Below are 56431 nucleotides of genomic sequence, written 5' to 3' on the forward strand. Positions count from 1 at the left end.
TCTCGGGCCTCATGGACGGCACCGGGGGCCTGACCAAGGTGGGCACGGGCAATTTCACCGTTGCCTCCACCAACACTTATAGCGGCGACACCAGCATCCTCGACGGCATCATTACCGTTGCCAGCGACGGCGCGCTCGGCACGGGCCGCATCTCCGTCTCCGGCGGCGGGGCGCTCGCCTTCGCCGGCGCCTATGCGCTGACGAACCGGCTGGATGTCAGCTCGGGTGCGGCCATCGACACCTCCAATTTTCCCGTCACCCTCACCGGCGACATCACCGGCAGCGGCAGCGTGACCAAGACCGGTTCCGGCACCCTCATCCTGGCGGGCAACAACAGCTTCACCGGCGGCCTTTTCGTCGATGGCGGAACGCTGGGCGCGACGACACCGCAAGCGCTGGGCAGCGGGGCGCTCAACTTCCTCGGCACCTCCACCTTCCTGCTGACCGACGCGAGCCTCGGCCCCATCACCAACGCGCTCAACCTTGCATCCACCGTGACCCTCACGCCGCCGACCGGTGGCGTGGCGGAGCTGAGCGGTACCATTTCCGGCACCGGTGGCCTCTCCGCCGCCGGGACGGGAACGGTCATGCTCAGCGGCAAGAACACCTATTCCGGCCCCACGAGCGTGGGCGCAGGCATGACGCTGCAGACCTCCGCACCCGGTGCCCTTCCCGCCACGAGCGCGGTGGCGCTCGCCACGGGCTCAACGCTTAACCTCGCCGGCAACAGCCAGACCGTCGGTTCCGTCTCCGGCGGCGGTGCGATCGCGCTGGGCTCCGCCACGCTCACGGCCGGCGGCAACAACACGGATACCAGCTACACCGGCACCCTCTCCGGCAGCGGCAGCTTCGACAAGGTCGGAACCGGCAAGATGGTGTTCGACGGCACCGGCAATATCGGATCCGCCACGGTGGCCGGCGGGTCTCTCATCGTCGGCGGCGAAACGGGATCGAACGCGTCGCTGAATGCGCCCGTGACGGTCGAGGGCGGCGGCACCATAGGCGGCCACGGCACGGTGGGGCCCATCACCGTCGTCGGCAATGGCGAGCTCTCCCCCGGCAACTCCATCGGCACCCTCACCGTTACCGGGAACCTGGCCCTGAACCCCGCCGCCACCTTCCTGCTGGAGGTGAACCCGACGCAAAGCGATGTGGTGAATGTCATCGGCAATGCCCAGCTCGCGGGCCTGCTGCAGGTGGACACCAGCGCCGGCTGGAGCATCAACCACCCTTACGTCTTCCTCACCGCCACTGGAGCCATCTCCGGAACCTTCTCGGACGTGGTGGATGACTTGCCCCTGGCGGATGCCGAAGTCATCTATGGCGCCAACAGCGTCACCCTGGTCCTGTTGCCGAGCCAGATGTCGTTCGCGTCGCTGGCGGCGACGCCGAGCCAAGCCGCGACCGCCAATTCCGCCCAGTCCCTCGGCCTCGGAAACCCCGTCTTCGACGCCATACTGATGCTCAATGCCCCCGCGGCGCAGGCCGCCTTCAGCTCCCTTTCCGGCGGTATCTATCCCAGCGCATCGACCACCTTCCTGCTCGACTCGCGCTTCATCCGCGAGGCGACGCTCGGCCGGGTTCGGTCCTCGCTTCCCTCCGGCCCCATGCAGCCCGGCGCCCCAGGCTCCAGCGGCGCCTGGGCGCAGGCGATGGGCTCCTGGGGCACGCTGAGCGCAGATGCCAACGCGCCCTCTCTCAGCCGCACTGTCGGCGGCCTGTTCGCCGGCCTGGACGGACATGTGGGCGATGCGCTCCGGCTCGGCTTCGCCACCGGCTATTCGCAGACCACCTTCAACGTGACCTCGCTCTCGTCCTCCGGCTCCAGCGACGACTATCATGTGGCGCTCTATGGCGCGGCCGGCGTCGGCATCTTCGATCTGCGCGCGGGCGCGGCCTTCACCTGGCACGACCTGTCGGTCAACCGCACCGTGGCCTTCCCCGGCTTCATAGACCAGGACACGGCGGACACCTCGGCGCATACCGGGCAGGTCTATGGCGAGCTGGCCCTGCCGTGGACGTTTGCGGCGGGCACGGTGGAGCCGTTCGCGAACGCCGCCTACGTGCGCGGCTCCATGGACGGCTTCACCGAAGCAGGCGGCGCCTCTGCCTTGACGTCCCAGGCGCAGTCCGCCGACGCGGTGTTCACCACCCTCGGCGCGCGAGCCGCCACCTCCTTCACCCTCGGCGCCATCCCCGCCAGCCTGCGCGGCACAATCGGCTGGCAGCATGCTTTCGGCGACCTGACGCCCATGGCCCAGTTCAGCTTCGCCAGCGGGAGCCTGCCCTTCAGCATCGCCGGCGTGAGCCTGCCGGCGAATGCCCTGGCGCTTGAAGGGGGCTTCGACTTCGCGATTACACAGAACACGTCGCTCAGCGTCGCCTATTCCGGACTGTGGGGAGACACCGTCTCGGACAATGCCTTCAAGGGCACTTTGCAGATCCAGTTCTAGCCGGCGGCTGCCGCATCCCCACGCATGATCGACCCAGACGTCCGCGAGAAGCTGCCGGCCGATGGGTCACGTACGGTGGTCCGATCCACGCAGGGCGGACCTCGGCCTGAAAGAAGGTCCGCCACTGAACCGCTCATGATTCCGGCGCCATCGCGTTGAGAGAGAATCACCTCCTGCATATTTTTCAGAAGACGTTTGCCTAAATTTTGCGCCCCACCAGATCGGTAGGTATACACACGACCGAGTTGCGTTGAGGTGCGTAAAAATGATGAGGCGAACGCCGATCCCAGCCGCCGGACACGGGCTCCTCCTCGTGGGCATCATGCTGGTCGCTGCAACGCTCCGTGCACCCATCGTCGGTCTCGCACCAATGTTTGGCATGATCCGCGAGACCACCGGGATCAGCGCCGCTGAAGCGGGGATGCTCACGACGCTTCCCTTGATTGCGTTCGCGGTGATATCGCCGTTCGCCGCCGTTCTCGCACGCAAGCACGGCATGGAGCGCTCCCTGTTCGGGGCCCTCATCCTGATTGCGTTCGGGGTGGGCCTCCGCGCGACCGGGCCGGTTTGGTCGCTCTTTCTCGGAACCGCGACGCTTGGAGCCGGGATCGCCATAGCAAACGTGCTGCTGCCCAGTTTGCTGAAGCGTGATTTCCCAACCCGGATCGCGAGCCTCACGGGTGCCTATGTTCTCACCACGGGCCTTGTCGCGGCGCTCGCTTCGGCCGTGGCTGTCCCACTTGCCGAGCTCCCGGGATCGGGCTGGCATGTCGCGCTGGCCAGCACCCTGATTTTTCCCGCCATCGCTCTTATCGCCTGGATCCCGCAGCTGCGCCTGCATTCCGCGCCGACGAAGGAAATGGTCGCGCCGCCACACGGCGGTCCGATCTGGCGCTCGGCCCTTGCCTGGCAGGTGACGGCCTTTATGTCGCTGAGCTCCCTGGTCTATTACCTTCTGGTGAGCTGGCTACCGTCGATCCTCACGGAAGCAGGTTATTCCGCGGGTGTGGCGGGTTCACTGCATGGCGTGTCCCAGGTGGCCACGGCGGTGCCCGGCCTCATTCTCGGCCCCATCGTGACGCGCATGAAGGATCAGAGGGCCATTGCCCTCGGCGTCTCGCTCGTGGCGACGGTGTCCTTCCTGGGGCTCTGGCTGTATCCGCCCCTGGCGATCGTCTGGATTGCGCTCTTCGGCTTCGGGACGGGATCGACCTTCATTCTCAGCTTGGCTTTCATGAGCATGAGAGCGTCGAGCACCCGACAAGCGGCGGCGCTTTCCGGCATGGCCCAGTGCGTCGGCTATTGCTTCGCGGCTGCGGGTCCGCCGTTGGCTGGCCTTATTCACGATGTGACCGGCAGCTGGGACATCATGCTCGCGAGCTGCGTCGTCCTATCCCTGGCGCTCGGCGCATTCGGCGTCTTGGCAGGTCGGGCAGCCGTTGTCTGACGGCCTTGGCGGCCGTGTTGTTTCCGGCGTCAATACCGCGCCGGCCGGAAGTAGCGTTCCGTGGCCGGACGGCGGCTTTCCACCCGCCGCCCGACCACGGATGTCGCATCAGAGAAAGAGACCATCGCTTGAAAGGGACTTCAGGGCGATCACCACGTCCTGATAGTCATTGTCGCCAAATCCGTTTGCCACATCCTCGAAGCCGATCTGCAAACCTCCGCCACCCGGTATCACGCCCGAGAGGACCTGGTCGGCATCATCGGGGTTGAAGGCAGCGGTGGAGTAGAAGATCTCGGCCTTGGTCAGGAAACCGAGACTGGAGCTGTACAGCGAGGGCGGCGCGCCGGAATCGCCGGACAGCACGAACGACAGGTCGGAAGGCAGCCCACCATAGGCTGCGAACCCGTCCTGTATGAGGAAGAAGCCAATCTGCTCGCCGCTGTCGGGGGCGCCGAGATCGAAGCCTGCTCCCCAGGTGGACTGGTCCATCGTGTTGCTGGTCAGCAGATGGACGTCCGAAATCGTCCCGGTTGTTTCGATCTTGTAGTAGCCGAGCATGTTCTGAAAGTGGGAGTCGGCTGAAACCATCTCCATCCTGAAGGAGACGGCGCCGTCGCCCGTCATAAAGGGCGCGTTGGCGATGCCGTTGATGAGGGTGGGATCGACAGTCACCCCCTCGGACAGCACGGGCAGGAAGTTCACGAAATTTATGACCGTCTGCGCATCACCGCCGAAGTCGCGGGGCGTGAGCATGAAATCGCCGCCCGAGAAGGCGCCGTCCGTCCTGAAGGACCAGGAGCCGGCCGCAAAGGTGACCGTGTCGGCGGTGGCCGAGACGGTGAGGTCCGCCCGACTGACCTCCAGGCCGATGATCTCGATTGTGTTGACGGTATTCACGCCGGTGATGATGTCGCCGTTCAGGTCAGCGAAGGTCTCGCGCAGAATGCTGGAGCCGGAGCTGCCGAAGACGATGAAATCCGCTCCTGCCCCGCCGCTGATGAGGTCGTTGCCGCCGCCCCCATAGATGATGTCCCGGCCGGCATTGCCGATCAGGGTATTGTCCAGTTCGGTTCCGAAGATGGTGTCGGCCCCACTGCCACCGATTGCGGTTTCGATCACGGTGTCGAACGCGATCCCGATATTGTTGGTGAGACCGGCCGCGCTCGAGAACGTGCCGGGCTGGAGATTGATGACCGCGTTCTCGGTGTAGCCGGACAGATCGAGCGCGTTGCCCGTGCCACCGCTCCAGATCGTGATCACGGGGTGCGCGTTGAGGCTGAAATCGAAGAGGGACTTGAGACTGCCCTCAAGGTTGGAGTTGAAGCCGAACACCACGCCGCCTTCGGCGAGCGGACCGCTGGTGGCGGTGCCATAGAGGCGCTGCGTGGCCAGGATATCCAGCATCATGGGGGTTTGCGCGGTCCGCCAATCCCCGTCGGCGGTCTTGCCCCAAGCCGTACCGGCCACCGGATAGGACGCGAGATAAGCCGCGAGCGTCTCGTTCGGGTCGATGTACGACATGATCGTCCACAGCTTCATGTCGTAGGGACCGAACTGCTGCGTCTCTGCGTTCACCTCGCCGTTATAGGGGCCTCCGTGTCCGAGGCCGAGGCCATGGCCCAGCTCGTGCACCACGGTGCCGAAGGCATACGCGCCTCCGGCATCCAGATCGAGGTCGATGGGCCCGAAGCCGGGGACGCTGGTATCGATGGACAGGAAGGGGATGCCGTCCCCGTCCTGCACCGGCGTCATGAGCGTGGTGCCGCCCGTTGGCACACCTGTCCGATCCCCGAAGGTCCAGAAGGCGCCGCCATCGCTGCCGCGGTAGATCCGAAAATCCGCACTCTGCTCGTCGCCTGCTTCGATGAAGGTGACATTCGCGACGGCGGACCACAGGGCCATGGCGGTCGTAAATGCCGTCCTCTCGACCGCGGTCCAGTTCGATACGGCGAGGAAGGCGTAGGAAATGGTGGCTGGCGTCCCCGCAACCGGATCACCCCACTTTGTGGCCGTCGACAACGGCCCGAAATGAGCGGGATTGTTGCCATCCCATGTCTCGAAGACAATCGGCGCGAGAACACCATTCTGGTCCACACCCGAAAGGAAGGTCACTTCCCTGTTGATAGAATCAGAAAGAAACATTGTAATATCACTGCCCCAGCAAGAATTAACCCAGCGGAAATCAGCTTATTCATCGCCATTGTAGATGACAAGCCTCGGCGCCCGGGCCGCCGTCTTGAAAGCATCCCAAAGCAAAGCTTAAGCACTTCGAGCCCAGGGGCGTGGGACGCTCGGGCTCCAGGGACAACCTTCAGTCAGCGTCTTCGACGAAGATCTCCTCGCGCTTGCGGCGTATGGAGGGAAGGATCGCGAAGACCATGATGCTCACGGCAATGACCAGGAGCACGGCGCTGATGGGACGCGAAAAGAAAATGGTGGGATCGCCGCGCGACAGGATCATGGCCCGGCGGAAATGCTCCTCCAGCATCGGCCCCAGCACGAACCCCAGGAGAAGCGGCGCCGGCTCGCACCAAAGCTTCATGAACAGGTATCCCAGCGCGCCGAAGATCGCCATTTCGTAGACGTGGAACGCATTCATATCGATGCTGTACGTTCCGATGACGGAGAAGGCGATGATGCTGGGGAACATGATGCTGTAGGGGATCTTGAGCAGCTTCATCCACATGCCCACCAGAGGCAGGTTCAGCACCACCAGCATGAGGTTGCCGATCCACATGGAGGCGACGATGCCCCAGAACAGCGCCGGTTCGGTCTCGATGACCTTCGGCCCCGGGGCGATCCCCTGGATGATGAGGGCGCCGAGGATCAGCGCCATGATGGGGTGGGCGGGAATGCCCAGGGTCAGGAGGGGGATGAAGGAGGTCTGGGCGGCGGCGTTGTTGGCCGATTCCGGCCCCGCCACGCCTTCGATGGCGCCAGCGCCGAAGCGCTTTGGCGTCTTCGAGATTTTCTTCTCGAATGTGTAGGACGCGAAGGATGCGAGGATATGGCCCCCGCCCGGCAGGATGCCCAGGGCCGAGCCCAGCGCCGTGCCGCGCAGGATGGGGGCGATGGACCGCTTCATGTCCTCCTTCGAGAGCATGAAGCCCTTGATCTCCCGGACTTTGACTTCGCTCTCGGTCTTGCTTTCCAGGTTCCGCAGGATTTCGGAGATGCCGAACAGACCGATGGACAGGGCGACGAAGCTGATGCCGTTGTAAAGCTCCAGCTGCCCGAGGGTGAACCGCCGCGCCGCCGTGTACATGTCGAGGCCCACGAGGCCCAGCAGCAGCCCGGTCACAATCATGCAGAGCGCGTTCAAGAGCGAACCGCGGGCCAGGGCCGTGGAGGAGATGAGGCCGAGGACGATCAGGGAGAAATATTCCGGCGGCCCAAAATTCAAGGCCACGGCCGCGAGGGGCGGCGCGAACAGGCCGAGGATCAGGGTGCCGATGCACCCCGCGATGAACGAGCCGATGGCCGCCACAGCCAGGGCCTGCCCGCCCCGGCCCTTCAGCGTCATGGCATAACCGTCGAGGGCGGTGACCGCGGACGAGGTCTCGCCGGGGACGTTGACCAGGATCGCCGTGGTGGAGCCGCCATACTGGGCGCCGTAATAGATGCCGGCGAGCATGATCAGCGCCGTGACGGGCTCGAAGCTGAAAGTCAGCGGCAGCAGCATGGCGATGGTCGCCGTCGGGCCGATGCCCGGCAGGACGCCCACCAGCGTACCGAGAAGGCAGCCGACGAAGCAGAACAGGAGATTCTCCGGGCTGAGCGCGGTGGAGAAGCCGAGGGCGAGATTCGCGAGCAGGTCCATGGCTTCCCCTAGAAGTTCACCCACCGCCCGAGCAGCGGGATCGGCACGTCCAGGCCATACGTGAACACGGCGAGGCAGAGCACGGTGAGGCCCGCCGCGATCACCACGGCGCGCCCGATGCCGGTCTGCCTGCCGGCGAGGGCGGCAAGCAGGACCGTGATGGGGAGGGTGATGAGCATGCCCAGCCCCCGGATGGTCAGGCCGAAGAACACCACCGAGGAGAGGAGAAGCAGCCCCGAGGACCAGGGAACCAGCTGAAGGTCCTCGATGCCCGCTTCAAGGAAGCCCTGCAGGGCGGCAAGGGCGCCGAGCCCGACCAGAACCATGGAGAGGAGGAAGGGAAAGTATCCGGGCCCCATCTGGAGCGCGGTTCCCATCTTGTATCCCCAGGCGCCATAGCCGAATGCCACGCCAATGGCGATGAAGAGCAATCCGGCGATCAATTGTCTGGACGGGCTCATGGCGCTCCCCCGCTCAACGGGCGATGACGAGGATCACTTCGAGGCGGCCTCGTCCATTTCCTTGAAGACGGTGCGGGCGATCTCGAAGGCGTCCACCGCCGCCGGCCAGCCGCAATAGCAGCCGCAATGGATGAGGAGTTCCTGGATCTCCTCGCGGGTGCAGCCGTTGCGGATCGTGCCCTTCAGGTGGATCGCCACCTCATGGGGACGGTTGAGCGCCACCATGAGCGCGAGCGTCAGCATGCTCCGCTGCTTGAAGTCCAGGACACCGCGGCCCCATACGGCGCCCCAGCCGACTGTCGTGATGACCTCCTGCAGGGACTTCTGGAAATCGTCGCCCTCGGTCTTGGCCCAGGCGCGATCCACATGGGGGTCGCCCAGCACCTGGCGGCGGATCTTCATGCCGGCGGGAAACAAATCGTCCATCAATTCCTCCATTCGGATCATGCGGTTTGGAAAGGGGTCACAGGCGCGGGCGATCGCCACGCGGTCGGCGCGTATGTCGAGGCGGATGTCAGGCCGTGCGGGTCGGGCGTTCCGCCGAGATCACCTAAGAGATCACTTGGCTTCGTTCTCGGCCGTGATCTTGGCGTCGCGGATCACGTCGCCCCATTTCTTGATCTCGGCCTTGATGTATTCGCGGAACTCGTCGGGCGTGGAGGCGACCGGAATGGCGCCGATCTTCTCCACGGTGGCGATGGCCTCCGGCGTGCTCAGCAGCTCCTTGATGGCCGCATTCAGCTTGTCGATGATGGGCCGGGGCGTGCCCTTGGGCGCGATGAGCCCGACCCAGGAATAGGCCTCGTAGCCGGGCACGGTCTCCGCGACGGTGGGGATGTTCGCCAGAGCCGGCAGACGCTGCGCGCTGCCGATGGCGATGCCCTTCAGGGCGCCCTGCTGGACGTGCGGAAGCACCGAGGGAATGCTGGACCACAGCATCTGCACCTGGCCGCCGAGAAGATCGGTCATGGCCGGGCCGTTCCCGCTATAGGGAACATGGACGATCTTCAGGCCGGCCATGGAGTTGAACAGCTCGCCGGCAAGGTGCCCCGAATTGCCGATGCCGGGCGAGCCGTAGCTGAACTTGTCCGGATTGGCCTTCGCCTCGGCGATCAGCTCGGGGATGGTGTTGGCCTTGACCTTGGGGTTGAGCACCAGGAGGAGCGGCGTGTTGACCACGTTCGCGATGGGCTCGAAGTCCTTCACCGGGTCGTAGGGCAGGTCGCTGTAGAGATTGGGATTGACCGCCATGGGGCCGGCGGCGGCGACGCCGAGCGTGTAGCCATCGGGCTCCGCGCGCGCCAGCATGTTGAGGCCGACGCTGCCATTGGCGCCGGCGACGTTCTGGACGATGAAGCGCTGGTTGAACTTCTTCCCCAACCCCTGGGAGAGCAGGCGCGCGACCACGTCATTGCCGCCGCCGGGCGGGAACGGAACGATGATGGTGACCGGCTTGCTGGGATAGTTCGCCTGCGCCATGGCACCGATGGGCGCGAGCGCGACCAGCGACAGGGTTGCCGCGACCACCAGCCGGCGGGTCGGCATGTTCGTCCTCTTGGACATTGCTTCCTCCTCCTCTGCCATTGTCTGGCACTGTTGTTTCGGCTTGGCCTCCGGCACGCCGTCACGAGCTTTGTCGTGTTGGCGTAGGCGTCCCGGAGGGTGTCCTCATGTCATGCCGGCGATCCTGATCCTATCGGGCCCTGATACGCCCGAGCGCCACGCGCGCCATCTCTTCGAGGCCATCGGCATCGAGCTTGTAATGCTTGTAGAGATGGGTCGGCGGGGCGATCAGGCTGTATTCGTCATAGATGCCGTGGCGCAGCAGCGGCACGCCGCATCCCTCGTCGGCCAGCACCTCCGCGACCGCGGAGCCGAGCCCCCCCAGCACGTTGTGCTCCTCGGCGGTCATGATGACCTTGCTGCGGCCGGCGGCGCGCAGCACGGCTTCGCGGTCGAGCGGCTTGATGGTCGCCATGTCGATGACGCCCACGGACCGGCCTTCCCCGTTCAGCCGCCGCGCCGCCTCCAGCGCGGGATGAACCGGCAGGCCGCAGGCGATGATGGTAAGCTCCTCGCCCGTCATGTGCTCGATGGCCTGGCCGATCCTGAAGGGCGCGCCGAGCGGGTAGACGTCCGGCTCGCGGCCGCGGCCGATGCGGAAATAGATGGGCTCGGGCCAGTCCACCGACGCCTTGATGGCCGCCTGGAGCTGCGGCCCATCCGCCGGGGAGATGACGGTAAGGTCGGCAATGGCCCGCATGGTCGCGATGTCTTCGGTCGCGTGGTGCGAGGTGCCGTAGAAGCCGAGCGAGATGCCCGTGTGGTGGCCGATGAGCCGAACGGGCTGGGCGCAATAGGCCACGTCCATGCGGATCTGCTCGCAGCACAGGAGGCCCAGGAAAGACGCGAAGGTGGCGACGAACGGCACATGGTCTGTGGTGGCGAGGCCGGCGGCCGCGGTCACCATGTTCTGCTCGGAGATGCCGAACTGGATATAGCGCTCCGGATAATGGCGCGCGAACTTGTTCAGGCCGTTCGAATACTGAAGGTCCGCCGAGCCTGCGAGGATGGGCAGGCCGGCATCGGCGAGATCGATCAGCGCATCGGAAAGATGGTTCAGACCCGGGTTCGCGGCGTTCAGCGCGCGATACTGCCAGGAATTCTCGGAGAGCGCTCCGGACATGGTCAGATCTCCCGCGCCATGATTTCCTCGACCGCCCGCTGCGCGTCTTCCGGCGCGAGGTAGCCGAGATGCCAGCCGGGCTCGGTCTCCATGTAGGAGACACCCTTGCCCTTGAGCGTGCGCGCCACGATGCAGAGCGGCTTCTCGCGCGCCAGGTCCGCCTTTGCGCGGCGCAAAAGCGGGGTCAGCGCCGCCAGATCGTGGCCATCCACTTCGTGGACCTCCCAGCCGAAGGCGCGCCACTTATCGCCCAGCGGCTCGATGCCGATGACATCGTCCACCGCGCCGTCCAGCTGGAAGCCGTTGCGGTCCACGATGGCGATCAGGTTCGACAATTTGTGCTGGGCGGAGAACAGGGCCGCTTCCCACACCTGGCCCTCCTGCATCTCGCCATCGCCCAGCATGACGAAGGTGGTGAAGGCGCGCTTGGCGGCCCGGCCGCCCCACGCCATGCCGGCGCCGGCGGAGAGCGCGTGGCCGATGGAGCCGGAGGAGAAGTCGATGCCCGGCACCTTCCGCATGTCGGGATGGTCGCCCAGCGGGCTCCCGAGGCGCGTGTAATTGTCGAGAACGTCCTTGGAGATGTAGCCGAACTCGCAAAGTATCGGGAATAATCCGACTGCCGCGTGCCCCTTGCCCATGAGAAATCTGTCGCGGTCCGCCCATTGGGGCTCACCTGCACGGATATTCATGACGTCATAGTAGAGAGAGGAAAAAATCTCCGCTGCCGAGAACACGGACGAATAATGTCCGACCTTTGCGATCTCGATGAGCCGGATCGTCTCAAGGCGGACGAAGCGCGCCTTCTCGCGCAGGCGCTTCAGCTCGTCAGGCGTCAAATCGTAAGAATTACGGTCTGGACTGGGTGAAATACTGGATGAAAGCATCCCTCAACATCTCCCCGCGCGCGCCGACAAAATTCTAGTCTGTCGATCATTTTATTCATTTGGCGCGAGGCGGTTGTAGAGGGCCTCGACATCCGATGCCTAGCTACGTATCATGCATCATATATCATTTCAATCCGTCCCGCAGCGTAACGGGCGGAAGCGCCGGGGAGGCCGCGCTGGAGCATGGAGATCGACGGGAAAACCCGCGTCATTCCGCACCTCGCGCATCCCTCGGCGCACGTGAAGACGCCCGCCATGTTCAATGCCCGGTGTCAGGACCTGGGCATAAATGCGGTGGTGGTGCCTTGGGATGTTCCACCATCTGAACTCCCCGCCACGCTCGCGGCCATCCGCGGCGTTTCAACCATTCCCGGCGTGATCGTCACCATCCCCCACAAGGAGACGGTCGCCCTGCTCTGCGACCGCCTGGAGGGGGTCGCGGCCGATCTCGGCGTCGCGAACCTCGTCCGGAAAAGCGAAACGGGCGAGTTGATCGGCCAGCTCTATGATGGCTACGGCTTCGTCACCGGCCTCAGGCAGCAAGGCATCGACCCCAAGGCCATGCGCGTGTTGCTCCTGGGCGCCGGAGGTGCGGCGACCGCCGCCGCGCAGGCCCTCGTCGAGGCGGGCGTCGCGGAGTTGGTTATCGCCAACCGGAACCCTGCACGGGCGGAACGGCTCGCGGCGCGCCTCCAGTCCGCCTATCCCCGCAGCATCGTCCGCGCGGGCGAGGCGGATGCCACCGGCTTCGACCTTATCGCCAACGCGACCTCGGTGGGCCTCAGCGGCGACCCGTCGATCCCGCTGGATCCTTCCACCATCGCGCCCGGCACCATCGTGGCCGAGATGATCATGTCCCCAGCCATGACGCCGCTGCTGGTGGCGGCCGCAGCACGGGGCGCGCGCATCCATCTCGGCGCGCACATGCTCGCCGCGCAGATCGACCTGTTCATCGATGTCCTGGCGCGCCCGGCAACGGGCGCGGAGCCCGCCGTTTTCACGCCCGCCTGAGCTAGCAAGAAGGAAGAATTCTTATGATGATTTTCGGCTCGCCGCGCCGCTACATCCAGGGCCCCGATGCGCGCCTCAAGCTCGGCGAGGAGCTTGCGCGCCTCGGCAGGACGGCCGTGCTGCTGACCGATACCTTCGTTGGCGACCTGATCGGCGACGACGCCGAGAAGAGCTGCGCGGCGGCCGGCATCGCGCTGGAGCGCGTGACGTTCGGCGGAGAGATCACCCGCGCCGAGATCGACCGCCTAGAAGCCCTGTGCCGCCAGAAGCAGCCCGACATCGTGATCGCCGCCGGCGGGGGCAAGACCATCGACACCGGCAAGTCGCTCGGCTCGCGGCTCAATGCGCGGATCGTGACCATCCCCACCGTGGCCTCGAACGACTCGCCCACCAGCCACATCATCGTGGTCTATGACGAGAACCATAAGCTGGTCGGCGTGGACAAGCTGAACGGCAATCCCGATCTCGTCCTCGTGGACACCGCCATCATCGCCAAGGCGCCCCCCATCCTCCTCTCCGCCGGCATCGGCGATGCGCTGGTCAAGCGCTTCGAAGTCGAGCAATGCGTGAACGTCAGCGGCACCAACATGTTCGGCGGCCGCCCGCCGCGCGCGGCACTCGCTTTGGCACGGGCCTGCTACGACACCATCCGCGAGTTTTCCGTGGCCGCCCTGCAAGCGGTGAAGCGCGGGGAGAGCGATGAGGCGCTGGAGCGGGTGGTGGAAGCCAGCGTGCTCATGAGCGGGCTCGCCTTCGAAAGCGGCGGCCTTTCCATCAGCCATGCCATGACGCGCGGCCTCTCCGCCGTCAAAGGACCCGCCTCCGCCCTGCACGGCCTCCAGGTGGCCTACGGCCTTCTCGTGCAGCTCCAGCTGGAAAACCGCCCGGCCGACTTCATGGCGGAGATGCGTGCCTTCTACCGGGCGACGGGACTTCCGGTGCGCCTCGCCGATCTCGGCTTCTCCGGCGGCGACGAAGATCTCGCGCTGATCGCGGACCTCACCGCCCAGGCGCCGCACATGAAGCACTTCGAGCGCCCGCTTTCCGCCGCCGATCTGCGTGCGGCGATCGAGGTTGTGGAGGCCATGGGCAACCATGACGCCAATGAAAGCGCGCGCCTCAGCGCCTGAGGCGCCCCGCCTCATCCCGCTCGCAATCGGGGGATGAGAGAATAACCGATCACCATCGACGGCGCCCCGTAGGCGCCGTCGTCAATGTCCCGGACGACATCAGCAGCCAACAGGGAGCGGTCAGGACCGTGTCGATGCGTGTCAAGCCTCTTGCGAGGGAAAACCTGTCCGCGCAGCTCTACACCCAGTTGCGGAGCGCCCTCATGGACGGGCAGCTGTCTCCCGGCGAGCGCATCACCATTGCCAGCGTGGCGGAGCAGTTCGGAACATCCATCACGCCGGTTCGGGAGGCCATTTTCCGCCTCGTGAGCGAGCGCGCGCTGGAGATGCGCACGGCCACCTCGATCCATGTGCCCAAGCTCGATCCCCGCCAGTTGCGCGAGGTCCAGCTCATCCGCATCCATCTGGAAGGCGAGTCCGCGGCGCGCGCGGCCGAGGTGATCACGCCGCAGCAGCTTGCCGAGCTCGCACAGATCCAGCACGCCTTCATCGAAGCCGCGCGGACGGATCCGGCGAAGGCCAGCTTCCTCAACCGCGACTTCCACTTCGCCCTGCTGAGGATTGCCAACCTGCCCATCCTGGAAGGCGTCGTGGAGAATATGTGGGTTCTGATGGGCCCCTTCCTGCGCCTCTTCCACCAGCGCACGCCGCGCCGCGAACTCAGCGAGACCGAGCACCGGCATCACGACCTCCTGGTCGCGCTGGAAGCGCAGGACCCGGAGGCCGCCCGCAGGGCCATCCAGGACGACATCCGCTGGGGCGAGCATCTCATCAGCCAATTCGAGAAGGGGGCCCTCGGCCCGCCGTGATACAAGGGTGCGGTACGTTGCTACAAACCATATGCGAACATTAAACTGCCCCGTGGGGATGCGAGCATTGTTGCATCTTCATCGCGCGACCACGGGGTATGCGAGAAAGCTCATTTGTAGACGCGTCACGGCGCCTTAGTCGGAAGAAACCGCCTGCCGCCAATCCTTGCCGTCGAGCAGCAGCTCCGGCTCGATGCTCTCCTCGCCCGGCACGCGGATGCGCTTGAAGCGCATCTCGGGGGCATCCAGCGGCTTCGTGGCGTCAAAGCCCATCTTGGCGCCCACACCATCGCGGGTGGAGGGATCGAGCCTGGAGCCGAGGCTCTCGGAGACGACCACCAGGTCGCGGTCCGCCTGGAACCGGGTCGCCAGCGCCCACTCCACCTCGGTGGGATTGTGGACGTCCACATCCTCGTCCACGACCGTCACATGCTTCACGTCGTAATGGGCGGCGAGCGCGCCCATGATGACGTTCTTCGCCTCGCCCTGGAAGCGGGTCCTCATCTGGACATAGAGGTGATAGCGGCACACGCCGCCGCGCGAGAGATGGACATCCAGAACGCCGGGAAAGCTGCGCTGGAGATAGTCCAGGATGGTCCCTTCCCGTGGGATGGCGCCCAGCAGCAGATGCTCCAGTCCGCCGCCCACAATGGTGTGGAACAGCGGCCGGCGGCGATGGGTGACCGCGTCGATCTGGATGACATGGCGCTCGGCCCGCTCGCCATAATATTGCGGGAACTCGCCGAACGGCCCCTCCGGCTCGCGCACCTTCGCGAGGATGCGGCCTTCCAGCACGATCTCGGCGGTGGCCGGCACGCGCAGCTCGCTGGTCAGGCACTTGGTCACTTCTAAGGGCGCACCATGGAGGCCACCGGCAATCTCCAGCTCGTCCTGGCCGAGCGGGGCTATGGCCTGAGAGGCAAGGAGCGTGAGCGGGTCGACGCCGATGACGATGGCGATCGGCAGGTCTTCCCCCGCCATGTCGTAGTAAGCGAGGGTGTGGCGCGGCAGCAGCAGCGCCCCGAGCCGGTCCGGGCCCGACACCTGGAGCCGGTGGATGGCGACGTTCTGCGCCCCGCTTCGCGGATCGCGTGAGATCAGCAGTCCGGCGGTGATGTAGGCCCCGCTGTCGTGCTCGTTATGGGTGGGCAAGGGCAGCTGGCGGAACAGGTCCACATCCCGGTGCACGACCTCCTGCACCGGCGCCTCCGTCACCTCCCGCCAGGGGATTGGCGCACGCGCGGCCTGCTGAAAGCGCCGCAGCACCTCGGCGGGCGGCACCCCCATGGCCTCGGCGATCCAGCCGCGATCGGAGACCAGTCCCGAGATGACGGGCACCGCGTGGCCGTCCGGCGCGGGGAAGACGGTGGCCTTCTCGCCGTCCAGCCGCTTGGCGACGGCGGCCACCTCGAACGCCAGCTTCAGGCCGGGGCGCATCACGCCCAGACGGTCCGTGGCGGACAGACGGTCGAGCCATGCGCGCAGCGTCGTCACGGGGCGCAGCCCCTCCGCGCTGGTGGGATGCAGGGTCGTTTCCATCTGAAGGCCGTCCATTCCCGGCGCGACATGCGCCGCCACCTCAAAGGCTAGCGGCAGGCTCTTCCTTCTGCGAATAGTTTCTGATGATTTCCCCTATCAGCATCAGCTATCGTGATAGACGAGACCATCTCCAGGAGCGCCCGATGGACATCCGCCAGCTCAGTTATTTCGTCAGCCTCTGCGAGGAAGGCTCCACCACGCGGGCGGCGCGGCGCATGAACGTGGTGCAGCCCGCGCTCTCCATGCAGATCACCAAGCTGGAGGATGAGTTCGGCCAGAAGCTGTTTGACCGCAGTGCCCACGGAATGGTGCCGACACCCGCCGGGCAGATGGCCTATCGGCTGTTCGCGCCCATATTGCGGGACCTCGCGGATGCCAAGCAGCAGGTCGCGAGCCGCTCCGGCGAGGTCAGCGGACGCATCGCCATCGGCCTCGTGTCCTCGGTGACCATGAGCGTCCTTGCGCGCACGCTCGCGCTCTTCACCTCGCAATATCCCGAGGTCGAAATCTCGGTCTGCGACGGCTATTCCAGCGCCCTTGTGGACGCGGTGCGCGGCGGGACGCTGGACTTCGCGCTGGTCAACAAGACGCGCGGCCGCTCGGACCTCCTCTCCACCGACATCCTCGAGGAAGAGTTTGTCCTCGTCACCGCCAGCGAGGGGCCGCACCGGCTCCCGGCGCAAGTGGCGCTGCGCGACGTCAGCACCCTGCCGCTGATCCTGCCGTCCAAGCGCAATGGATTGCGCCTCATCATCGACAGGATCGCAGAAGACGAGGACATCGAGCTGCCCGTGAAGCTGGAGGTTGACGCCATCGCCGCCATTGAAGAACTGCTGCGGGCCTCCCGCTGGACCACCATCCTCCCCGCCATCGCGGTTCGCCGGGGCCTCGCGGACGGCAGCCTGAGGGCGCATCGCCTCGTCGCGCCGCGCGTCGCCCGCCAGATCGTGTGCGTGCACAATCCCCGCCGCCCGCTCTCGGAGGCCGCGCGCCTGTTCGTGGACGTCATCTCGCAGGAGCTATCCGCCGCCGCGACCCAGTTGCACGGGGGGCTCGGATCTCCCCCCGCGCGGCGCAAGCGCCGATAATCACCGGCACGACACCCCTATATCAGCGCTTATTATTACTGGCAGGCAACATTACGCCTTATGGTGATTGGAACAAAGAACACTGCGGTCCAAGATCATCTAGGGGGTTTGATGCGCCACACTGCCCGCGACCTGCTGGCTGCGATTTCCGCCGCCGCGGCTCTCGCCATCGCCACGCCTGCCCTCGCGCAGTCCTATCCCGACCGCCCGGTCAAGCTCATCATGCCGTTCGGCGCCGGCAGCGCCAGCGACTCCATCGCACGCATCGTGGCGGACGGGCTCGGCCCGCGGCTGGGCCAGCGCATCATCGTGGAGAACCGGCCCGGCGCGGGCGGCAACACCGGGACAGCGGCGGCCGCGAAGGCCGCGCCGGACGGCTACACGCTGGTGTTCGCGGCGCCCGGACCGTTTGTGATCAACCGCACTCTGGGCGGGCTTCCCTACGATCCGGAAAAGGATTTCGAACCCATCTCGCTGGTGGCCAAGCTGGTGAATGTCCTGGTGGTGAACCCCAGCAAGATCCCGGTGAAGACGGTCCCCGAATTCATCGCCTATGTGCGCTCGAAGCCCGGACAGATCAGCTATTCCTCCGTGGGGCTCGGCTCCTCGCAGCATCTGGCGGCGGCCTATTTCGACATCGTCGCGGGCACGCAGATGCAACACGTTCCCTACCCCTCAGGCAGCCAGCTCGCCATCGACCTCGTCTCCGGCGAGGTGCCGGTGAGCTTCCAGCTCATTCCCAACGTGTCCTCGCAGCTCGCGGCGGGCCAAGTGCGCGCGCTCGCGGTCACCACCAAGACGCGGAGCAAGGCGCTCCCAGACGTGCCGACCATGGCCGAGCAGGGCGTGGCGGACTACGAATCCTACGCTTGGTTCGGCATCGCCGCCCCGGCGGGCACGCCCCAGGCGGTGATCGACCGCCTGAACCGCGAGATCGTCGCCACCGTGGCGGACCCCGCCGTGCAGAAGCGCCTGATCGAGATCGGCGTCGAGCCCGACAGCTCCACGCCGGCGCAGTTCAAGGCATTCATCGCGGCGGAATCGGTGAAATGGGCCGACATCATCGCCAAAGCGGGGATCAAGCTGAATTGAGGCTGGCCCTTCGGCCCCGTGCTCCTCCAGGGAGGACGGCGCCGCGTTCCGAGGAATTCAGAGCGCGAGCACCGACAGCAGCTTTTCCCGGTCGGCGGCCTCTTCCCCGTCCCCCGCGAGCACCACCTGCCCGCGCTCGATGACAATGAAGCGGTCGGTGACCGCCAGCGCCTCGTGCACGTTCTGCTCCACCAGGAGCACAATGGCGCCCCGGTCGCGCAGCTCGCGCACGATGGCGAACACCTCCGCCACGATCATGGGCGCGAGGCCCTCGCTCGGCTCGTCCACCAGCACCAGGCGCGGCTCGCCCACGAGGACGCGGGCCATGGCCAGCATCTGCTGCTCGCCGCCCGACAGCGTCGTGCCGAGCTGCCTGCGCCGCTCGCGCAGGCGGGGGAAGCGGTCGTAGATACTATCGATGGCGGAACGCTCGGCGGACGCGGAGCGCCCGCGCACCTGGAGCAGGCCCAGCTCCAGGTTCTCCTGCACGGTGAGGCCTGGGAAGATGCGCCGGTCTTCCGGCACGAACCCCACTCCGAGCCGGCAGATGCTATCAGGCGAAAGCCCCTCCAGCTTCGCGTCGCCGAGGCGTATCCGCCCCTGCGTCGGCCGGACCCAGCCGGCGATGGTCTTCAGGAGCGTGGTCTTGCCGACACCGTTGCGGCCGAAGATGCCGACCACCTCGCCGGGCTCGGCGTTCAGGTCGATGCCCTGGATGACGTGGCTGAGCCCGTAATGGGTGTGGAGTCCTTCGATGGCGAGCATCAGGCGTGTCCGAAATAGGCGGCCTGCACCGCAGGGTCCGCGCGCACCACGGCCGGGGGGCCTTCGGCGAGCTTGCGGCCCTGGTGCATGACGACGACGTGGTCGGAAAGCTCCATGACGAGCCCAATATCGTGCTCGATGAGCAGCACGCTCACATCCTGCGTGAGCGCGCGCACCAGGGTCGCGGTCTCGGCGGTGTCGGTGTGGCTCATGCCCTGGGTGGGCTCGTCCAGCAGCAGGATGGTGGGCTCGGAGGCGAGGCACACGGCGATCTCCAGCCGGCGCTGGTCGCCATGGGAGAGGTTGCCGGCGAGCTCGTCCCGCTTGTGGGTGAGCTGGAAGCGCTCCAGCATCTCCTGCGTCTTCACCCGCGCCCGCACTGACGAGCGGATGGGCAGCAGCGCACGCGAGGCGGGCTCCAGGACCTGCGCGGCGAGGCGTAGGTTTTCCGCCACCGTCAGTTCGAAGAACAGGTTGGTGATCTGGAACGAGCGCGACAGGCCGGCCGCCTTGGTGCGGGCCGGCCGCGCGCCCGTCATGTCCACGCCGTTGATGCGCACGCGGCCGGAATGCGGCTTCAGGGCGCCGCTGATCAGGTTGAACAAGGTGGACTTGCCGGCCCCATTGGGGCCGATGACGGTGGTGATGCGGTGCTTCTCGGCCGAAAAGCTCACATCGTCCACGGCCCTGAGGCCGCCGAAGGCGATGGAGAGGCCGCTGACCTCCAGAACGGGATGGCTCATGGCGGGCTGGCTCATGGCTTGGCCTTTCCGGGTTCGAGGCCGACCGGCGGCTCTTCCTTCACGGGGCGTCCCAGCGCGCGGACCACGTAGGGCCGCACGAAGCCCACAAGCCCCTTCGGGAAGAACAGAACGGCGGCCATGAACAGGGCGCCGATGACGATCTGGTGGTGCTCGGTCCAGCTCCCGACGAACGACTTCACGATGATGAGGAGGATCGAGCCATAGAGCGCGCCCACCAGCGTGCCGACGCCGCCGAGGATCACCGAGATGACGGCATTGCCGGAGGTCATGAAGAACATCAGCTCCGGCGAGACGAAGCCGCGCAGCATGGGATAGAGCGCGCCCGACAGGCCCGCGATCACGCCCGCCAGCAGGTAGCAGGCCATGCGCGCGCGCCACACCGAATAGCCGAGGAACGGCACGCGCCGCTCATTGGCCTTGATGGCGGTGAGGACGCGGCCGAACGGCGTGTCCAGCAGGTAGGCGGTGAGCGCATAGAGCCCCATGATCACCGCCAGCACGATGAGGAAGAAGCCCACCGGATTGCCCGCCGAGACATGGAACGGCCCAAGGCCGATGTCGATCACCGGGATGCCGATCATGCCGTCCGAGGCGCCGAGCTCGCGGGTGTTGTAGACGATCTTGGCGACCACCTGCGCCATGCCGAAGGTGATGAGGGCGAAATAGACCCCGCGCACCCGGTTGGCGATCAGCCCGCCGATGAGCGCCGCGAGGAAGCTCGCCCCACCCGCCGCCGCCATGGCAAGCCAGAAGGACGGCACCTTCATGAGCACCAGCGCGGAGACATAGGCGCCGATGCCGAAATAGAGCGCCTGGCCGAGCGAGAGCGCGCCGGAATAGCCGAGCAGCAGGTCCACCGACAGAGCGAGCCCAGCAAAGATCAGCGCCTCGGTGCCGAGCCTGAGGTAGAAGGTGTCGCCGACGAGCGCGCCCACCACAGCAAGGCCGAGCGCGCACACGACGAGGAGGCCGGCGAGCACATGGCTCGCGCGCATGGAGAGGGTCAGGCGGTCATGCATGGCCGAGCCGCCCGAACAGGCCCTGGGGCCGGAAAACGAGGAAGGCCACCATGGTGCCGAACACGATCGGGTCGGTCCAGACCGGCGAGATCACGAGGCTCGCCAGCGCCTGCACCTGGGTGAGCAGCAGGCCCGCGACCACCGCGCCCCAGATGGAGCCCATGCCGCCGACGATGACCACGGTGAAGGCGAGCAGGATGAAGTCCCGCCCCATGGTGGGGAACACCGAGTAGATGGGCGCCAATAGCACCCCGGCGAGGCCCGCCAGCGCGACACCAAAGGCAAAGGTGCCGGCATAGACCCACGAGACCGGCACGCCGAGCGAGGCGGCCATGTGGCTGTCATAGGCCGCCGCCCGCACCATGGCGCCGAGGCGGGTGCGGTAGACCACATAAGCCACTGCGAGAATGATCAAAACGCCCACCACGATCAGGAACAGCCGGTAGTTGGGCAGCAGCACGCCGAGGATCTCGGTGGCGCCGGGGATGGGGGTCGACGGGCGCTGGGTGTTCGGGCCGAACACAACCTTCAGGAGATCCTCGACGATCAGTGCGAGGCCGAAGGTGACGAGCAATGTCGTCACATGCCGGTCCTTGCTGTGGAAGGCCTTGCGGATGAGCAGGCGCTCCACCGCCGCGCCGAGCGGCAGCATCAGGATCGGCACCAGCACCAGAAGGAGCCAGAAGTTGATCTGCGCCGCGCCGAGCGCCAGCGCGACATAGGCGCCGATGGCGTAGAACTCGCCGTGGCTCATATTGATGACGTCGAGCAGGCCGAAGATGATGGTCAGTCCCAGCGCCACCAGCACCACGGCGATGCCGAGCGCGAGCCCGTTCACCATCTGGGGCGCGAGGACGAACTGCAAATAGTCAAAGGCGGTCATGTCCGGCCTCCCGGCCGTCGGAGAAGGCGCCGCCGCGAGGACCGCGGCGGCGTTGGAGGCGTCAGAAACGGGTGCAGGCGTCGGGCCCGATGGCCGCGTCCGCGGGCACCTGGGCGATGATGTCGAACTTGCCCTTGGTGATGCGCACCACATACATGGGCTGCATCGCCTGGTGGTCGCCGGCGCGGATGGTCTTGGTGCCCTGCGGGGTCTGCCAGGACAGGCCTTCCAGTGCGGCGCGCACCTTGTCCGTGTCGGTCGCGCCGGCCTTCTCCACCGCGGCCTTGTAGGCGTAGAGCAGGCCGTAGCTGTCAGCGCCGTAGAGGTCGGGGTCGGTCTTGTAGGCGTCCTGGAACGCCTTCACGAACGCCTTGTTCTCGGGCGTGTCGATCTGCGGCGAATAGCCGACGCCGGTGGCGAAGCCTTCCGCCGCCGCGCCGATGGCGCCGATGTTCTGCGACGTCACGGTGCCCGAGGCGCCCACCACGGTGATGGTGCTCAGCAGCCCGAAATCCTGGAGCTGGGTGAGCAGGCGCACCGTGTCGTTGCCGGCCACCGAGGTGTAGAGCACCTGCGGGCGAGCGGCGCGGATCTGGCCGAAATACTGGGTGTAGTCCTTCGAATCCAGCGGCGCGAACACTTCGCCGGACGACTTCGCCCCGTCCTTCTCGGCCGAGGCCTTGAAGGCGGCCACGGTGGAACGACCCATCTCATAATCGGGGCCGAGATAGAACACGTTCGCCTGCGGCTTGGTCTTGGAGAGCCACGCCGCGAGTGCCGCCGACTGCTGGCCGGCGCGCGCATTGACGCGGAACATGTTGGGCGAGCACTTGTCGGTGGTGATGGAATCCGCGAACGACACGGTCGTCGCCGCCAGCTTGGCGTTGCGCTCGGCCAGCTGCGCCACCGCAAGCGTAGAGCCGGAATTCACCGTGCCGGTGAGGAAGTCCACCTTCTCCACCTGGAATAGCTTCTCGGCCTTCTGGACGGCGACGGCGGGGTTCGCCTCCTCGTCCTCGAAGATCAGCGAGACCGGCCGCCCGGCGATGCCGCCCGCCGCGTTGATCTGCTTTGCCGCCAGCTCCAGGCCCCAGCGGACCTGCTGGCCGATGGGCGTGTAGGTGCCCGAGAGCGGCGTCACCACGCCAATCTTGATGGGCGCCGGCTGCTGGGCGACGGCAGTGGCCGCAAGCGCGGTTGCGCCGACGAGGCCAGCGGCCAGCGTGCGAAAAATAGTCTTTCCGTTCATGGTCGTTCCCTCCGTTTCGGCCGTTGTTGCTCCGGGCGGCCACCCGGTGAGATCACCCCGCGGCCCATGCGGCCACGGGGCTTGAAGGCATCAGCTCCCGCGGAAGTTCGGCGGGCGCTTCGCGTGGAACGCCTCGACGCCCTCGCGGAAATCGTCCGACTGGCGCAGGCGGCTGTAGCAGTGGCCCTCCAGCTCGATGGCGATGGCGAGCGAGGAATCCTCGGTGTCGTTGAGCAGCTTCTTCGCGGTGCGCTGGGCGATGGGCGAGAAGCTGCGCAGCTCGTCCACGAGGCGGTCCGTGGCGGCTTCCAGCTCGGCGTCGGGCACGCATTCGGTGGCGATGCCCCAGTCCAGCGCCTGCTTGCCGGAGATGCGCTTGGAGCGCATCACGATGTCCTTGGTGCGGGTGATGCCGATGATCTTCTGCAGCCGCGCCGAGCCGCCGGAACCGGGGATCTGGCCAAGCTTCTGCTCGGGCAGCGCGTATTGGCAGGTTTCCGAGACGATGCGGAAGTCGCAGGCGAGCGAGATCTCGAAGCCGACGCCGAAGGTGTAGCCGCGGTTCGCGACGATCACCGGCTTGGAACAGCGGGCGGGGGCGGCGATGTTCCAGGCGAGCTTGGAGACGTGCTCGGGCGAGGCCTCCAGGAAGCCCCTGATGTAGCCGCCGGAGGAGAAGTGCTCGCCCACCGCGCGCAGCACGATGATGCGCACGCTCGGATCGGCGTCGAGCGCCTCGAACGCCACGCGGAGCTGGTCGCGCTGGGGCATGGAGACGGTGTTCATGGGCGCGCGGTCGAGGATGATGTCGGCACGCTCGCGCGCGGCGTCGATCTCGATGCGGAAGCCGTCGAGCTCGGCGGGAAGGGTGGGAGTGATGGCGGTCATGGAATGGTCCTCAGGGTTTTGAAAAGGGGATCAGGCGGCGCTGGCGTCGGCCTCGTACTCGCCGGCCACCAATTGGCGGCGCAGCAGCTTGCCGACCGGGGATTTCGGGATTTCCTTGACGAACTCGATGCGGCGCGGCCGCTTGAAGTTGGCAAGGCCGGAGCTGCGGCAATGGGCGTCCAGCTCGGCGGCCGAGACGTCGCCGCGACGCTGCACGAAGGCCACGACGATCTTGCCCCAGCGCTCGTCCGGCAGGCCGACCACGGCCACCTCGGCGACGCCCGGATGGAGCGACAGGCAGCTCTCGATCTCCACGGGCGAGACGTTCTCGCCGCCGGTGATGATCATGTCGTCCACGCGGCCGGTGACGAACAGGTCGCCGTCGGCGTCGAAGAAACCGGTGTCGCCGGTGAAGTACCAGCCATCCCGCAGCGACTTCTCGTTGGCGTCGGGCCGGCGCCAATAGCCCTCGAACGCCTCGTCGCTCAGCGCCAAAGCGATGATCTCGCCTTCCTCGCCGTCCGCTGCGCGCTCAGTGGGCGAGGACGCCCCGAGCTTCACCACCCGGATCATCTGGTTGAGCCCGGCCTTGCCGGCGGAGCCGGGCTTTGCCGCCGCGTCCTGGTCGATGGTGAAGGTGTAGATCTCGGACGAGCCGTAATGGTTGACGAACAGGTCCGGCTTGAATGCCTTGACCAGCGTCTTCAGCAGCCCGTCCGTCATGGGCGCGCCGGCGAAGCCCAGCTTGCGCACGCTGGAGACGTCGGTGCCGGCGAAGCGTTCGTGATGGGCCACGTCGTGATAGAGCGTCGGCACCAGATAGAGGTTGGTGATGCGCTCCCGCTCTATCAGCTCCAGCGCGCGCGCCACGTCGAAGCGTGGCAGGCAGACGAAGGTGCCGCCGATGAGCGACATGGCGATGAGCGAGCGCACGCCCATGGTGTGATAGAGCGGCATGACGCCGAGCGTGCGCTCGCCATTGCCATAGAGGTTCTGCGCCACGTGCGCGATGCCCGCCATGCGCTCGGCCCGGTGGCGGCGCGGCACACCCTTCGGCTTGGCGGTGGTGCCCGAGGTGTAGAGCATCAGCGACCAGTCGTCGGCATTCGCCTGCGGGACTGCGGTGGGCACGACGCGCCCGGCCATGTGCTCGAAGGTCGAGGATGCGGGGCCGGCATCGGCGCCGACCGCGATCAGCGGCACGCCCGCGGCAAGGCCGCTCTCGGCGACAGCCGCTGCCGACGCCGCTTCGAACGCCAGCGCCTTGGCGTCCGCATTCTCGATCACGTAGTCGATTTCATCGGGCTTCGCGCGCCAGTTGATGGGCGTCATGATGATGCCTGCAAACTGGCACGCCCAATGGAGCGTCGCGGCCTCCCAGCGGTTTTGCAGCACGGTCACGAGATGGTCGCCGCGGCCAAGGCCCATCTCCCCCAGCGACGCCGCCACGGAGGAGATGCGGACGAGCCATTGCGCGTAGGTCAGGCGCACGTCGCCGTCGACGATGGCGAGCGCGTCGGGATTGCGCGCGACGCTGGCAAGGAAGCTGGTACCGAGATCAAACATGCGCGTCGCTCCCCCTTAGGATGGCGGCCGCGTCCAGCACGGCGGCGACGATGGCCGTGTATCCGGTACAGCGGCAGAGATGGCCGCCGACCACGTCGCGCACCTGCGCCTCGTCCGGGTCCGGCGCGGCCTTCAGGAAGGCATCGACGGACATGAGGATGCCGGCGGTACAGAAGCCGCAGTGCAAGGCGTGGTGGCGGCGGAAAGCGTCCTGGAGCACCGAGAGCCGGTCCGGCGCGGGCGCGAGGCCCTCGACGGTGCGCACCTCGCAGCCTTCGAGCTGGATCGCCAGCGTGAGGCAGGCGCGGGCGGGGACGCCATCGATCTGGATGGTGCAGGCGCCGCAGACGCCGTGCTCGCAGCCCACATGGGTCCCCGTGAGGCCGATGGAATGGCGCAGCGCGTCGGTGGCGAGAAGGCGCGGCTCAGCCTCCAGGTGCGCGGGATGCCCGTTGAGCATGAAGTGCACGGGATGGCGCTGCGCGGCGGTCAGGCGAGGCATGCTGCAGCCTCCTCGACGATGGCGCGCCCCATGGAGCGCACGAGATCGCGCCGCAGCCGCGCGCTGCCGTGCAAATCGTCGCGCGCGTCCAGCTCCCAGGCGAAGGCGTTGAGCGCATCGTCCAGCGCCGTGCCGTCGAGGCGCGGCCATTGGCGGCGCTCCGGCCGGTCGGCGACGCCGCAGACCGCGAAATCGATGCCGTCCTTCGCCACCCGCGCGGCGCAGCCGACGATGGCGAAATCACCATGCCGGCGGGAGAATTCGCGGAAGGCGTAGGCGCTGCCGGGATGTGCGGCGGGAAATGAAACCGCCTCGATCAATTCGTCATCGCCCTTATCCGTGGTCATCATGCCGCTGAAGAAATCCGCCGCCGCCACGCGTCGCGCCTTTTTCCGGCTGCGCAGGTGCACCACGCCGCCCAGCGCCACGAGGCACAGCGGCAGCTCCGCGCTCGGATCCGCATGGGCGATGGAGCCGCATACGGTGCCGCGGCTGCGCGTCTGGAGATGGCCGAGAAAGGGGAGCGCCGCGGCGAGCAGCGGCTGCGCCTCCGCAAGGCCAGGATGCGCCATCAGCGCCGCCTGCCGCACACCCGCCGGGACGATGATGGCATCCCCTTCGCGGCGGATGGCACGCAGGCCGGGCAAGCCCATGATGTCCACCAGCACCTGCGGCCGCGCGAGGCGCATGTTCAGCATGGGCAACAGCGACTGCCCGCCGGCGATGATGCGGGCCTCCGAGCCGTGCTCCGCAAGCGCTTCCAGCGCCTCTTCCAGGCTGACGGCGCGGACGAAATCGAACGGCGCGGGCTTCATGCGCGCCTCCCGAACAGGCGCCGCCAGAGCGAGGGCCGCGAGGGCGTGGCGCGGCGTGCCAGGGCTGCGAAGAACTGGCCGATGATGGCGCGGGCGGCGCCGTCCAGCAGGCGCCCGCCGATGGCCGCCACCTTGCCGCCCACCGCCGCCTCATAGGTGTAGGAGACCGTGGTGCCGCCGTCCGGCAGCGGCACCAGCGTGATGCGGCCGGAGCCGCCGCCGGTGCCGAGCGCGCCGCTCACATGGCCGGCGAGCGTTGCGGCTTCCGGCTCCTTAAGGTCGGAGAGGCGGATGTCCGCCTTGTAGCGGCCCTTCACCGGGCCGACCCCCAGCGTCACCTCGGCGGTGAAGTGGGTGGGCGAGAGCTTCCGCACGCCATGGCAGCCGGGGATCACGGAGGCGAGCACGTCGGCATCCAGCAGCATGGCCCACACCGCCTCGCGCGGCGCCGCGACGCTGGCGCTGCCTTCCCCGCGCAGGGTCCGGTCACCGGGGCTGCGCTTCACCTCTGCGCGGGCAGAAGCAGGTGGCGGCGGCTCGGCCCGGCCGGCGAGCGCCGCGACGTTCGCGGGCGTGAGCGGAAGGGTGAGGTCGGCGACGCCCAGCGCATCGGCCACCGCATTGGCGATGCACACGGGCGTCGACATGCAATTGCCCTCGCCCACCCCTTTCGCGCCGAGCGGCGTGAAGGGCGAGGGCGTCTCCATATGCAGGATCTCCACGTCCGGCACCTCGGTGGCGGTGGGCAGGAGATAGTCCGCAAAGGTGCCTGCGATGAAGGCGCCGTCCGGCGCATAAGCGAGCTCTTCCAGGAAGGTGGCGCCGAGCGCCTGCGCGAAGCCGCCCCTGATCTGCCCCTCCACCATGCCGGGGTGCAGCACGCGCCCGCAATCATGCATGGTGAGGTAGCTGTCGATGCGCACGGCGCCGCTCACCGGGTCCACCTCGACACCGCACATGTCGAAGATGAAGCCATGGCAGAGGGAGGAGTTGACGTCGTCCCCCTCCCCCGGCGCGGTGAGTTCCGGCGGGGTCCAGAAGGCGGTCTCGCGGATGGTCTGCTCCACCCCGTCGGGCAGCAGGCCCGGCGACCAGTGGCTGAGCGCGGCGATGCGAGAGAACGGCATGGATTTCTGCGCGTCGCCGCGGGTCTTGACCTGCCCGTCCGCGAACACGATCTCGCCGATCTGCGCCTGCAGCTGATCCCCGGCCACCCGCTCCAGCCGGTCGCGCAGGCGCGTGGCGGCGATGTGGGCGGCACCCGCGACCGCCGAGGCGAAGCGGCTGGAATAATTGCCTGATGCGATGGACCAGGCATCCTTGCCCGTATCGAGGTCCACGATCACCCGGATGTCTTTCGGATCGAGCCCGAACACGTCGGCCACCACCTGGGCAAGCACCGTGCGGTGGCCCTGGCCCTGCGGGGTCGAGGCAACGTTGACACTGACCGAGCCCACCGGATCGATGGAGACCGTGGCGGTGGACTGGGCGCCGTTCTTCGGCCCCGCCTTGCGCCGCTCGTCGGCCGTCAGAACGGTGGTGATGTAGCCCATGTTCGAGACGCTGGGCTCCACCACGGCGGCAAGGCCGATGCCGTAAAGCCGGCCCGCCTTGCGCACCTCTTCGCGCCTGAGGCGGAGCGCCTCCAGGCGGCCGTCGCCGAGCGCCAAGTCGAGCGCCGTCTGGTAGTCGCCGGAATCGTAAAGCGCGCCGCTGGCGGTGCGGTAGGGAAAGGCGCCGGCGGGGATCAGGTTGCGCCGGATCACCTCCACCGGATCGAGCCCCAGCTCCAGCGCGATGCGCTGCATCAGCCGCTCGAGGGCGAAATAGACCTGCGGCCCGCCGAAACCGCGCACGAGGCCCGTGGGCGCCTTGTTGGTCAGCACCACGCGGTTGCGGATGGCAAGGTTCCGGATGTCGTAGGCCCCGGTCATGTTGCCGTGCATGCGGTAGAGGGTCGCCGGCTCGGGTGCGCGGGGATAGGCGCCGCAATCCTCTATCTGGTCGAAATCCAGCGCCGTCACGCGCCCGTCTGCTTCCACGGCGGCCCGAAGCGTGGTGACGCGGTTGGTGGCCGCTACCGCGGCGATGAGATGTTCCAGCCGGTCCTCTATCCACTTCACCGGGCGGCCGGTGATGCGGGCGGCGACGCCCATGAGGATCACATAGGGCGCGACCCCCTGCTTCACGCCGAAGCTGCCGCCGGAATCCGGCGGCATGCGCAGCCGCAGCCGGTTGCCCGGCACCTTCAGCGCGCGGGACAGCACCGCATGGATGCTGAACGGGCCCTGGAAGTTGGCGAGGATGTCGTAGACGCCCTCGTGCGGGTCGTATTCGGCGACGATGCCGTAGGTCTCCATGGGCGCGCCGGTATTACGGGGGTAGCGGATGGAGATCTCGACGGTGCGCGCGGCGGCTGCGAAAGCCGCTTCGGGATCGCCATAGCGGAAGCGCCGGTCGCTCATGAGGTTGCCAGCAGTGCCGGCATGGAGCACTGGCGCATCAGTGCCGAGGCTCTCCACCGGGTCGATCACTGCCGTCAGCGGCGCATAATCCACCTCGATGGCGTCGAGCGCGTCCTCCGCCTTGTAGCGGTCCTCCGCCACCACAATGGCCACCGGCTCGCCCACATAGCGCACGCGCTCGACGGCGATGGGCCAGTTCTCCACCTTCACCTTCAGCCCGGCCACCATGGGCGTGGTGAGCGCGGCCACATCCGCGCCGGTGATAACGGCGGCCACGCCGGGCATCAGCTTCGCAGCGGCGGTGTCGATGCCCCTGATGTCGGCGAAGGCGTGGGGCGCGCGCAGGATGGCGGCATAGAGCGTGCCGGGCCGGATGCCGAGGTCGTCGACGAAACGGCCGCGACCGGTCAGCAGCCCCGCATCCTCGATGCGCGGCAGCGACTGGCCAGTCCAGGCGTTGTGGTCGACCTTCACTCACATCCCTCCCGCCGACGCGCCTCTCGGAGGCGCTTGGCGGGGGCAATGTGGCGGGGCATGTCGGCCTGGAGGAGGCCCTCCGGTCTCAGGACTGACCAGAAAGTCTCAAAACCGTTGCTGCAGCGCGTCATTTCCGAGCCGCGATACGGCCCGGAATTCCCGCGGCGCGACGCTGCAATGGTCGCGGAAGAAACGGGTGAAATGGGTCGGCGTACCGAAGCCGAGTCGCTCGCCGATGGCCGCGAAGCTGTCGTCGCTCTCGATGATGGCGCCCACCGCGATCTCGACCTTCAGCACGTTCAGGAACACGTGCGGCGTGACGCCGGTGGACTGCTCGAACAGGCGGAAGAAGTGGGCGCGCGACATGCCCGCCTCCCGGCACAGCCGCTCGATGGAGAGCGGCGCCGTGGGGTCGAGCCGCATCAGGCTGATGGCCTTACGCACGCGCCAGTCCACGGCGGTCGAGAGGGCGATCTCCCGCAGCGAGGCGCCGACGGTGCGCCAGGGGGTGAAGCGCTCGATCACGGCGATCATGAGGTCTGAAAGCAGGCTTTCCTGCCGCCTCGTGCCAGCGGGCTCGTGCACCATCTGCGCGGCGAGTTCCAAAGCGACGCGGCGGATATGCGGCGTGATCTCGCCGTTCGAGCTCTCGAAGAAGCGCGGCGCCCGGCTGGCGGCCCAGTTCGGCCGGAACGTGCTCAACCATTCCGGCTCGATATAGAGCGCGAGGATCATCGCATTCTTGCGGGCGGGATTGTGCACATAAGCGTGCGGCTCCCAGGCGTTCACCAGCACCGCGCTCTCGTCGGTGAGCTTGGCGACGCGGTCCGAGACCAGGAACTGGGTGTCGTCCCCGTCAACCTTCAACAGCACGTGGCAATGGGGATGCGCATGCCGGACCAGGCTGCGATCCATATCCAAGAGCGCCACCCGTCCGAAATCCCCATGGGCAATGCGCAACGCGTCCGACACCAGCAATCACTCGGTTTTCCGGCCCCTTTGCCGACCTCCCATTTTAGAGCGCAATGCGTCTTTTCCTAGAGGGAGGCTCCCGCCCGCGCGCCGCGGTGCAGTGGAACGTGACAGGACCTGTGGATTCAGGGCTTTTGCCTGTCCTCACCACCCGCCAATACCCGGCATCATCGCGAGCCGCGGATACAAAAGCGGCGATAGCGCAACTCATGCGCTATCGCCGCGGCAGGAGTGCGCGCCCCAGTCTGGAGGACCAGCGGGGCGCCGCGACAGGCGCATCAGACGCCGGAGACCTCCGCCCCCAGGCGCTCGGCCACCCAGTCGGTCATGTAGTCGACCACCATCGTGCTGTTGTCCGCGCCGCAGTGCTCCGCGCCGCCGTCGAACAGGCTGAACACCTTCAGCTCGCGGTCCTTGCTGTTGACCGCGGCTGCGATGGTCTTCTCCGCATGCCACAGCGGGATCTGGCGATCGTTCTCCCCGTGCACCACCAGCAGCGGGCAGGTGATGCTGCCGGCCACGTGTTCCAGGCTCATCTGCTTCACCACTTCCAGCGTGTCGGCAAACTTCTCCTTTCCAAACACCCAGTTGAGGTGCTCGCCGTAGCCCGGCACCGAAGGTTCGCCGTTGCCGTTCATGCGGCTTTGCACGGCGTGGCCGTAATCGAAGATGGCGCCCCAGGCCACGCAGCAGGCGAAGCGCTTTTCGAACGCAGCGGCACGCGGCGCGTAATAACCGCCGAGGCTGAGGGCGATGATGCCGATGCGCTTGGGGTCGATCTCCTTGCGCGTTTCCAGATAGTCCACACAGGCGCCGGCCGGCTTCTCGGTGTCGGGGCCGCTGGTCAGGCCTTGCAGGCGCAGCGCGGCGCCGACGCCGGGATGGTCGACGATCAGCAGCGACACGCCGCGACGGCGGAACTCGTCGGCGATGGCGGCGTAGACGATTTCCTTGGTCAGATCGAGGCCGTTGAAGTGCACCATGCAGGGTGTCGGACCATTGCCGGGAGCCTTCATGAAGATGGCCGGCAGGGTGGTGTCGCCATAGGGCACCTGCACGTATTCGATGGGCTCCTTGCGCAGCTTCAGGCCCTTCTCGTAGGCGGCGATGCCCTTCTTGTAGGCCACCAGCCGGCGCGGATCCTTGTGGCTGGGCATGCGCTCGGCGAGCTGGAAGTAGAGGCCCACGCGCAGATACTTGCGTCCGGCCGACAGGGGGTGGCCGGCGGCCTCGTCGGCTTCGGCCAGGCGCTGCACGCGCTCGGCCATTTTGCACCAGCTTTCGAACCAGGCGTTCTGGGCCACCACGTCGCCATCGAGCGCCTTCTTGGTGGAGGCCTCATGCAGGCTGCGGCAGGCTTCGTCGATCTCCGCAATGTGCCCGCCGCGGTTCAGCGCCGACATCACCGCCAGGCTCCAAGTATAGTTCTGGGGGAAGTACTGGTACATGTTCGCATCCATGGAAGATTGAGGAAAAACAGGCTCCGCGGCGCCGGTGACGACAGCCAGAACCCGACGGAAAGAGGCTGGTTACTGCGGCTCGACGTTGGCGATCTTCACCAGTTCGCCCTGGTCCGCGAGGTCCTGCACCAGGAATTTGCTGAACTCGGCGGGCGTGGTGCCCATGGCGATCAAACCCAATTCTTCAAACTGGGCTTTGACGGCGGGCGTAGCCAAAAAGCCGGCCACCGCAGCCTGTACCCGGTCGATGATGGCCTGCGGGGTGCCGGCGGGATACCACAGCCCATACCAGCCATTGATCTTGTTCATGCCCGGCAGGCCGAGCTCCTCGAAGGTGGGCACATCCGGGATCACGGGAGCGCGGGTCGGGCTGCTGATCGCCAGCGGCCGTACCTTCCCCGCCTTGATGGCGCCCAAGCCTCCCGACGTGGAGACGAAGGTCATGGTGATCTGCTTGGAAACCACGTCCTGGAAGGCCGGGCCGCTGCCCTTGTAGGGCACATGCTGGATGGTGGTGCCAGCCAGGTTGTTGAACAGCGCACCGGCCAAATGGGTGATGTTGCCTTCGCCGGCGGAGCCGAAATTCATCGAATCCGGATGCTTCTTGGCCAGCGCTATGAATTCCTGCAGGTTCTGTGCTGGCACGTCAGTGTTGATGGCGAGCACGAGGCCGTAGGACCGGGCGATCTGGGTGACGGGGGCGAAATCCTTGACCGGATCGTAGGGCAGCTTTTTGTAGAGCACTGCGCTGCCGGTGAACTGACCGGTGGACGCCAGCATCGTGTAGCCATCCGGCGCTGCGTTCGCGACCAGATTGTTGCCGATGGTGCCGTTGGCGCCGCCGCGATTGTCCACGACCACAGTCGTTCCCAGCGCCTCGCCGAGGTGTTGCGCCACGATGCGGGCTACGACATCTAGCGAGCCCCCGGCGGCGACCGGCACGATCATGCGGATCGGTCGGCTGGGCCACTTGTCCTGGGCGATTGCGGCACCGGGACTGAACGCCATGCAGGCCGCGACCACCAGCAGCGCACGGTTCACCCGTCTGCGGGAAAAAATCATCGAACAGCCTCCCTTATATCCGCCGTGCCAGCACGAGAGCGCTGAGCCGACGGTTGAAGCCATTCTGAGTTGTCCGCAGCGCCCGAAAAAGCATATATTTCCGAGCCCTTCCATCTATAAAAGGCATGGTTGAGTGGATCTGCGGCAGCTGCGCTACTTCGTGACGGTGGCCGATAGCGGCAGCATCAGCGCCGCGGCATCGCTGCTCCGCGTGGCGCAGTCGGCGGTGAGCCGACAGATGCGCCGGCTGGAGGAGGACGTGGGCGGCGAGCTGTTCAAACGCAGCGTCGCCGGCACCGCGCTGACCGACAGCGGCCTGATGCTGCTGGAGCGCGCCCGCTTTATCCTGGGTGAGGTGGAAAACGCGGCCAATGACGTTTCCACCTTCAGCCGCGGCATGCGCGGCACGGTGCGCATGGCGGCGCCCGGGAGCGTGGGACGCGCGCTGTACGTGCCCACCGCGCAGCTCTTCCGCACGCAGTATCCGCAGGTACATTTGGAACTGGCCGAGACCAACACCGCCGACGTGTTGCAGCGCCTGTCCGCCGGCCTGCTGGACCTCGGCATCGTGTCCGACCCCAGCATGCACGAGCATCTGGCCTTCATGCCGCTGATGCGGGAGGAGACGGTGCTTCTGTGCCCGCCCGGCAGCCCGCCCACGGCTGGCGGGCCCGTGCCCGTGGCTGCGCTGCGGGAGCTGCCTCTGATCATCCCCGCCGGCCTCCGGCGCATCTTCCAGGAGCGCTTCGGCGACTTCCGCCCGGCGCTGCAGATCGACGGCGTGGGCGCGACCGCGCAGCTGACGATGGCGGGGGTGGGCTACGCCGTGCTGCCGCGCTCCACCGTGTCCACGTCGGACGCGCTGGAGCCGCTCGTGGCCGTGCCGATCGAAGGCTTTGTCATCTCCCGCATGCTGGCCACCGTGAAGGGACGGCCGCCGAGCCTGGCCGTTCGCGCCTTCCGTGCGGCCATCGAGGCGGAAGTGGAGCGCTGCATCGAGACCGGCTTGTTCTCGCCGATCTGATGCGGCGGCGAAGGAGCTCACCTCATCGCCTCCCCGGGGATGCCACGCTCGTTGCCAACGTGCGGCCCCCAGACCAACCGGGTCAGGCTGCTCAGTACAGCCCCGGAATGAGACGCCAGGTCCGGGCTCGATAGGCCTCATATGCGCTGCCGAACTGCGCCGAGAGCATGGCTTCCTCGGCGTGGATGCGGGCAAGGATGGGGATAAGCATTGCCGCGGTGATGAGCAGGCCGACGCCGGAGCGGAAGGCGAGCGCCCAGCCCGCCGACAAGATGATCATTCCAAGATAGCTCGGATGGCGGATCAGGGAATAGATGCCGGTGGTCTCCAGGCGGTGATCGCGCTGGATGGCGACGAGCCCGCTGAAGCGTCGGCGGAGCGTGAAGACTGGCCAGAGGCGCAGAACGCCGCCGATAGCGTAGAGCGCGACACCGATCCACCGCACGCCGTCCCCGCCGAAAGTCCAGATGTCGTTGCGATCGGTGTAAGCAGGCGCCCATGCGAGGAGGATGCCCAGGATGCCGAGCGCCGCGATCACCCAGCGATTGGAGCGGTCCTCCTTCAGGCCGGGATCCAGATTCCCCGAGGTGAAGAACGACGCCACGACGAGGGCGAAGGTCACGATCGTGAGCGCGACGAACGGGGGGTGCGAGAAGAAGGCCGCCGGGCCATTCCAGCCGAGCACCGCAAGCCCGATGAACAAGGCGGTCGATACCAGCCCCACGACCACCATCCTGGGTGAAGTCATAAGCCGCTCCTACCGGTTGGGCACAAGCTGAGGGACCACTCCTCAAGCCGAGGAGCCGTCTCCCGCACTCAATGTAGGAGTGCCGCCTCGCCTTCAGAAGACGTCAGGCCTGAGCGCTTCGGCCTTCCGGTGAAACGCCGCCCTTACGGCGCCGGCTGCTGGCGCATGAGGCGCGTCGCATAGCTGTACCGGTCGGCGGGATGGATGGAGATGGACACTTCCGCCATGGAACCGGGGCTGAGGATGTATTGACGGCGGATCTCCAGTGCATGCGCGCCCGCCTCCGCCTTCAAGGCGCCCGCGACCCGCGCGGGAACGCCCACCGCCTTGATGTCCTGGTGGATCTCGCTGATCCGCCGCCCCGAGACCTCCTCGAGCAGGGTGCCGAAGATGCCCGGATAGGACCGGACCCGCGGGCGCATGGTCTCGCCGTAGCTGTCGTCCACATAGACGTCGGTCCAGCAGATGGGTGGGGCGGAAACATCGTCCGGCAGGCAGCGCACGCTCGATATCCTGAGCCAGCGGCTGCCGGGGCGGCAGCCGAGCTGGGCGGCGAGCACATCGTCGGCCACCACATCCGCCACGTCCTGGATCCGCCGCTCCGTCTCGAAGCCGAACTGCTGGACGGATTCCACCGAGAACAGGGTCTGGACGAAGCCCCCGCCATGCCGCGCCGGCCGGGCGGCCTCCACGCGCGTGCCCGCGCTCTTGCGGCGGCTGACGAGGCCCGATGCCTGAAGCTCACGCATGGCCGCGCGGATTGTGGAGCGGCTCACGGCGAACTGGTCGGCAAGGTCCAGCTCGTTCGGCAGCACGGAGCCGACGGGATGGCGGCCCTCTGCGATGGCCTCAGTAAGAACCCGCGCAACATAGGCGTACCGCGTCTCCAAGCCCTTAGCTCCTCCTCCCGGTTTCAGGAACCTGCATCAAAGCGCGGCGAGGCGCATGGGCGTCAAGCGAAGAGATTGACTCGTCATTTATGTTACTACATAGAATTATGTACGAACATAAATGGGAAGAAACTGCCTTGGCCAGCACCGTCTTCGACTCCGCCGTGTTCCGCGACATGTTCGGCACCCCTGAAATGCGGGATGTGTTCAGCGAGGATGCATTGGTGGCGCGCTATCTGGACGCGGAAGCGGCCCTGGCACGGGCGCAGGCCCGGCTCGGTGTGATCCCTGAGGCGGCGGCCGCGGCCATCGATGAGTCCTGCCGAACCTTCAAGGTGGATTTCGAGCGCCTGCGGCAGGAAACCGAGATCGTCGGCTATCCCATCCTGCCGCTGGTCCACCAGCTTGCGGAGGCGGCCGGGGAGGCCGGGCGCTATGTGCATTGGGGCGCGACCACCCAGGACATCATGGACACGGCGAACGTGCTCCAGCTGCGCGCCGCCCTCGACATCGTGGAGCGCGACCTTCGCGCGGTGCGGGACCTGCTGCGGGCGCTGGCGCTCAAGCATCGCGATACGCCCATGGCGGGGCGCACCCACCTCCAGCAGGCGCTCCCGGTCACCTTCGGCTACAAGGTGGCGGTCTGGCTCTCTTCCATCGACCGGCACCTGGAGCGCCTGGCGCAGGCGCGGCCGCGCATCCTCGTGGGCGAGTTCTCCGGCGCGGCCGGCACCCTCGCCTCGGTGGGCGATGCGGGGCTGGAGATGCAGCGCCTGTACTGCGAGGAGCTGGGCCTCGCCCAGCCGGTCATCACCTGGCACGTGGCGCGCGACGGCTTTGCCGAGGCGGCGAGCCTGCTCGGCCTCATCACGGGCACCCTCGCCAAGATCGCCACCGACGTCATGCTCATGGCGTCCACCGAGTTCGGCGAGGTCTCCGAGCCCTTCGTGCCGGGGCGCGGCGCCTCCTCCACCATGCCGCAGAAGCGCAACCCCATTTCCAGCGAGCTGATGCTCGCTGCCGCCAAATCCGTGCGCCAGCACGTGGCCACCATGCTGGACGGCATGATCCACGATTTCGAGCGCGCCACCGGCCCCTGGCATGTGGAATGGATCGCGCTGCCGGAGAGCTTCCTGCTGACAGGCGCCTCCCTCGCCCACGCCAAGTTCATGCTCGCTGGCCTCGTCGTCCATGAGGACCGCATGCGGCGAAACCTCGACCTCACGGGTGGTCTCATCGTCGCCGAGGCGGTGATGATGGCAGCCGCTCCGCAGCTCGGGCGCCAGCAGGCCCATGACGTGGTCTATGCCGCCTGCCGCGAGGCCATCGAGAATGGCGGCACGCTGGCGGAACGCCTCGCCACCATCCCTGAGATCGTCGCGGCGCTGGGCGGCCGCGCGGGCATCGAGGCCCGCTGCGACCCGGCCAATTATCTCGGCCTGTGCGGCGCCATGGTCGATCGCGCCCTCATGACGAAAAGCCTTGCGGCCCGGACCGCCGCCTGAGGCGGCGCCGGACGCTTCACCTGCATCCGAGGCGCCCTAAGAGCGCATTCTTCAAGACCTGGAGGAGACCCCATGTTCAAGCTGACGAAGACCCTGTACGCGGCGGCCATCGCCGGCAGCGCCGCCTTCTCGCCGCTTGCCGCGCAGGCGGACTATCCGGACCGGCCCATCACCCTGATCGTCCCCTTCGCAGCCGGCGGCCCCACGGACGCCATCGCCCGCCTCGTGGCGAAGGGCATGTCGGACAACCTGAAGCAGACCATCGTCATCGAGAATATCGGCGGCGCCGGCGGCACCTTGGGCTCGGCCCGCGCCGCCAAGTCTAAGCCCGATGGTTACACCCTGCTCATCGGCCATGCCGGCACCCATGCCGCGAGCGTCGGGCTCTACTCCAAGCTGCCCTATGACCCGGTGGCAAGCTACGAATTCATCGGCGAGATGGGGGATGCCCCGCAAATCCTGGTGGTCAACAAGGCCCTGCCGGTGACCGACCTGAAGAGCTTCATCGCTTATGTGAAGGCCAAGGACAAGGAACTGAACTTCGGCACCGCCGGCGTCGGCTCCGCCTCCTATCTCGGCGGGGTCATGCTGAATGCAGCGCTCGGCACCGACGTGCCACCGGTGCATTATCGCGGCGCCGGCCCGGCCATGAACGATGTCATCGCCGGCCAGATCCAGTACATGGTGGACGTCTCCACCACCGCGCTGCCGCAGATCCGGGGCAATACGGTGCGCGCCATCACCGTCCTGCGCTCCACGCGCATCGCGGCGCTGCCGGACGTGCCGGCGACGCCGGAGGAAGGCATGCCGGGCCTCGACTTCTCGGTCTGGAACGTCCTTTTGGCGCCGGCGGGCACGCCCAGGCCCATCATCGATCGCCTCAATGTGGCGCTCCGCAAGGCCCTGGAAGACCCGGCGCTGGCCGATCGGCTGGCCGAGCTCGGCATCGAGCTTCCCGACGATGCGCGCCGCACCCCCGAGGGCGCACGCGCCCATGTGACGGCCGAGATCCAGAAATGGGTGCCGGTGGTGAAGGCCACGGGCGTCACGCTGGACTAGTCGCGCCGAACCCATGCGGGCTGCGGGCGGACCCTGCTCCGCCCCGCAGCCAACCGGACAACTGATATGTCGTCTCTTCACCGCATCGAGCAGGACGCCTTCGGCCCCGTGGAGATTCCCGCGGGTCGCTACTGGGGGGCGCAGACCCAGCGCGCGCTCGGCCTGTTCACCGTCGGGGAGGAGCGCTTCCCCGCCTGCCTCATCCATGCCTTCGGCCTGCAGAAGATCGCCGCGGCCCGCGCGAACCTTCGCCTGGGCGCGCTTGATCCCGTGATCGCCGAGGCCATCGTGGCGGCAGCGGAAGAGGTGCGCCGAGGAGACTTCGACGATCATTTCCCCTTGACCATCTGGCAGACCGGCTCCGGCACCCAGACCAACATGAATGCCAATGAGGTGATCGCGAACCGGGCCAATGAGCGGCTCGGGCGGCCTTTGGGCACCAAGGCGCCGGTCCATCCCAACGACCACGTCAACCGCTCCCAGTCCTCCAATGACAGCTTCCCGGCGGTCATGCACATCGCAGTCGCCCTGGAGCTTTCCGGGCGCCTCAAGCCGGCGCTCGGCACGCTGCGCGAGGCGCTCGCGGGCAAGGCGGCCGAGTTTGCGGACGTCCTGAAGATCGGTCGCACCCATCTGATGGACGCCGTGCCCATGACCATGGGCCAGGCCTTCGACGCCTTCGCGCGGCAGATCGCCCACGGCATGGCCCGCATCGAGGACACGCTTCCGCGCCTTCGCCTCCTGGCGCAGGGCGGAACGGCCGTTGGCACCGGCCTCAACGCACCCTCCGGCTTCGATGCGGCCTTCTGCGAGGGGGCGAGCGCGCTGTCCGGCATCGCGTTCGCGCCCAATCCCAGCAAGTTCGAGGGCATGGCGGCGCATGATGCGCTAGTTGAGGTTTCCGGCGCGCTCAACGTCATCGCCGTCTCGCTCCTCAAGATCGCCAACGACATCCGCCTTCTCGGGTCCGGCCCGCGCTGCGGCCTCGGCGAGCTGGTCTTTCCCCATGACGGGCTCACCTCGTCCATCATGCCCGGCAAGCGCAATCCGACCCTTGCTGAGGTGGTGGCCCAGGCGGCCTTTCAGGTGATGGGCAACCACACCACCGTCTCGATGGCAGGCGCTTCGGGAAATTTCGAGCTGAACGTCGCAAAGCCGGTCCTGATCTACAACGTGCTCCAGTCAATCCGCATCCAGGCGGACAGCGTGCGCGCCTTCGCCTCCGGGCTCGTGGAGGGCCTTGCCGTGGACCACTCGCGCCTTGAGGAGAACGTGGCGAACGCGCCGCTCCTGGCGACCGGCCTCAATCCGACGCTTGGTTACGACAAGGTTTCCCGCATCACCGCCAAGGCGCTGGACGAGAAGATCACGCCCAAGCAGGCGGCCGTGGACCTCGGCTATCTCACGGCGGAGGATTATGACCGCCTGATCGATCCGAGGCGGATGACCGGCCCCCAAGATCATTGACAACCTTCATAAACATGGCCGAGTGGTCGCCGGCCTCCGTGGGGAGGCCATGCGCGGGAGCACAGCACGACGTGGCGACGACGCTCGGTGCCATAGCCAAACAGGTGGGCGTGGACGTGTCCCTGGTCTCGCGCGTCCTGCGCGGGGACGCCAAGGCGCGCATCTCCGAGGCCAAGCGCGCCCAGATCCTGAAGGTGGCGGCGGAGAGCGACTATCGCCCGAACCGCATCGGCCGCTCGCTGCGCACCGGCCGCGCCTTCATCCTCGGCATGCTGACGCCGGACATCACCAATCCCTTCCACTCGGTGATGTTCCGGGGGGTGGAGGAAGTGGCCATGGCCGGCGGCTACGACACCGTGCTCTGCAACACCGACGACAATCCCGAGCGCTGCCGCAAGCTCGTCTCCGTGCTCGCCGAAGGCCATATTGACGGGCTCCTGGTCGGCACCGCGCGGGCGAAGGACGAGGCCATCGAATGGCTGCGCGATGCGGGCCTGCCCTATCTCCTGGTGAACCGGCGCACGGCGCAGGATGTCGACCCCTGGGTGGGGCCGGACGATTTCGAGGCGGGGCGCCTCGGCTGCGCGCATCTGGCCGCCCTCGGCCACCGGCGCATCGCCTTCCTGATTTCCGATCTCGACGTCTGGAACCACCGCCGGCGGCTGGAGGGCTTCCTGGCGGGCCTTGCGGAGGCCGGAATAGACGAAGGCGAGGCGGTGATCGCCACCGACCTCAATACGCGGGCGCAGGCGAAAGCCTTCGTCTCCGATCTGCTGCGCCGGCCCAAGCGCACGCGGCCGACCGCGCTGTTCGCCCCGCAGACCATCGTCTCGCAGGGCGCGGTGGCGGCCATGTTCGAAGCCGGCGTCCGGGCCCCGGCCGCCATGTCCATCGTCGGCTTCAGCGCCACGACGGAACCTGACATCACGAGCATCTGCCCGCCGAACCTGGAAATGGGGCGCATGGCCGCCGAACACCTGCTCGCGCGCCTGATCGGGCCCGCCGAGGCGGCGCAGGCGCCGCTTGCGGTCATGCTGCCGGTGCGCCTTGTGGACCGCGGAACGACGGGGCCGGCGCCGGCCGGCCCCTGACGCTGCTCATTCGCGGGTGATGCCGGCCGCCTGGGCGACCTCCTTCCACATCTTGATCTCCTGCTCCATGCGCTGGCGCAGCTCCTTCTGCCCTTCGCCCTTCACCGCGAAGCCGGCGGTGAGCATCTTCTCCTTCACCTCCGGCTTCGCCATGATCTTCAGGATCTCGGTGGTGAGCCGGTCGATGATGGGCTGCGGCGTGCCGGTGGGCACCAGCACCATCTGCGAGGTCTCGGAGGAGGCGCCGGGCGCGCCCACCTGCGCCACCGTCGGCGTGTCGGACAGTTCCGGCCAGCGCTCGGTGCCGGTCTGCACCAGCGGCTTCAGCTTGCCCGCGCGCACATTGCCCATGACGCCGGCCACCGTGGTGGAGGACAGGTCCGTCTGCCCGCCCAGCACCGCGGTCATGGCCGGGCCAAGGCCGTTGAACGGCACGTGCAGGATGTCGAGGCCCAGCTTCTGCTTGATGAGCTCCATGGCGAGGTGCGGCGTCGAGCCGGTGCCGGGCGTCGCATAGGTGAGCTTGCCGGGATTGGCCTTCGCCTTCGCCACCAGTTCCTCGAACGTGTTCACCCCGGAGGACGGGCCCGCGAGCACCACGTTGGGCGAGGCGCCGAGATAGGCGACCGGCGCGAAATCCTTCAGCAAATCATAGGTCACCTTGCCGGTGGCGGGGTTCACCAGGGCCGAGCCCGAGGCCACCAGGATGGTGTAGCCGTCGGGCGCCGAGCGCGCGGCGACGGAGACGCCGATATCGCCGTTGGCACCGGGCTTGTTCACCACCACCACGCTCTGGCCGAGCACCGGGGTCAATTCGGCGGCGATGAGCCGGCCCAGAAGGTCATTGGACCCGCCGGGCGCGAAATGGACGATCACGGTGATCGCCCGGTCCGGCCACTCGGCCATGGCGCGGCCCGCAAAAGCCCCCGCCGCCAGGGCCAAGGCGAGGGAGAAACAAAGGAAGGTCCGTAAGCGCGACTTCAGGTCATGTCCAAGCTTTCTCATGGGCGTTGTCCTCCAGCTTTTGCTTATCTTTTTGCATCTCGCGTCGCCTCAGGCCGGGGCGCGCAGATTGACGTATCGCCGTGTCTCCGCCGAGCGGACGATGGCGTCGAAGACCTCCGCGCCGTGCAGCACATCGGCGATGGGCACCAGGAAGGGCCGCCGCTCGGTGATGGCGCGGGCGAAGTCCTCCAACTCGGCGCGGAGCATGTCGAAGCCCGGCCGCTTGATGATGTCCGGCGGCGGTGCCTTCACCGGACCCGTTGGCGCGGCGTCCGGAATGGGCGTGAAGCGGAAATTCTCGAGCGTGCTCTCCGACACCTCGGCATGGCCGCCGGTGCCGTAGACGGAAAGATTGTAATAGGGTCCGGTGGAGAGGCAGCAGAACAAGAGCCCGCTCACCCCGTTCTCGAAGGAGAGCAGCACGGAGGTGGTGTCGTCCATCACCGCCGTGCCGCGGCGCTCCACGACGCATTGGACACCCGCCACCCGGCCGGCGAACTCGATCATGTGGTCGAGCAGGTGCACGCCGATGGCGGTCATGGCGGCGGCAGGGGATTCGTGCGGATCGACCCGCCAGCCGCTGGCGGGCAGGAACGGCCCGGTGCCGGAGGTCTGCTGCCCCACGATGCCGCAGATCTTGCCCAGCCGGCCGTCCCGGAACCGCTTGCGCACCTCGCAGACGGAGGGGTGGAAGCGCCGCACGAAGCCGACCGCGAGCACGATGCCCGCTTTCTCCGCCGCCTCCGCCGCAGCGACGGCATCCGCGTGGTTCAGGGCCAGCGGCTTCTCCACGAAGATGTGCTTGCCGGCGGCCGCCGCCCGGCGCACCTGCTCCAGATGCTGGGAATGGGGCGTGGCGATCACCACCGCATCGATGGTGTCATCCTTGAGGATCGCGTCATAGGTTTCGCAGAAGGCGAGCCCCTTCTCGGCGCAGAACGCGTCCACCGTCGCACGATTGGGCGTGTGTGCGGCCACGAAGTGGATGTCCGCGCTCTCCCCTTGCACCGAATTGACCAGCGAGCGGCCCCAGCGGCCGAGCCCCAGGATTGCCGCGCGGATCATGCCGCAGTCTCCCCGTTAAGCCGCCCGAAAGGCGCCGTGCCCTCCTGGCACAGAGTGATCGCGTCGCCCTCCCCCGCCCCGTCCAGCAGCCCGACCGTAAGATGCAGCCCTTCGGGCGTCACCACGTTGGCGAGCCGCCTCGGCTGCCAGTCGGTCTGGCCGAGCACGTGGCGGATGGTAGTGATCTCTTCCACTCTGGCCTCGAACACCCGCGCCTCGGAGAAGGCCGCGCCGTGGCACCGCGCGCACAGGAGACGGCGGGGAAAGAACAGAGTGCTGCAGGCGTCGCAACGCCAGGCATTGACGCCGGGGATCATGGGGCGCGCTCCAGGACAGCGGCGGCCGCGGTGCCGCCATAGCGATACATGGTCATGCCGTAGCCCGTGGCGACCGCGCGCCGCGCGCCGGGCACCTGCCGTTCGCCAGCCCGCCCCTGGAGCTGGAGCACCGCCTCCGAGATGCCGTTGAGCCCGCCCGCCGGCCCGCCGGGCTGGCCCGCCGACATCATGCCGCCCCAGGTGTTGATGGGCGCGCGGTCCCTGCCGATGCGCTCGCGGGCGAAGCGCGCAAGGTCGCTGCCCGGGATCATGCCCAGATCGTCAAGTTGGGCCAGCACCATGGCGGGGTAGTCGTCATAGATGCTGGCGACGTCGATCTCGCTTGGCCCGAAGCCGGCGGCATCCCACAGCTCGGGCGCGAAGGTGGAGATGCCGGTGCGCAGGCCGTCCCCTTCCTGGTTGTCGTAATTGAAGCTGTTGCGGATCGCCTTCACCCGCACCGGCGCATGCGGCCCCCTGGCCGCATCGGGCCGCGTCACGATGATGGCCTGCGCACCCGCCACCACGGGCACGCAGTCGTAGCGGGTGAGCGGATCGGCCACCATGGGCGCGGCGAGATACTCCTCCATGGTGAGCGGGGCGCGATAGACCGCGAACGGGTTCTTGGCCGCCCAGGCGCGCTGGGCGATGGCCATGTGGCCATAGTCCGCCTTCTCCAGCCCGTAGGCCTTCATCTGGCGCGTGGTCACCAGGGAATAGACCCCGTTGGGGCCGCCATGGCCGAGCGGCGCGAGATGCTCGCTGGTGGCCCGGTTGTAGTTGGCGGCGATCTTGGCATAGCCGCCGAGCCCGGTGGCGTCGCCCGCTACCACGAGGATGTTCCTGGCCGCCCCGCAATGCACCCCGCGCGCGGCATGGCCCAGCATGTTCAGAGCGGAGGAGCCGCCATTGGTGTCCTGGTGCAGCCATTTAAGGGAGAGGCCGAGCCGCCAGGCGAGGTCCACCGCGGCATCGGGCGCAATCGAGAAGGAGGTCACCGCGAAGCCGTCGATCTCGGACGCGTCCATCCGGGCATCGGCCAGCGCGGCCACCACCGCGTCGCGGATGAAGGTGTGCGTCGACTGGTCGGGCTCGGGGCGCCGGACATATTGCGACTGGCCGACGGCCACGATGGCCGCCTCCAAACCCTGTGCCATTCGGCGTTTCCTTGTGCGTTCTTGTTTGAGATTGACTTGATCAATCGTTTGATCACAGATTAACGTCCATCACGACGCCGTCAAGCGGCATTTCCCGCATCCCGGCGTCGAAGCAAGAACGAAGAGGAGCAGACGGTGCAGAAGCCGCTCGAAGGAATCCGCGTGCTCGAGCTTGGGAATTTCATTGCCGCGCCCTTCTGCGGCACCATGCTGGCGGACATGGGGGCCGACATCATCAAGATCGAGCCGCCCCAGGGCGATATGGCCCGCGCCATGCCGCCCATCATCGAGGCGCAGAGCGCCACTTTCGTCGCCCTCAACCGCAACAAGCGCAGCCTTGTCCTGGACCTGAAGAAGCCCGAATCCGCCGAGATCGTCCGCGAGCTGGCCAAGACGGCGGACGTGCTGCTGGAGAATTACCGGCCCGGCGTGCTGGACAAGCTGGGGCTCGGCGCCGAGGCGATCCGGGCCGTCAATCCCGACATCGTCTACACCTCCGTCTCCGGCTACGGGCAGACCGGCCCGTTCCGCCGCCGGGCGGCGGTCAACCTCATCGTCGAGGCCGCCTCCGGCACGCTGTCCGTGAATGGCGAGGAAGGCGAGATGCCGGTCCGCCCGGGCGTGCAGACCGCCGACATGTTCGGCGCCATGTTCGCCACCTATGCGACCCTCGCCGGCCTCATCGGCAAGCTGCGCCACAAGACCGGACGCACGGTCGACGTCTCGCTGGTGGAATCCTCCATCGCGGTCGCTGCGTGGGAGACAGCCGAGTATCTGGCGGTCGGCACCGTGCCCGGCCAGATGGGCCATCGCCACCGCCTTAACGCGCCCTACCAGCTGTTCGAGACGGCGGACCGGCGCTATGTGGCCATCGGCACGCCCAACACCCAGCTCTTCCAGAAGTTCATGGAGGCCATCGGCCTTGCGGAGCACAATGCCGACCCGCGCTTTGCCACCTATGCCAGCCGCAAGGCCAATGAGGAGGCCCTCATCGCCCTGGTGGAACCGGCGATGAAGCGGTTCCCGGCGCTTCAGATCGAAGAGGCCATGGTGGAGATGGGCGTGCCGTGCGGCCTCGTGAACAATATCGAGGAGGCGCTGACCAACCCGCACAGCACTGAACGGGGTGTCATCACCACCGTCTCCCATCCGGTTCTCGGCGAAATGCGCACGGTGCGAAACCCCGTTCTGTTCGACGAAGGCGGCCCCGACGTGCGCAACCCAGCCCCGCTTTTGGGCCAGCATTCGGCCGAGGTGCTGCGGGAGATCGGGCTCTCTGACGGGCGCATCCGCGAACTCGCGGAGGCGGGCGTCACCAAGCTACCCGTGATGGCGGCAAGTTCGGCAGCCTGAGGCAAAGGCGGCCGGCCCCCTTCAGCCGCCGAGATACGCCTTCAGGAGATCCGGGCTGTCCAGCAGGGCCTGCGCCGTGTTTTCGGCGACCACGCGGCCCGTCTCGAAGACATAGGCGCGGCTTGCGACGCTGAGCGCGTTGTAGACGTTCTGCTCCACCAGAAGCACGGTGATGCCCTGCGTCTGCAATTCCCGGATCACGGCGAGCACCTCCTTCGCCATCATGGGGCTGAGACCGAGCGAGGGCTCGTCCAGAAGCAGCAGCCGCGGCGCCGACATGAGCGCCCGGCCGATGGCGAGCATCTGCTGCTCGCCGCCGGAAAGGGTGCCGGCGAGCTGGCGCCGCCGCTCCTTCAGGCGCGGGAAACGGACATAGATGCGCTCCATGCGCCGATCGATCTCGGCGCGGTCGGAAACCAGATAGGCGCCGAGGCGAAGGTTTTCCTCCACCATCATTTCGGGCCAGACGTGGCGCTCCTCGGGGCAGTGGGCGAGCCCCGCGCGCAGCACCGCGTCCGCCCCGCGCCCCGTGATGGAGGCGCCATCAAAGCGCACCTCGCCGGCGCTCGGCCGCATCAGGCCCGAAATGACGCGGAAGGTGGTGGTCTTGCCGGCGCCGTTGGCGCCGAGGAGCGCCACCACCTCGCCGGGCTCGACGCGCAGGTCGATGCCGTGCAGCGCCTTCGCCTTGCCATAGGCGGCCTCGACACCCTTCAATTCCAGGACGGGAGCCATTCTCACGCCTCCGCCTTGCCGAGATAGGCTTCCACCACGTGCGGGTCGGCGCGCACCTCCGCGGGACTTCCCTCGGCGAGCTTCCTGCCGAAATTCATCACCACGACGCGGTCGGATACGCTCATCACCAGGCTCATATTGTGTTCCACCAGGAGCAGGGCTTCGACGCGCGTGCCCACGAGCCCCTTCAGCAGCACCCCGAGCTGGATGGCCTCCTGGGAGTTCAGCCCGGCCGCCGGCTCGTCCAGCATCAGGAGGCGCGGTGCGGCGCCGAGCGCCACGCCGACCTCCAGAAGGCGCAGCTCGCCGCAGGACAGCGCGCTCGCCTCCGTGTCCGCCCGCGCCCCGAGGCCGATCTCGCGGACGATCTCCATGGCCTCTTCCCTCAGCCGCGTCTCGCTGGCGCGCACGCCGGCGCCGGGGAAGAAGGTCTTCCATAGGGAGAGCGTCCCCTGCCGGTGCCGCGCCGAGAGCACGTTCTCGAAAACGGTCAGCGGCTTCAGCACATTGGTCTTCTGGAACGAGCGGATGATGCCGCGCCGGGCGATCTCGTGGGGCTCGCGGCCGGTCACGTCGCTGCCGTCCACGCGCACGCGTCCCTCGCTCGGCTTGTAGAAGCCGGTGACGAGGTTGAAGCAGGTGGTCTTGCCGGCCCCGTTGGGGCCGATGAGGCTCACCACCTCGCCCTTGCTGACCGAGAAGCTGACCTTCGAGACCGCGGCGACGCCGCCGAAGCTCTTCGAGATGCCGTCTATGTCCAGCATGCCGTCCTCCTCAGGCCTTCGCCGCGCGCTCGCGCCGGCGCGCAAGGGCGCCGGCGAGGCCCTGGGGCATGAACAGCACCACCGCGATCACGATGAGCCCGAACAAGGAGAGCCGCAGCTCCTTGAAGTCGCGCAGATACTCCTCCAGCAGCACGACGATGACCGGGCCGATCACCGGCCCCACCAGCGTCCCCTTCCCGCCGAGGAGCACCATGATGATCATGGAGATCATGAACGAGAAGCCGAACACTTCCGGCCCCACGAAGGAGACGTAATGGGCATAGAAGGCGCCCGCGACGCCGGCCATGGCCGCCGCGATGACGAAGGTGAGGAGGCCGAGATAGAAGGGCCAGATGCCCACGGACTGGGCCACGAACCGGTTCTCGCGCACCGACACCGCGGCGCGGCCGAGGTTCGAGTTCACAAAGCGATAGGCGGCGTAGACGCAGAGCGCCGCAAGCCCGAGGCCCACATAGTAGAAGCCCACCTTCTGGTCGAGCATGGACAGCCCGACGAGGAAGGCGGGCTTGGGGATGCCGGCAATGCCCATGGGGCCGTTGGTGAGCCCCACCCAATTGTTGGCGACGATGCGCAGCACCTCCGCAAAGCAGAGCGTGATGATGACGAAGAACGGCCCGCGCAGGCGCAGCGTCACGGCGCCGATGACGAGGCCGAACAGCGCCGCGACCAGGCACGCCAGGATCACGTTCGCCACGAACGGCAGGCCGAACGTACTCGCGCCCAGCGCCGCCGTATAGGCGCCGATGCCGAGGAAGGCGGTGTGGCCCAGCGGGAACTCGCCCACATAGCCAACCATCAGGTTGAAGCTGGTGGCGAGCATGATGGAGAAGACCACCAGCACACCGATATGCATGAAATACTCATCCCGCAGCACCAGCGGAACGAGGAGCCCCACGGCGAGGGCGGCGAGGAGCATGTTGCGCTGAAGGACCATCACGCGCGCTCCGCCTGCTTGGAGAAGAGGCCGTAGGGCCGGACTAGCAGCATGGCGATCACCAAAGCGAAGCCCACCGCATCCACATAGCCGGAGGGGCCGTAGCCGCCCCAGATGGCCTCCACGAGGCCGAGCACGAGCCCGCCGACGATGGCGCCGGCGAAGCTGCCCATGCCCCCCAGGATCACCACCACGAAGGCTTTCAGACTTACGATGCCGCCGATGGTGGCCTGCGCCACATAGATGGAGCCGAGCAGCATGCCGGCGGTGCCTGCGAGCGCCGAGCCGAGCGCGAAGGTGAGGCCGTAGACGTGGCGGGTGCGGATGCCCACGAGGCGCGCGGCGGTCGCGTCCTGGAAGGTGGCGCGCATGGCGCGGCCCAGCGTCGTCTTCTGCACCAGGAGGTGCACGGCGAGGATCAGCACGGCGCACAGCGCCACGATGAAGAGCCGCGCCTGCGTCACCACCACGGGGCCGATGAAGACCGGGCGGTTGAGGAAGGGCGAAACCACCTTTAGAGGCGCGGTGCCCACCACCAGAAGCGCCGTGTTCACGATGAAGATGGAGAGGCCGATGGTGAGGAGGATTCCGGTCTCCGGCCCCTGGTCGCGCACCCGCTCGATGAGAAAGCGATCGATGAGGAGGCCGAACATGCCCATGCCGAGGATGACGATGGGCAGAGCGAGGAAGAAGTTCAGCCCCATGGCATTGGTCAGCGCCCAGCCGGCGAGGCCGCCGATCACGTAGAACTCGCCATGGGCGAAGTTCACCACGCGCATCAGGCCGAACACGAGCGTGAGGCCGAGCGCGGAGAGGGCGTAGAACGTGCCGTTGACGAGGCCGTTCGCGAGAAGCTGGAGAAGGAGATCCATCCGGAAAGGCCTTGCTGAATCGCGACGGGGCCGCGATGGCCGCAGAACAACCCTTCCCGCCTACGATGGGCCGAAGCGGGAAGGTGGTAGGCGGCAGTGACGCCGCCCAGATGGGATCACTCGACCGCGGTGCTTGCGACCTCGACCGGCACGCCCTTCTGGAGCTGCACCAGCACCACCGAGAAGCCGTGGGCCTGGCCCTTCTCGTCGAAGCGGAAGCGGCCGTTGGGGCCCTGATAGTCGGTCTTGGTCAGCGCCTCGCGGATCTTGTCGGGATCGGTCGAGCCCGCGCGCTGGATGGCGTCCATGACGATGTTCAGGGAATTGTATCCCGCCGCGCTATACTTGCCGGGCACCTCGTTGTAGCGCGCCTTATAGGCCGCGACGAACGCCTCGTTGAGCGGCGTCTTCATGGTGTAGGCGTAAGGCACCGCCGCATAGATCCCCTCGGCGGCATCGCCGGTGAGCTTGATGAAGTCGGCGGTGGCCCAGGAGCCGACGCCGAACACCTTCAGTTGCATGCCGAACTCGGCCTTCTGCTTCACGAAGATCGAGCCGTCCTGCGTCTCCGCCGCGACGAACACGCCGTCGGCGCCGGAGGCGCGCAGCTTGGTGAGGAGGGTGTAGAAATCGGACGTGCCGTGCTCGAAGAACTCCTTCATCACGGTGGTGGCGCCAAGCGAGGTCATCTGGCGCTCGAACTCATCCACACCACCCCGGCCCCAATCGTCGTTCACGCCGATATAGGCGACCTTCTTCAGCTTCATCTGGTCGTAGAGGATCTTGGCGAAGGACTTCGCCAGCAGCGCGTCGGTCTCCGTGGCGCGGAAGAACCATTTGTTGCCCTTCTCCGTCAGGGCGGCGCTGGAGGAGACACCCGTGACGAGCGGCAGCTTGTTGTTCTCGGCCACCGGCATCACCGCCAGGGTGGAGGAGGAGCAGAAGGCGCCCACCAGCGACACCACCTTGTCGCGCTGGATCAGCTTCTCGGCGGCATTCACGGAATTGGCGGGCTTGCACTGTCCGTCCTCGACGATGAGTTCCACCTTCTTGCCCAGCACCCCGCCCTTGGCGTTGCGCTCGTCCACGGCCTGCTTGGCGCCGTTGACGTCGGTGGTGCCGTTATAGGCGACGGACCCGGTGAGCGGCTGGATGAGGCCGATCTTCACCGTCTCCTGAGCAAATGCAGGGGCTAAAGCGAACGATGCGAGAACTGCCGCAAGGGGAAGCGAGGTCTTGAAGGAGGCTGACATCTTTCCATTCCTCTGGTCGGTCGGTGGAAGGGTCGCGGTTCGAGCCGCTTTTCTTCAGGCGGCGCGGCCGAACAGCCGGCGGAAGAAGCCGGCGATGCGGTCGCGCAGGATGGTGATGAACAGGTTCCCGCCGTCGAGCGGCTGGGCCGCGCGGGGTGGCGGCGAAAGCGTCTCCGACGGCATGCCGGCCGGGGACGCGGCGGCCTCGGGCGCCTGGGCGGCGAGGCGTTCGCGGAAATTCTTCACGAACTCCGCAGTGATGCGGTTGGCGATCTCCTGGATGATCCCGGCCTTGCCGAACTGGGCCAGGGCGCCCGCGAGATTGACCGTGCAGACCACGTGCACGCTGGTTCCCGCCCCGGTTTCCGACAGCGTGTAGGTCATGCAGCCATTGGCGCGGGAGGAGGAGCGCGCATCCGCGCCCTTGCCGGAGACCACCGCGCTCCAGTTCGCGGGATCACGCGCGATCTCCACTTCCCCGAGGAAGGTCGCCGCCAGCGGTCCGACCTTCACGGCAAAGGAGCCCTTGTGGCGGTTCTCGCCCAGCTCCTCCAGCAGTGCCGCGCCGGGCAGGCATTCCGCGACGAGGTGCACGTCGCTCATGGCGGCCCAGACTTCTGGGCGTGGCGCGGGAAGTTCGAACGTCTGCTCGATCTGCATCTATGCCTCCTCGGGCTGCTTGAGCGCCGCGGCGGCATGTTGGATGGAGCGCACGATGCCCTGGTAGCCGGTACATCGGCAGAGGTTTCCGCTGATGCCGGCGCGGATCTCGGCCGCGTCGGCGTCAGGCTTGCGGGCGAGGAGGTCGAGGCTGGTGATCAGCATGCCGGGCGTGCAGAAGCCGCACTGAAGGCCGTGCTTCTCGTGGAAGCTCTCCTTGATCACGCGCATGCGCGGATCGTCGGCCAGCCCCTCCAGGGTGCGGATGTCGGCGCCGTCCGCCGCCACGGCGAGCGTGATGCAGGAGCGTGCGGGCGCGCCGTCGAAGAGGATGGTGCAGGCCCCGCAGACGCCATGCTCGCAGCCGAGATGGGTCGCGGTGAGCCGCAGGTGCTCGCGCAGGAAATCGCCGAGGTGCAGGCGCGGCTCCACGAAGGCCTCGACGCGCTCGCCGTTCACGGTGAGGGAGATGGGCAGCTTCATGGACGGACAGCCTCCGCGATGGCGCGCGTCACGGCCGTGGCGTGCAAAGTGATGGCGGCGGGCGCAAGATCCCGGCCGGATCCGGCCAGTTCCGCCCTGACGATCTCGGCCAATGCCGCCCCGCCGGTGCCGGCGCAGGCGGCGGCAGCGCTCTGCGGCAGCAGGAGCGGCGCGCCGTCCAGAGCGCCGAGGGCAATGCGGCCTTCATTCCGCGCCGTGTCGATGAGGGCGATGACGAGGGATTCGGCATATTCCCCCGCCTTCACCGCCACCTTGTAGGTGCCCCAGCGCGTGGTGTCCGGTAGGCGCCGCACCTTGACGGCGGTGAGAAGCTCCGTCGGCTCCAGGATGGTGAAATAGGGGCCGAGCACGAAATCCTCGGCCTTCACCCACCGCTCGCCGGCCACGCCGACAATGCCGATCTCGGCATCGAGCGCGACCACGGTGGTCAGCCAGTCCGCGGCGGGGTCCGCCAGCGCCAAAGCGCCGCCGATGGTGCCGCGATTGCGCACCGCGCGATAGGCGATGCGCCCCGCCACATGGCGCATAAGCCCCCGCGTCACATCAGGCACGAGGCCGTCCTCGAAGGCGGCATGGGTGACGAGCGCACCATAGACCGCGCCGTCCGGCATCTCCTCAGCCCCCCGCAGCTCGGGCACGGCGCGCAGCTCCACCAGCGCGTCCACCGGCGTCAGCCGCAGGTTGAGCATGGGCACCAGCGACTGGCCGCCGGCCAGCGGCCGTGCTTCTCCCGCCGCCAGAAGGCCGAGCGCATCAGCGAGCGAAGAGGGACGGTGGAAGGCGAAGGGTGCGGGCTTCATGCCTGGGCCTCCGTGAGGGCTTCCAGCACCCGTTCCGGCGTCACGGGCGTGCGGGCGATCTCCACCCCATGGCCGCGCAACGCATCGTTGAGGGCATTGACCACGGCGGCGGGCGGCGAGATGGCGCCCCCTTCCCCCATGCCCTTGATGCCGAAGCGGGTGTGAGGCGAGGGCGTCTCCATGTGCAGCACCCGCACATCGGGCACTTCGCAGGCGCCGGGGATCATGTAATCGAGGAAGGTGGATGCGAGCGGCTGGCCGTTCTCGTCATAGGGGATTTCCTCGAACAGCGCCGTGCCGAGCCCCTGGGCGACGCCGCCCACCACCTGCGCCTCCACCAGCAGCGGGTTCACCATGGTCCCGCAATCGTGGCAGACCACGTAGTCGAGGATCTCGATAAGCCCCGTGCCGGGATCGAGCGCGACGGTGCAGGCGTGGGTGGCATAGGAGAAGGCGCCGGTGGAGCGGCCGGGCTGGTAGACCGCGCTCTCTTCCAGCGCCGGGTCCTCGCCTTCAGGCAGGCGCTCGGGATGGAGATAGGCGGCGTCCGCGATCTGGGCGAACGAGACGAACTGGTCGCCGAACCAGACCTGCCCGCCCTCCAGCCGCACGTCATCGCGCGGGGCCTGGAGGAGATGGGCGCCGATGCGCCGGATCTTCTCCGCCATCTGCCCGCAGGCCAGCGACACCGCCCCGCCCGCCATGGTCATGGAACGCGAGGCGAAGGTGCCCATGCCATAGGGCGAGAGCGAGCTGTCGCCATGGCGCACGATGACGTTGGAAACCGGGATGCCCAGTTCCTCATTGGCCACCTGGGCCAGCGTGGTCTCCAGGCCCTGGCCGTGGTTCTGGATACCCACGTGCAGGATCAGCTTGCCGTCGGGCGTGAAGCGCGCCAGCGCCGGCTCATAGCCGAACACCACGGGCAGGCCGCGCGCCACCCATTCCGCCGTGCCGTGGGCGGACTGCTCGGTATAGCTCGCCATGCCGAAGCCGATGAGGCGGCCATCCGGCTCGCCCTTCGCCTGTCGCGCGCGCAGGGTGTCGAGGCCAATGGCCTCCACCGCCCGGCGGGCGCATTCGGGATAGTCGCCGCTGTCGTAGAGCTTTCCCGTCACCGAGCGGTAGGGCATGGCTTCAGGCGGCACCATGTTCTCGATGCGCACCTCGGCCGGCTCACGCCCGGCGGCGCGGGCAACGGTATCGATCATGGTCTCGATGGCGAACGCGGCGCCGGTGCGGCCCACGCCGCGATAAGGGCCGAGCGGCGACTTGTTGGTGCAGACGGTGACCGCCGTGCCGTCATAGACCGGGATGTCGTAGGGCCCGGTCATGATGCCGGCGGACATGCCCGCCTCCATGGCCGCGGTCCAGGGCCATACCGAATAGGCCCCCGCATCCACGGTGACCCGCGCCTTCAGGCCCAGAAGCTTGCCGCGGGCATCGGCATAGGCGGTGAGGTCGTAGCGATGCTCGCGGGCGTGGGGCGAGGCGATGAGATGCTCGCGCCGGTCCTCGACCCAGCGCAGCGGCTTGCCGAGCTTGAGGGCGAGCGCGGCGACGGCCAGCTCTTCCGGGTTGAAATTGTTCTTGATGCCGAAGCCGCCGCCCACGTCGGGCGCCACCACGCGCAGCTTGCTCTCGGCGATGCCCAGGGAACGGGCGAGGATGGTGCGGATGACATGGGGAAACTGGGTGGAGGAATAGACCACCAGTTCGTCCATGCGCCGGTCGTGATGGGCGAGCACACCGCGCCCTTCCAGCGACACGCCGGCATGACGGCCCATGGCGAGCGCGCGATGGACGGTGATCGCCGCCTCGGCGGCCACCGCCGCGATGTCACCGGCGGAAATGCGGGTCTCCACCACCACATTGTCCGCCCAGTGCTCGTGCACCCGCGGCGCGCCCTCGGCGAGCGCCACGTCCATGTCCCAGAGCGGCGGAAGCTCCTCGAAATCGACGATGATCGATTGGGCGATGTCCTCCGCCTCGGCCCGCGTGGGGGCAAGGCAGATGGCGATCATCTCGCCCACAAACCGCACCTTGTCCCTGGCGAGGGCGGGATAGTCGGACGCCTTGAAGCCCTTGGCCGCACCTACGGCGGAGATGGGCTGGGCGAACGGAATATCGCTGGCGAAGAACACGCGGCCGCGGTGCTGCTCGGGCACCTCGATGCCGAGGATGCGGGCGTGGGCGAGCGGGCTGCGCAGGAACGCGACCTCCAGCATTCCGGGAAGCTGGATGTCCGCGAGATACTCGCCTTTCCCGTCCAGGAAGCGGCGGTCCTCGTTGCGCAGGACCGGGGCGCCCACACCTTGACCGGACCTCCCCTCAGCCTCAGCGGCTGCATTCATTATCCGCTCCGGTGTTTGTTTTTAGTCAATTTCGTATACGATATTTCGTCGCACGAAAGTCTGTCAAGCGTGCTTGAGGCCGTCTCGGCAATCGGGCATAGAAGGGCATGGGGCTCTTGAAGGGCGGCGCTCAGAAAACCGGCGGTCCGCCGGGGTGGAACGGGAGTTCATGGTCACGCAGGATCCGGCGGATGCCGCCATCGAGGTCGACCGTGATGACAGCGCGCTCATCATGCGCGAGCCCATCCACGACCAGATTCTGCCGCACATCCGGCGCGCCATCGTCGAGAGCCGCTTCAAGCCCGGCGAGCGCCTGTCCGAACCGCAGCTCTGCAAGCAATACGGCATCTCCCGCACCCCGCTGCGCCAGGCGCTGAAATCCCTGGAGGCCGAGGGCCTCGTGCGCCTCGTGCCCCATATCGGAGCCATCGTCACCGACCCCGACGTCGAGGACCTGGGCGAGAAGATGGACGTGCTGATGGCGCTGGAACAGCTCGCCGCCACGCGTGTGGCGCAGGCCCGGCGCCCGCGCGTCGTCTCGCGCATCCAGCGGATCTACGACAAGATGTGCAAGGCGGCGGAGAGCGGCGACCCGGACGCCTATTATCAGCTCAACGACACGTTCCACCGGGCCATCGTCACGGGCTGCGAGAATGCGACGCTCGAGACCATGCACCAGAACATCATGTGGCACGTCCATCGCGAGCGGCACCGCGTGAACACGCACGAGCCCTTTTCGGTCCATGCCGCCGAGCACCATGCGGAGATCGTCAACGCCATTGTCGAGGGCAACGGCGACGCGGCCGGGCGCGCCATGCGCCAGCATCTGGAGGAAGTCGCCCGCGTGCTCCTCGCGCACCGAAAAGGCGAGTAACCCCTAAGCCGCCGCTGACGCCCCTCGCTGGCACGTCTCTGTTCGCCCGGAAGATGGCCGTGGAGCCCCGCCTCGGCGTTGCGCAACTGATATTGCGTGGCGAAGACGATGCCTATCTGCGGCTCCGGCAGCCGGAAGGATGGACAGGCCGCAGCCTTCCAGGACGAGGGCAGGACCGCGAGACCGTTGAAGAGAGCCTTGTCCGAGCCGGCAAGCCGGCGCGTCTTCCGGCATTGCCGGGCCCGGTCCGCAATGTATTGACGGCGCTGGGTCAAGCAGCGGCCCCACGCTCAAGAGCATGCCTTGCCGTCCACCGGTCGTGTTGACAATCCCGGCAGCATGACATTTCATTGATATGAAACAAAACAAACGTATTGCCAAGCAATACGATAAATTTACAAACCTTCTTGGGACGTGTCTTTGCATATGCTGGAGGAAGCTCCCCCTCCGACGAACCGTTGTGAAGCAAGGTGCCGCCCCTCACAGGGAGCGCTGGGTGCCTGCTTATTGAGTTGCGGCTCAAATATGCCCCCGCCTGACAGACACAGCAGGTAAGCCCCATGCCTTTGCTCGAAGTGCGAGATCTCAAGGTCCACTTGAAGAGCAGTGAAGGCAGCGTCCGCGCCGTGGATGGGGTGAGCTTCTCCATCAATGCGGGAGAGACCCTCG

At 67.3% G+C, this 56431-nt stretch carries 51 protein-coding genes (2 of these 51 only partly in view); 15 read left to right on the top strand and 36 right to left on the bottom strand.

Annotated elements, in window-relative coordinates; translation table 11 throughout:
• Positions 1 to 2453: the final stretch of an autotransporter-associated beta strand repeat-containing protein gene (locus tag ABLE91_RS21485; RefSeq protein ID WP_348934150.1), read on the top strand. The gene continues 10339 nt to the left of window position 1, outside the view; 2453 of the gene's 12792 nt are visible here — the last part of the coding sequence; its start codon lies off the left edge, out of view; its stop codon occupies positions 2451 to 2453.
• Positions 2454 to 2775: 322 nt separating this feature from the next.
• The gene (locus ABLE91_RS21490; protein WP_348934360.1) at positions 2776 to 3900 is read left to right on the top strand and encodes an MFS transporter; all 1125 of its coding nucleotides are present in this window, start codon (positions 2776 to 2778) and stop codon (positions 3898 to 3900) included.
• A 108-nt stretch (positions 3901 to 4008) separates the two neighbouring features.
• On the opposite strand, the gene ABLE91_RS21495 is transcribed toward ABLE91_RS21490, so the two are convergent.
• The 7 genes from ABLE91_RS21495 to ABLE91_RS21525 form a co-directional block, all read right to left on the bottom strand.
• Positions 4009 to 6012, bottom strand: coding sequence for a M10 family metallopeptidase C-terminal domain-containing protein (locus ABLE91_RS21495; RefSeq protein ID WP_348934152.1), 2004 nt, complete (start codon positions 6010 to 6012; stop codon positions 4009 to 4011).
• Positions 6013 to 6211: 199 nt separating this feature from the next.
• Positions 6212 to 7720 carry a tripartite tricarboxylate transporter permease gene (locus ABLE91_RS21500; RefSeq protein WP_348934154.1) on the bottom strand — a complete coding sequence of 503 codons (1509 nt, stop codon included), beginning with the start codon at positions 7718 to 7720 and terminating at the stop codon, positions 6212 to 6214.
• Positions 7721 to 7728: 8 nt separating this feature from the next.
• Positions 7729 to 8181, bottom strand: a complete 453-nt coding sequence (locus ABLE91_RS21505; protein ID WP_348934155.1) for a tripartite tricarboxylate transporter TctB family protein — start codon at positions 8179 to 8181, stop codon at positions 7729 to 7731.
• Positions 8182 to 8214: 33 nt separating this feature from the next.
• Complete coding sequence (locus ABLE91_RS21510) at positions 8215 to 8607, bottom strand: carboxymuconolactone decarboxylase family protein (RefSeq protein ID WP_348934157.1); 393 nt, start codon at positions 8605 to 8607, stop codon at positions 8215 to 8217.
• Between the two features lie 132 nt (positions 8608 to 8739).
• On the bottom strand, positions 8740 to 9744 hold the full coding sequence (locus ABLE91_RS21515; protein ID WP_348934159.1) for a Bug family tripartite tricarboxylate transporter substrate binding protein: 1005 nt from the start codon (positions 9742 to 9744) through the stop codon (positions 8740 to 8742).
• 130 nt (positions 9745 to 9874) lie between these two features.
• The gene (locus ABLE91_RS21520; RefSeq protein ID WP_348934161.1) at positions 9875 to 10867 is read right to left on the bottom strand and encodes a transketolase family protein; all 993 of its coding nucleotides are present in this window, start codon (positions 10865 to 10867) and stop codon (positions 9875 to 9877) included.
• Between the two features lie 2 nt (positions 10868 to 10869).
• Positions 10870 to 11754, bottom strand: a complete 885-nt coding sequence (locus ABLE91_RS21525; protein ID WP_348934162.1) for a transketolase — start codon at positions 11752 to 11754, stop codon at positions 10870 to 10872.
• A 183-nt stretch (positions 11755 to 11937) separates the two neighbouring features.
• Here ABLE91_RS21525 and ABLE91_RS21530 point away from each other — a divergent pair, with 183 nt between their 5' ends.
• The 3 genes from ABLE91_RS21530 (at position 11938) to ABLE91_RS21540 (ending at position 14704) form a co-directional block, all read left to right on the top strand.
• Positions 11938 to 12765 (top strand): shikimate dehydrogenase family protein, encoded by an 828-nt coding sequence (locus ABLE91_RS21530; RefSeq protein WP_348934164.1) that lies wholly within the window; start codon positions 11938 to 11940, stop codon positions 12763 to 12765.
• Positions 12766 to 12788: 23 nt separating this feature from the next.
• Positions 12789 to 13895, top strand: a complete 1107-nt coding sequence (locus ABLE91_RS21535) for a glycerol dehydrogenase (protein WP_348934165.1) — start codon at positions 12789 to 12791, stop codon at positions 13893 to 13895.
• 134 nt (positions 13896 to 14029) lie between these two features.
• The gene (locus ABLE91_RS21540) at positions 14030 to 14704 is read left to right on the top strand and encodes a GntR family transcriptional regulator (RefSeq protein WP_348934167.1); all 675 of its coding nucleotides are present in this window, start codon (positions 14030 to 14032) and stop codon (positions 14702 to 14704) included.
• 135 nt (positions 14705 to 14839) lie between these two features.
• Here ABLE91_RS21540 and ABLE91_RS21545 read toward each other — a convergent pair whose 3' ends face one another.
• A complete protein-coding gene (locus ABLE91_RS21545) occupies positions 14840 to 16243 on the bottom strand; it encodes a UbiD family decarboxylase (RefSeq protein WP_348934169.1) in 1404 nt (467 codons plus the stop codon).
• A 143-nt stretch (positions 16244 to 16386) separates the two neighbouring features.
• On the opposite strand from ABLE91_RS21545, the gene ABLE91_RS21550 reads away from it, so the two are divergent.
• Positions 16387 to 17331 (top strand): LysR family transcriptional regulator, encoded by a 945-nt coding sequence (locus ABLE91_RS21550; RefSeq protein WP_348934171.1) that lies wholly within the window; start codon positions 16387 to 16389, stop codon positions 17329 to 17331.
• 111 nt (positions 17332 to 17442) lie between these two features.
• Complete coding sequence (locus ABLE91_RS21555; RefSeq protein WP_348934173.1) at positions 17443 to 18423, top strand: Bug family tripartite tricarboxylate transporter substrate binding protein; 981 nt, start codon at positions 17443 to 17445, stop codon at positions 18421 to 18423.
• A 57-nt stretch (positions 18424 to 18480) separates the two neighbouring features.
• Here the strand turns inward: ABLE91_RS21555 and ABLE91_RS21560 are convergent, their stop codons facing one another.
• From ABLE91_RS21560 to ABLE91_RS21620, 13 genes are all read right to left on the bottom strand, one after another.
• Positions 18481 to 19188, bottom strand: a complete 708-nt coding sequence (locus ABLE91_RS21560) for an ABC transporter ATP-binding protein (RefSeq protein WP_348934174.1) — start codon at positions 19186 to 19188, stop codon at positions 18481 to 18483.
• Positions 19188 to 19946 carry an ABC transporter ATP-binding protein gene (locus ABLE91_RS21565; RefSeq protein WP_348934176.1) on the bottom strand — a complete coding sequence of 253 codons (759 nt, stop codon included), beginning with the start codon at positions 19944 to 19946 and terminating at the stop codon, positions 19188 to 19190. The genes ABLE91_RS21560 and ABLE91_RS21565 overlap by 1 nt, the downstream gene beginning before the upstream one ends.
• A complete protein-coding gene (locus ABLE91_RS21570) occupies positions 19943 to 20971 on the bottom strand; it encodes a branched-chain amino acid ABC transporter permease (protein WP_348934178.1) in 1029 nt (342 codons plus the stop codon). The genes ABLE91_RS21565 and ABLE91_RS21570 overlap by 4 nt, the downstream gene beginning before the upstream one ends.
• A complete protein-coding gene (locus ABLE91_RS21575) occupies positions 20964 to 21854 on the bottom strand; it encodes a branched-chain amino acid ABC transporter permease (RefSeq protein ID WP_348934179.1) in 891 nt (296 codons plus the stop codon). Before ABLE91_RS21575 ends, ABLE91_RS21570 begins: the two co-directional genes overlap by 8 nt.
• 61 nt (positions 21855 to 21915) lie before the next feature.
• Positions 21916 to 23103 carry an ABC transporter substrate-binding protein gene (locus tag ABLE91_RS21580; protein ID WP_348934181.1) on the bottom strand — a complete coding sequence of 396 codons (1188 nt, stop codon included), beginning with the start codon at positions 23101 to 23103 and terminating at the stop codon, positions 21916 to 21918.
• A 90-nt stretch (positions 23104 to 23193) separates the two neighbouring features.
• Complete coding sequence (locus ABLE91_RS21585; RefSeq protein WP_348934182.1) at positions 23194 to 23991, bottom strand: enoyl-CoA hydratase/isomerase family protein; 798 nt, start codon at positions 23989 to 23991, stop codon at positions 23194 to 23196.
• Positions 23992 to 24021: 30 nt separating this feature from the next.
• A complete protein-coding gene (locus ABLE91_RS21590) occupies positions 24022 to 25557 on the bottom strand; it encodes an AMP-binding protein (protein ID WP_348934184.1) in 1536 nt (511 codons plus the stop codon).
• Positions 25550 to 26059 carry a (2Fe-2S)-binding protein gene (locus ABLE91_RS21595; RefSeq protein ID WP_348934185.1) on the bottom strand — a complete coding sequence of 170 codons (510 nt, stop codon included), beginning with the start codon at positions 26057 to 26059 and terminating at the stop codon, positions 25550 to 25552. Before ABLE91_RS21595 ends, ABLE91_RS21590 begins: the two co-directional genes overlap by 8 nt.
• Positions 26047 to 26874, bottom strand: coding sequence for an FAD binding domain-containing protein (locus ABLE91_RS21600; protein ID WP_348934187.1), 828 nt, complete (start codon positions 26872 to 26874; stop codon positions 26047 to 26049). The genes ABLE91_RS21595 and ABLE91_RS21600 overlap by 13 nt, the downstream gene beginning before the upstream one ends.
• Positions 26871 to 29813 (bottom strand): xanthine dehydrogenase family protein molybdopterin-binding subunit, encoded by a 2943-nt coding sequence (locus ABLE91_RS21605; protein WP_348934188.1) that lies wholly within the window; start codon positions 29811 to 29813, stop codon positions 26871 to 26873. The genes ABLE91_RS21600 and ABLE91_RS21605 overlap by 4 nt, the downstream gene beginning before the upstream one ends.
• Positions 29814 to 29921: 108 nt before the next feature.
• Positions 29922 to 30788, bottom strand: a complete 867-nt coding sequence (locus ABLE91_RS21610; protein WP_348934190.1) for a helix-turn-helix domain-containing protein — start codon at positions 30786 to 30788, stop codon at positions 29922 to 29924.
• Between the two features lie 278 nt (positions 30789 to 31066).
• Complete coding sequence (locus tag ABLE91_RS21615) at positions 31067 to 32248, bottom strand: alpha/beta hydrolase family protein (RefSeq protein WP_348934192.1); 1182 nt, start codon at positions 32246 to 32248, stop codon at positions 31067 to 31069.
• A 69-nt stretch (positions 32249 to 32317) separates the two neighbouring features.
• Positions 32318 to 33310 carry a Bug family tripartite tricarboxylate transporter substrate binding protein gene (locus ABLE91_RS21620; protein ID WP_348934193.1) on the bottom strand — a complete coding sequence of 331 codons (993 nt, stop codon included), beginning with the start codon at positions 33308 to 33310 and terminating at the stop codon, positions 32318 to 32320.
• A gap of 133 nt (positions 33311 to 33443) precedes the next feature.
• Between ABLE91_RS21620 and ABLE91_RS21625 the strand changes: the two genes are divergently transcribed.
• Positions 33444 to 34334, top strand: coding sequence for a LysR family transcriptional regulator (locus ABLE91_RS21625; RefSeq protein WP_348934194.1), 891 nt, complete (start codon positions 33444 to 33446; stop codon positions 34332 to 34334).
• A gap of 91 nt (positions 34335 to 34425) precedes the next feature.
• Here the strand turns inward: ABLE91_RS21625 and ABLE91_RS21630 are convergent, their stop codons facing one another.
• Together ABLE91_RS21630 and ABLE91_RS21635 are read right to left on the bottom strand one after the other, a co-directional pair.
• Positions 34426 to 35082: a methyltransferase family protein gene (locus tag ABLE91_RS21630; RefSeq protein ID WP_348934195.1), complete on the bottom strand. Its 657-nt coding sequence runs from the start codon at positions 35080 to 35082 to the stop codon at positions 34426 to 34428.
• Between the two features lie 143 nt (positions 35083 to 35225).
• Positions 35226 to 35972 carry a GntR family transcriptional regulator gene (locus tag ABLE91_RS21635; RefSeq protein WP_348934196.1) on the bottom strand — a complete coding sequence of 249 codons (747 nt, stop codon included), beginning with the start codon at positions 35970 to 35972 and terminating at the stop codon, positions 35226 to 35228.
• A 176-nt stretch (positions 35973 to 36148) separates the two neighbouring features.
• Here ABLE91_RS21635 and pcaB point away from each other — a divergent pair, with 176 nt between their 5' ends.
• The 4 genes from pcaB to ABLE91_RS21655 all read left to right on the top strand — a co-directional run bounded on the left by pcaB (position 36149) and on the right by ABLE91_RS21655 (position 41094).
• The gene (gene pcaB, locus ABLE91_RS21640) at positions 36149 to 37477 is read left to right on the top strand and encodes a 3-carboxy-cis,cis-muconate cycloisomerase (RefSeq protein WP_348934362.1); all 1329 of its coding nucleotides are present in this window, start codon (positions 36149 to 36151) and stop codon (positions 37475 to 37477) included.
• Positions 37478 to 37549: 72 nt separating this feature from the next.
• Positions 37550 to 38536, top strand: coding sequence for a tripartite tricarboxylate transporter substrate-binding protein (locus tag ABLE91_RS21645; RefSeq protein ID WP_348934197.1), 987 nt, complete (start codon positions 37550 to 37552; stop codon positions 38534 to 38536).
• 66 nt (positions 38537 to 38602) lie between these two features.
• Positions 38603 to 40003: a class II fumarate hydratase gene (locus ABLE91_RS21650; protein WP_348934199.1), complete on the top strand. Its 1401-nt coding sequence runs from the start codon at positions 38603 to 38605 to the stop codon at positions 40001 to 40003.
• A 71-nt stretch (positions 40004 to 40074) separates the two neighbouring features.
• Positions 40075 to 41094, top strand: a complete 1020-nt coding sequence (locus ABLE91_RS21655; RefSeq protein WP_348934200.1) for a LacI family DNA-binding transcriptional regulator — start codon at positions 40075 to 40077, stop codon at positions 41092 to 41094.
• 6 nt (positions 41095 to 41100) lie between these two features.
• Here the strand turns inward: ABLE91_RS21655 and ABLE91_RS21660 are convergent, their stop codons facing one another.
• The 4 genes from ABLE91_RS21660 to ABLE91_RS21675 are packed head-to-tail and all read right to left on the bottom strand — an operon-like array spanning position 41101 to position 44638.
• The gene (locus ABLE91_RS21660; protein WP_348934202.1) at positions 41101 to 42099 is read right to left on the bottom strand and encodes a Bug family tripartite tricarboxylate transporter substrate binding protein; all 999 of its coding nucleotides are present in this window, start codon (positions 42097 to 42099) and stop codon (positions 41101 to 41103) included.
• Positions 42100 to 42147: 48 nt separating this feature from the next.
• Entirely contained in the window at positions 42148 to 43164 is a 1017-nt protein-coding gene (locus ABLE91_RS21665; protein ID WP_348934203.1) for a Gfo/Idh/MocA family protein, read from the bottom strand.
• Positions 43161 to 43481: a zinc ribbon domain-containing protein gene (locus ABLE91_RS21670; protein ID WP_348934205.1), complete on the bottom strand. Its 321-nt coding sequence runs from the start codon at positions 43479 to 43481 to the stop codon at positions 43161 to 43163. Before ABLE91_RS21670 ends, ABLE91_RS21665 begins: the two co-directional genes overlap by 4 nt.
• On the bottom strand, positions 43478 to 44638 hold the full coding sequence (locus tag ABLE91_RS21675) for a thiolase family protein (protein ID WP_348934207.1): 1161 nt from the start codon (positions 44636 to 44638) through the stop codon (positions 43478 to 43480). The genes ABLE91_RS21670 and ABLE91_RS21675 overlap by 4 nt, the downstream gene beginning before the upstream one ends.
• Positions 44639 to 44773: 135 nt before the next feature.
• On the opposite strand from ABLE91_RS21675, the gene ABLE91_RS21680 reads away from it, so the two are divergent.
• On the top strand, positions 44774 to 45991 hold the full coding sequence (locus ABLE91_RS21680) for a CaiB/BaiF CoA transferase family protein (RefSeq protein WP_348934208.1): 1218 nt from the start codon (positions 44774 to 44776) through the stop codon (positions 45989 to 45991).
• Positions 45992 to 46012: 21 nt separating this feature from the next.
• Here the strand turns inward: ABLE91_RS21680 and ABLE91_RS21685 are convergent, their stop codons facing one another.
• The 9 genes from ABLE91_RS21685 to ABLE91_RS21725 form a co-directional block, all read right to left on the bottom strand.
• Positions 46013 to 46726: an ABC transporter ATP-binding protein gene (locus ABLE91_RS21685; protein WP_348934210.1), complete on the bottom strand. Its 714-nt coding sequence runs from the start codon at positions 46724 to 46726 to the stop codon at positions 46013 to 46015.
• Between the two features lie 2 nt (positions 46727 to 46728).
• A complete protein-coding gene (locus ABLE91_RS21690; protein ID WP_348934211.1) occupies positions 46729 to 47490 on the bottom strand; it encodes an ABC transporter ATP-binding protein in 762 nt (253 codons plus the stop codon).
• A gap of 10 nt (positions 47491 to 47500) precedes the next feature.
• Positions 47501 to 48445, bottom strand: a complete 945-nt coding sequence (locus tag ABLE91_RS21695) for a branched-chain amino acid ABC transporter permease (RefSeq protein ID WP_348934213.1) — start codon at positions 48443 to 48445, stop codon at positions 47501 to 47503.
• Positions 48445 to 49317, bottom strand: a complete 873-nt coding sequence (locus ABLE91_RS21700) for a branched-chain amino acid ABC transporter permease (RefSeq protein WP_348934214.1) — start codon at positions 49315 to 49317, stop codon at positions 48445 to 48447. The genes ABLE91_RS21695 and ABLE91_RS21700 overlap by 1 nt, the downstream gene beginning before the upstream one ends.
• Before the next feature lie 116 nt (positions 49318 to 49433).
• Positions 49434 to 50570 carry an ABC transporter substrate-binding protein gene (locus ABLE91_RS21705; protein ID WP_348934216.1) on the bottom strand — a complete coding sequence of 379 codons (1137 nt, stop codon included), beginning with the start codon at positions 50568 to 50570 and terminating at the stop codon, positions 49434 to 49436.
• A gap of 54 nt (positions 50571 to 50624) precedes the next feature.
• Complete coding sequence (locus ABLE91_RS21710; RefSeq protein ID WP_348934217.1) at positions 50625 to 51230, bottom strand: SRPBCC family protein; 606 nt, start codon at positions 51228 to 51230, stop codon at positions 50625 to 50627.
• A complete protein-coding gene (locus tag ABLE91_RS21715; protein WP_348934219.1) occupies positions 51231 to 51713 on the bottom strand; it encodes a (2Fe-2S)-binding protein in 483 nt (160 codons plus the stop codon). It lies immediately after the preceding gene.
• Positions 51710 to 52534 carry an FAD binding domain-containing protein gene (locus tag ABLE91_RS21720; protein ID WP_348934220.1) on the bottom strand — a complete coding sequence of 275 codons (825 nt, stop codon included), beginning with the start codon at positions 52532 to 52534 and terminating at the stop codon, positions 51710 to 51712. Before ABLE91_RS21720 ends, ABLE91_RS21715 begins: the two co-directional genes overlap by 4 nt.
• Entirely contained in the window at positions 52531 to 54888 is a 2358-nt protein-coding gene (locus ABLE91_RS21725) for a xanthine dehydrogenase family protein molybdopterin-binding subunit (RefSeq protein ID WP_348934221.1), read from the bottom strand. Before ABLE91_RS21725 ends, ABLE91_RS21720 begins: the two co-directional genes overlap by 4 nt.
• A gap of 169 nt (positions 54889 to 55057) precedes the next feature.
• Here ABLE91_RS21725 and ABLE91_RS21730 point away from each other — a divergent pair, with 169 nt between their 5' ends.
• Together ABLE91_RS21730 and ABLE91_RS21735 are read left to right on the top strand one after the other, a co-directional pair.
• Positions 55058 to 55762 carry a GntR family transcriptional regulator gene (locus ABLE91_RS21730; protein ID WP_348934222.1) on the top strand — a complete coding sequence of 235 codons (705 nt, stop codon included), beginning with the start codon at positions 55058 to 55060 and terminating at the stop codon, positions 55760 to 55762.
• A gap of 560 nt (positions 55763 to 56322) precedes the next feature.
• Positions 56323 to 56431 carry the beginning of an ABC transporter ATP-binding protein gene (locus ABLE91_RS21735; RefSeq protein WP_348934224.1) on the top strand. 899 nt of this gene lie beyond the right edge of the window, so 109 of the gene's 1008 nt are visible here — the first part of the coding sequence; the start codon lies at positions 56323 to 56325; its stop codon lies beyond the right edge, outside the window.

The sequence above is a fragment of the Aquabacter albus genome (assembly GCF_040049275.1).
Taxonomy (GTDB): domain Bacteria; phylum Pseudomonadota; class Alphaproteobacteria; order Rhizobiales; family Xanthobacteraceae; genus Aquabacter.

Bases quoted from the DNA above. Each gene is read 5' to 3' on its own strand.
- ABLE91_RS21510 (WP_348934157.1), bottom strand. From the start codon at position 8,607: ATGGACGATTTGTTTCCCGCCGGCATGAAGATCCGCCGCCAGGTGCTG.
- ABLE91_RS21500 (WP_348934154.1), bottom strand. From the start codon at position 7,720: ATGGACCTGCTCGCGAATCTCGCCCTCGGCTTCTCCACCGCGCTCAGC.
- ABLE91_RS21730 (WP_348934222.1), top strand. From the start codon at position 55,058: ATGGTCACGCAGGATCCGGCGGATGCCGCCATCGAGGTCGACCGTGAT.
- ABLE91_RS21540 (WP_348934167.1), top strand. From the start codon at position 14,030: ATGCGTGTCAAGCCTCTTGCGAGGGAAAACCTGTCCGCGCAGCTCTAC.
- ABLE91_RS21630 (WP_348934195.1), bottom strand. From the start codon at position 35,082: ATGACTTCACCCAGGATGGTGGTCGTGGGGCTGGTATCGACCGCCTTG.
- ABLE91_RS21545 (WP_348934169.1), bottom strand. From the start codon at position 16,243: ATGGAAACGACCCTGCATCCCACCAGCGCGGAGGGGCTGCGCCCCGTG.
- ABLE91_RS21590 (WP_348934184.1), bottom strand. From the start codon at position 25,557: ATGTTTGATCTCGGTACCAGCTTCCTTGCCAGCGTCGCGCGCAATCCC.
- ABLE91_RS21515 (WP_348934159.1), bottom strand. From the start codon at position 9,744: ATGTCCAAGAGGACGAACATGCCGACCCGCCGGCTGGTGGTCGCGGCA.
- ABLE91_RS21550 (WP_348934171.1), top strand. From the start codon at position 16,387: ATGGACATCCGCCAGCTCAGTTATTTCGTCAGCCTCTGCGAGGAAGGC.
- pcaB (WP_348934362.1), top strand. From the start codon at position 36,149: ATGTTCGGCACCCCTGAAATGCGGGATGTGTTCAGCGAGGATGCATTG.
- ABLE91_RS21580 (WP_348934181.1), bottom strand. From the start codon at position 23,103: ATGAACGGAAAGACTATTTTTCGCACGCTGGCCGCTGGCCTCGTCGGC.
- ABLE91_RS21665 (WP_348934203.1), bottom strand. From the start codon at position 43,164: ATGATCCGCGCGGCAATCCTGGGGCTCGGCCGCTGGGGCCGCTCGCTG.
- ABLE91_RS21685 (WP_348934210.1), bottom strand. From the start codon at position 46,726: ATGGCTCCCGTCCTGGAATTGAAGGGTGTCGAGGCCGCCTATGGCAAG.
- ABLE91_RS21620 (WP_348934193.1), bottom strand. From the start codon at position 33,310: ATGATTTTTTCCCGCAGACGGGTGAACCGTGCGCTGCTGGTGGTCGCG.
- ABLE91_RS21585 (WP_348934182.1), bottom strand. From the start codon at position 23,991: ATGACCGCCATCACTCCCACCCTTCCCGCCGAGCTCGACGGCTTCCGC.
- ABLE91_RS21675 (WP_348934207.1), bottom strand. From the start codon at position 44,638: ATGGCACAGGGTTTGGAGGCGGCCATCGTGGCCGTCGGCCAGTCGCAA.
- ABLE91_RS21650 (WP_348934199.1), top strand. From the start codon at position 38,603: ATGTCGTCTCTTCACCGCATCGAGCAGGACGCCTTCGGCCCCGTGGAG.
- ABLE91_RS21725 (WP_348934221.1), bottom strand. From the start codon at position 54,888: ATGAATGCAGCCGCTGAGGCTGAGGGGAGGTCCGGTCAAGGTGTGGGC.
- ABLE91_RS21645 (WP_348934197.1), top strand. From the start codon at position 37,550: ATGTTCAAGCTGACGAAGACCCTGTACGCGGCGGCCATCGCCGGCAGC.
- ABLE91_RS21715 (WP_348934219.1), bottom strand. From the start codon at position 51,713: ATGAAGCTGCCCATCTCCCTCACCGTGAACGGCGAGCGCGTCGAGGCC.
- ABLE91_RS21690 (WP_348934211.1), bottom strand. From the start codon at position 47,490: ATGCTGGACATAGACGGCATCTCGAAGAGCTTCGGCGGCGTCGCCGCG.
- ABLE91_RS21565 (WP_348934176.1), bottom strand. From the start codon at position 19,946: ATGAGCCAGCCCGCCATGAGCCATCCCGTTCTGGAGGTCAGCGGCCTC.
- ABLE91_RS21490 (WP_348934360.1), top strand. From the start codon at position 2,776: ATGCTGGTCGCTGCAACGCTCCGTGCACCCATCGTCGGTCTCGCACCA.
- ABLE91_RS21720 (WP_348934220.1), bottom strand. From the start codon at position 52,534: ATGAAGCCCGCACCCTTCGCCTTCCACCGTCCCTCTTCGCTCGCTGAT.
- ABLE91_RS21595 (WP_348934185.1), bottom strand. From the start codon at position 26,059: ATGCCTCGCCTGACCGCCGCGCAGCGCCATCCCGTGCACTTCATGCTC.
- ABLE91_RS21695 (WP_348934213.1), bottom strand. From the start codon at position 48,445: ATGGTCCTTCAGCGCAACATGCTCCTCGCCGCCCTCGCCGTGGGGCTC.
- ABLE91_RS21660 (WP_348934202.1), bottom strand. From the start codon at position 42,099: ATGAGAAAGCTTGGACATGACCTGAAGTCGCGCTTACGGACCTTCCTT.
- ABLE91_RS21555 (WP_348934173.1), top strand. From the start codon at position 17,443: ATGCGCCACACTGCCCGCGACCTGCTGGCTGCGATTTCCGCCGCCGCG.
- ABLE91_RS21570 (WP_348934178.1), bottom strand. From the start codon at position 20,971: ATGCATGACCGCCTGACCCTCTCCATGCGCGCGAGCCATGTGCTCGCC.
- ABLE91_RS21670 (WP_348934205.1), bottom strand. From the start codon at position 43,481: ATGATCCCCGGCGTCAATGCCTGGCGTTGCGACGCCTGCAGCACTCTG.
- ABLE91_RS21535 (WP_348934165.1), top strand. From the start codon at position 12,789: ATGATGATTTTCGGCTCGCCGCGCCGCTACATCCAGGGCCCCGATGCG.
- ABLE91_RS21600 (WP_348934187.1), bottom strand. From the start codon at position 26,874: ATGAAGCCCGCGCCGTTCGATTTCGTCCGCGCCGTCAGCCTGGAAGAG.
- ABLE91_RS21700 (WP_348934214.1), bottom strand. From the start codon at position 49,317: ATGGATCTCCTTCTCCAGCTTCTCGCGAACGGCCTCGTCAACGGCACG.
- ABLE91_RS21505 (WP_348934155.1), bottom strand. From the start codon at position 8,181: ATGAGCCCGTCCAGACAATTGATCGCCGGATTGCTCTTCATCGCCATT.
- ABLE91_RS21525 (WP_348934162.1), bottom strand. From the start codon at position 11,754: ATGCTTTCATCCAGTATTTCACCCAGTCCAGACCGTAATTCTTACGAT.
- ABLE91_RS21560 (WP_348934174.1), bottom strand. From the start codon at position 19,188: ATGCTCGCCATCGAAGGACTCCACACCCATTACGGGCTCAGCCACGTC.
- ABLE91_RS21705 (WP_348934216.1), bottom strand. From the start codon at position 50,570: ATGTCAGCCTCCTTCAAGACCTCGCTTCCCCTTGCGGCAGTTCTCGCA.
- ABLE91_RS21575 (WP_348934179.1), bottom strand. From the start codon at position 21,854: ATGACCGCCTTTGACTATTTGCAGTTCGTCCTCGCGCCCCAGATGGTG.
- ABLE91_RS21710 (WP_348934217.1), bottom strand. From the start codon at position 51,230: ATGCAGATCGAGCAGACGTTCGAACTTCCCGCGCCACGCCCAGAAGTC.
- ABLE91_RS21615 (WP_348934192.1), bottom strand. From the start codon at position 32,248: ATGGATGCGAACATGTACCAGTACTTCCCCCAGAACTATACTTGGAGC.
- ABLE91_RS21530 (WP_348934164.1), top strand. From the start codon at position 11,938: ATGGAGATCGACGGGAAAACCCGCGTCATTCCGCACCTCGCGCATCCC.
- ABLE91_RS21520 (WP_348934161.1), bottom strand. From the start codon at position 10,867: ATGTCCGGAGCGCTCTCCGAGAATTCCTGGCAGTATCGCGCGCTGAAC.